The organism is Massilia arenae, assembly GCF_008014745.1.
GTDB classification, from domain to species: Bacteria; Pseudomonadota; Gammaproteobacteria; order Burkholderiales; family Burkholderiaceae_D; genus Telluria; species Telluria arenae.
This window is the reverse complement of the sequence record NZ_VPFD01000022.1, coordinates 57672-111893: the sequence shown is the minus strand read 5'-3', so window position 1 is coordinate 111893 and position 54222 is coordinate 57672. Positions and strand designations below refer to the sequence as shown.

The window sequence follows — 54222 nt, the reverse complement described above, 5'->3', positions numbered from 1 at the left end:
CGACTGACGTGACCGGTTCGATCGAACTGCCAGCAGACAAAGAAATGGTCATGCCAGGCGATAACGTCTCGATCACCGTCAAGCTGATCGCTCCGATCGCGATGGAAGAAGGTCTGCGCTTCGCAATCCGCGAAGGTGGCCGTACCGTCGGCGCCGGCGTGGTTGCCAAGATCCTGGCCTAATCAGCCAAGGTAGAGGGAGGCGGGCAGGGTTGCAAAACCGGCCTGTTTCCCTCGAACAGCATTGCCAGTGAGCGCGCGCTTGCTGTATAATGCTGGATTCAGCAGTAAAGTCTTCGTAGGGGTGTAGCTCAATTGGCAGAGCGTCGGTCTCCAAAACCGAAGGTCGCGGGTTCGATTCCCTCCGCCCCTGCCACCGAATTCTGGTGCGCAGCACCGAAAGTAAAGAAGAATGTCTAATCAATCCGTGCAAACTGTCAGCACCTCGAATGACAAGTTCAAGGTCGCGCTGGCGGTGGTTGCAGCGATTGCAGGCGTCGTCGGGTTCTTTTACCTGACTGGCCAGAACAAACCAGCCTTGGTCGCCGCAGGCGCCCTCGTGGCTGGTTTAGTTTTTGCTGTCCTGCTTTTGTGGACTTCCACCACTGGCCGCGATTTCCTGAGCTTTGCCAAGGAGTCGGTGCGCGAGACCAAGAAGGTTGTCTGGCCTACCCGCCGCGAAGCCATGCAGATCACCGGCATCGTGTTCGCCTTCGTGGTCGTGATGGCGATTTTCCTGTGGGGCACGGATAAGCTTCTCGAGCTCCTGTTGTACGACTTTGTCCTGGGTTGGAAATAACATGAGCGATAACGTGCAAGAAAATGCACCAGTGCCGGGCGATGTCCCGGCCTCTGACGCTGGTGAACAGCCGGCTGCCGCTCCAGTGAGCGTCCCGGTCAGCAACAAGCGCTGGTACGTCGTCCATGTCTATTCGGGCATGGAAAAGAGCGTGATGCGCGCATTGACCGAGCGTGTCGAACGCGCGGGCATGCAAGAACAGTTCGGCCAGATCCTGGTGCCGACCGAGGAAGTCGTCGAGATGCGCAACGGCACCAAAGCCGTTTCCGAGCGCCGCTTCTTCCCGGGTTACGTGCTGGTTGAGATGGAAATGACCGACGAAACCTGGCACCTGGTGAAGAACACCAGCAAGGTCACCGGTTTCATCGGCGGCAAATCGAACAAGCCGACCCCGATCCCAGCACGCGAGATCGACAAGATCATGCAGCAAGTGCAAGAGGGCGTCGAAAAACCTCGTCCGAAAGTGCTGTACGAAGTGGGCGAGCAGGTCCGGATCAAAGAGGGCCCGTTCACCGACTTCAACGGCAACGTCGAGGAAGTGAACTACGAAAAATCGAAGGTGCGTGTCTCAGTCACCATCTTCGGCCGCGCAACTCCGGTGGAACTGGAGTTCGGGCAGGTAGAGAAAGTATGACCTTTGTGGGAAAGAGTTTAGCGAAGCCGCGCATCGCGCGGCGCAGCGATACTCTGTCCCCAACACTTCAAAGGCAAACGCCGTAATCGGAGCGTCGCAGCAGCTAGGCGGAATCCGGTAAGAGGAGCCCCGCCGAGACGAGTAGTCGCGGTGGGGCGCTACTACTCAAGTCAAAGATAGGAGCCTTTCATGGCAAAGAAAATCATTGGCTTTATCAAGCTGCAAGTTCCAGCTGGTAAAGCAAACCCATCCCCACCGATCGGTCCAGCACTGGGTCAGCGCGGTCTGAACATCATGGAATTCTGCAAGGCGTTCAACGCCCAGACCCAGGGTGTCGAGCCAGGTATGCCAATCCCGGTCGTGATCACCGCGTTCGCCGACAAGTCCTTCACCTTCGTGATGAAGACCCCACCGGCAACCTACCTGATCAAGAAAGCCGCTGGCATCACCAAGGGTTCGCCAAAGCCGCACACCGACAAGGTTGCGTCGCTGACCCGCGCCCAGGCTGAAGAAATCGCAAAAACCAAGCAGCCGGACCTGACCGCCGCCGACATGGACGCAGCAGTGCGTATCATCGCTGGCTCGGCACGTTCGATGGGCATCACGGTGGAGGGTCTGTAATGGCTAAGCTGTCCAAGCGCATTAAAGCAATCAAAGCAAAAGTTGACCGTAACAAGGTCTACGAGTTCGACAACGCTGTGTCGATCGTCAAGGAATTCGCCACTGCCAAGTTCAACGAGTCGATCGACGTCGCCGTTCAACTGGGCGTGGACCCGAAGAAGTCGGACCAAGTGGTTCGCGGTTCGGTCGTGCTGCCAGCTGGCACCGGCAAGACCGTGCGCGTCGCTGTGTTCGCTTCGGGCGACAAGGCTGAAGCTGCTAAAGCAGCCGGCGCCGATGTGGTCGGTATGGAAGACCTGGCAGAGCGCGTGAAGGCCGGCGACATGCCGTTCGACATCGTCATCGCTTCGCCAGACACCATGCGTATCGTCGGTACCCTGGGCCAGATCCTGGGCCCACGTGGCCTGATGCCTAACCCGAAAGTCGGCACCGTGACCCCAGACGTCGCTACCGCCGTCAAGAACGCCAAAGCCGGTCAGGTCCAGTACCGTACCGACAAGTCGGGCATCATCCACGCGACCATCGGCCGCAAGTCGTTCAGCGACGCAGATCTGAAGAGCAACCTGGTTGCCCTGATCGACGCCCTGAACAAGGCCAAGCCAGCGACCTCGAAAGGCGTGTACCTGCGCAAGGTCGCCCTGTCGTCGACGATGGGTGCCGGCGTTCGCGTCGACCACGCTTCGATCTCGGCTGCTGCCTAAGCGATAACGGCGCTTGCGCCGTTGTCGTCCCCGCGAAGGCGGGGATCCAAGTTTAAGTCGTCACAATTGTGACGCGCATCTTTGGGCTGTCGGAGCTGAACACCGCTCCGGCAGGCAATCAAAGACCGTTGGGCCGAAAGCAGAGGTTGAGCTGACGGTTAATAGACCACCCAACGCAGATGGTGTACCCGAACAAGTTTTGTAGTCCAGCTGTGTGAGTTTATCCGCCCAGTTTTAAGACTTCTTAACTTCGGACGCCGTGTGTTCGAACCGATAAGGACATCTCGTCCCTATCATTTAAGGAGATTGACCGTGGGTCTTAATCTGAATGACAAAAAGGTCGTCGTCGAAGAAGTTTCCGCAAAAGTAGCAACTGCGCAAACCATCGTCGTGGCTGAGTACCGTGGCATCCAGGTTAGTCACTTGACCAAGCTCCGTGCAACCGCACGTGCCCAGGGCGTGTACCTGCGTGTTCTGAAGAACACGCTGGCTCGCCGCTCTGTCGAAGGCACGCAGTTTGCCCCGCTGGCTGATGCCATGACCGGTCCGCTGATCTACTCGATCTCGGACGACGCCGTTGCTGCCGCTAAAGTCCTCGCCGACTTCGCGAAAACCAACGACAAGCTGGTCCTGAAAGCCGGTAACTACGCAGGTAAGCAGCTCGACGTAGCTGGTGTTACCGCGTTGGCAAGCATCCCATCCCGTGAAGTCCTCATCTCGCAGCTGTTGGGCGTCATGCTGGCTCCGGTGTCGGGCTTTGCACGTGGTCTGGCTGCACTGGCAGCGAAAAAAGGCGAAGGTTCTTCCGAGGCAGCTCCGGCAGCCGAAGAAACCGCTGCTGCTTAATTTAAGCACAGCCTTTTTTCTCAAGTACTAACTGAACTACACACAAATCAAAACTGGAGTTTCAAATGGCAATTAGCAAAGACGATATCCTGAACGCAGTGAGCGAAATGTCCGTCATGGACCTGAACGAACTGGTCAAGGCATTCGAAGAGAAGTTCGGCGTGTCGGCAGCTGCAATGGCAGCTCCTGCAGCCGGTGGCGCAGCCGCTGGTGCAGCAGTTGAAGAGCAGACCGAATTCAACGTCGTCCTGACCGAAGTCGGCGCGAACAAAGTCGGCGTCATCAAAGCCGTCCGTGAAATCACCGGTCTGGGCCTGAAAGAAGCCAAAGACGTGGTCGATGGCGCACCGAAGACCGTGAAAGAAGCCCTGCCGAAAGCTGACGCTGAAGCCGCTAAGAAGAAGCTGGAAGAAGCTGGCGCCAAGGCCGAGCTGAAGTAATACATATGCACCGGGCACTTGATACAAGTGCCCAGCGCGGGAGTCAAAGCTTGCAAAACCTTCTGGAAGGAAGGAATTGCTGCTTTGGCTCTTTTGTCGTCCCTGCGGCAAACGTCAGAATCTAGTGGCGACAGGGAACAGGCAGTACCGTTTCAGCAGCATCGTATCACAGCAGTTTGCTTGTCCTTTTCATCTGGCGCGAAAGAGTAAGAGGCTTCAGGACTTGTGTGTGGTAGTGGCGTTCGCCACTGGCAAATCCTGAATTCTTCATCCTTTCTGTCACTCACGGAGTGTCCATGCACTACTCATTTACTGAGAAGAAGCGTATTCGCAAGTCGTTCGCGAAACGCGCCAACGTTCACAACGTTCCTTACCTGCTGGCTACCCAGCTGGAATCCTACGAGAACTTCCTGCAGGCTGATGCAGCCCCGTCGGGACGCAAGGCCGAAGGCCTGCAATCGGCCTTCTCTTCGATTTTCCCTATCGTGTCGCACAATGGTTTTGCGCGCCTCGAGTTCCTGTCGTATGTGCTGGGCGACCCTGCGTTTGACGTGAAAGAGTGCCAGCAACGTGGCCTGACCTTCGCGTCGCCGCTGCGCGCCAAGGTGCGTCTGGTGATCCTGGACAAGGAATCGCCGACCAAGCCGGTCGTCAAGGAAATGAAGGAACAAGAAGTCTATATGGGCGAGCTGCCGCTGATGACCACGAACGGTTCGTTCGTGATCAACGGCACCGAGCGCGTCATCGTGTCGCAGCTGCACCGTTCGCCTGGTGTGTTCTTCGAACACGACCGCGGCAAGACCCACTCGTCGGGCAAGCTGCTGTTCTCGGCACGTATCATTCCTTACCGCGGCTCGTGGCTGGACTTCGAGTTCGACCCGAAAGACATCCTGTTCTTCCGCGTCGACCGTCGCCGCAAGATGCCGGTAACGATCCTGCTGAAGGCCATCGGCATGACGCCGGAGCAGATCCTGGCGAACTTCTTCGTCTTCGACAACTTCACCCTGCGCAACGATGGCGGCGAACTCGAGTTCGTCTCCGAACGCCTGCGCGGCGAAGTCGCGCGCTTCGACATCGTCGACAAGTCGGGCAAGACCATCGTCACCAAGGACAAGCGTATCAACGCCAAGCACGTCCGTGACATCGAAGCTGCCGGCATCAAGTCGATCTCGGTGCCAGAAGACTACCTGCTGGGCCGCGTGCTGGCCAAGAACATCGTCGACCAGGACACCGGTGAGATCATCGCCGTGGCCAACGACGAGCTGACCGAAGAACTGCTGGGCAAGCTGCGCGACGCCAGCGTGACCGACATCCAGACGCTGTACACCAACGATCTGGACCAGGGCGGCTACATCTCGCAAACCCTGCGCACCGACGACACCGCCGACCAGACCGCCGCACGCGTGGCGATCTATCGCATGATGCGTCCTGGCGAACCGCCAACCGAAGAATCGGTCGAAGCCCTGTTCAACGGCCTGTTCTACATGCCGGAACGCTACGACCTGTCGGCTGTCGGCCGCATGAAGTTCAACCGCCGCATTGGCCGCGATGAACTGACCGGCGACATGACCATGTCGAACGAAGACATCCTGGCCGTGATCAAGATCCTGGTCGAGCTGCGCAATGGCCGCGGCGAAGTCGACGATATCGATCACCTGGGTAACCGTCGCGTGCGTTGCGTCGGCGAACTGGCTGAGAACCAGTTCCGTGCCGGCCTGGTGCGCGTCGAGCGCGCCGTCAAGGAACGCCTCGGCCAGGCCGAAGCGGACAACCTGATGCCGCACGACCTGATCAACAGCAAGCCGATCTCGGCCGCGATCCGTGAATTCTTCGGTTCGTCGCAGCTGTCGCAGTTCATGGACCAGACCAATCCGCTGTCGGAAGTCACCCACAAGCGCCGCGTCTCGGCACTGGGACCTGGCGGTCTGACCCGCGAACGTGCAGGCTTCGAGGTGCGCGACGTGCACCCGACCCACTACGGCCGCGTGTGCCCGATCGAAACGCCTGAAGGCCCGAACATCGGCCTGATCAACTCGCTGGCACTGTACGCCCGCCTGAACGAATACGGCTTCCTGGAAACCCCGTACCGCAAGGTCGACGATTCCAAGGTCACCGACAAGATCGAATACCTGTCGGCGATCGAAGAAGGCCGCTACATCATCGCCCAGGCGAATGCGGCGATCAGCGACGCAGGCCAACTGGTCGACGAACTGGTCTCGGCGCGTGAAGCCGGCGAAACGATCCTGGTCTCGCCAGAGCGCATCCAGTACATGGACGTCGCCCCAGGCCAGATCGTGTCGGTCGCAGCATCGCTGATTCCATTCCTGGAACACGATGACGCGAACCGTGCACTGATGGGCGCCAACATGCAGCGTCAGGCCGTGCCTTGCCTGCGTCCTGAAAAGGCCGTGGTCGGCACCGGTATCGAGCGCACCGTTGCGGTCGACTCGGGCACCACCGTGCAGGCACTGCGTGGCGGTGTGGTCGACTACATCGATGCAGGTCGTGTCGTGATTCGCGTCAACGATGAAGAAGCGACGGCTGGTGAAGTCGGCGTCGACATCTACAACCTGATCAAGTACACCCGTTCGAACCAGAACACCAACATCAACCAGCGTCCGATCGTGCAGGTTGGCGACCGTGTTGCCCGTGGCGACGTGATTGCCGACGGTGCATCGACCGACCTGGGCGAGCTGGCACTGGGCCAGAACATGCTGGTGGCGTTCATGCCGTGGAACGGCCTGAACTTCGAGGATTCGATCCTGATCTCGGAAAACGTCGTCAAGGACGACCGTTACACCTCGATCCACATCGAAGAGCTGTCGGTTGTCGCTCGCGACACCAAGCTGGGCGCGGAAGAAATCACCCGCGACATCTCGAACCTGGCAGAAAACCAGCTGGCGCGCCTGGATGAATCGGGCATCGTCTACATCGGCGCCGAAGTGCAAGCCGGCGACGTGCTGGTCGGTAAAGTCACGCCAAAAGGCGAGACCCAGCTGACTCCAGAAGAGAAGCTGCTGCGCGCGATCTTCGGCGAAAAAGCGTCGGACGTGAAAGATACCTCGCTGCGCGTGCCTTCGGGCATGGTCGGCACCGTGATCGACGTCCAGGTGTTCACCCGCGAAGGCATCCAGCGCGACAAGCGCGCCCAGCAGATCATCGACGATGAACTCAAGCGCTATCGCCTGGACCTGAACGACCAGATGCGTATTGTCGAGGGCGATGCCTTCGAGCGTCTGGAGCGTATGCTGATCGGCAAGATCGTCAACGGCGGTCCGAAGAAGCTGGCCAAGGGCGCGGCGATCACTGCGGACTACTTGGCAGACCTGGACAAGTTCCACTGGTTCGACATCCGTCCGGCCGAAGACGACACCGCGAACGCCCTCGAAGCGATCAAGGAATCGATCAACGAGAAGCGTCACCAGTTCGACCTGGCCTTCGAAGAGAAGCGCAAGAAGCTGACGCAAGGCGACGAGCTGCAGCCTGGCGTGCAAAAGATGGTCAAGGTCTACCTGGCCGTCAAGCGCCGCCTGCAGTCGGGCGACAAGATGGCGGGCCGCCACGGTAACAAGGGTGTGGTCTCGCGTATCGTGCCAGTGGAAGACATGCCGTTCATGGCGGACGGTCGTCCAGCCGACGTCGTGCTGAACCCGCTGGGCGTTCCGTCGCGTATGAACGTCGGTCAGATCCTGGAAACCCACCTCGGTTGGGCAGCCAAGGGTCTGGGCTGGCGCATCGGCGAAATGCTGCAGGCGCAAGCGAAGGCGGCAGATCTGCGTCCGTTCCTGGCCAAGATCTACAACGAAACCGGCCGCAAGGAAGACCTGGACAGCTTCAGCGATGAAGAAATCCTGACCCTGTCGGCGAACCTCAAGAACGGCGTGCCGTTCGCGACCCCGGTGTTCGACGGCGCCCACGAGGAAGACATCCGCCGCATGCTGGACCTGGCCTTCCCTGACGACATCGCTGCCCACCTGGGCATGACGCCGTCGAAGAACCAGGTCACCATGTTCGACGGCCGCACCGGCGAAGCGTTCGAGCGCAAGGTCACCGTCGGCTTCATGCACATGCTGAAGCTGCATCACCTGGTCGACGACAAGATGCACGCGCGTTCGACCGGTCCGTACTCGCTGGTGACGCAGCAGCCGCTGGGCGGTAAAGCCCAGTTCGGTGGCCAGCGCTTCGGTGAGATGGAGGTGTGGGCACTGGAAGCATACGGCGCATCGTACGTGCTGCAGGAAATGCTGACTGTGAAGTCGGATGACGTGAACGGCCGTACCAAGGTGTACGAGAACCTGGTCAAGGGCGACCACGTGATCGACGCCGGCATGCCGGAATCGTTCAACGTGCTGGTCAAGGAAATCCGTTCGCTGGGTATCGACATCGATCTCGAGCGCAACTAAGCAGGGCCAGCATGGCCGCCAGCCTTCGGGCCCGGCCTGCTGCCCTTGAATTGTCGTTCCCGCGCAGGCGGGAACCTAAGCCCGGTGGTTTGCCGGCAAACTTGGATTCCCGCCTGCGCGGGAATGACCGTTTTAAGGGTTAGCGGACCGCGCAAGCACCGGCGAAAATCGGTGAGAAGCGGCGGCAGTAGTACTTAGTACAGAATCAATCACCTTTGGAGTGATACATGAAAGCACTGCTCGATCTATTCAAGCAAGTTCAGCAAAACGAAAGTTTCGACGCCATCAAGATTGGCCTGGCGTCGCCTGAAAAAATCCGTTCGTGGTCGTTCGGCGAAGTCAAGAAGCCGGAAACCATCAACTATCGTACGTTCAAGCCTGAGCGTGACGGCCTGTTCTGCGCCAAGATCTTTGGCCCGATCAAGGACTACGAATGCCTGTGCGGCAAGTACAAGCGCCTGAAGCACCGCGGTGTGATCTGCGAGAAGTGCGGCGTCGAAGTCACCCTGGCCAAGGTGCGCCGCGAGCGCATGGGCCACATCGAACTGGCTTCGCCAGTTGCGCACATCTGGTTCCTGAAATCGCTGCCGTCGCGTCTGGGCATGGTCCTGGACATGACCCTGCGGGACATCGAACGCGTGCTGTACTTCGAAGCATACGTCGTCACCGATCCTGGCATGACCCCGCTCAAGAAGAGCCAGATCATGTCGGAAGACGACTACGCCGCCAAGTACGAAGAGTACGGCGACGACTTCACCGCCTTCATGGGCGCCGAAGGTATCCGTGAACTGCTGCGCTCGATCGACATCCACCGCGATGCCGAAGCCCTGCGCGTGGAGCTCAAGGAATCGAAATCCGAAGCCAAGATCAAGAAATACGCCAAGCGCCTGAAAGTGCTCGAGGCATTCCAGCGTTCGGGCATCAAGCCTGAGTGGATGATCATGGAAGTTCTGCCGGTCCTGCCGCCAGAGCTGCGTCCGCTCGTCCCTCTGGACGGTGGCCGTTTCGCGACCTCCGACCTGAACGACCTGTATCGCCGCGTCATCAACCGTAATAACCGCCTGAAGCGCCTGATGGAACTGCGCGCACCAGAGATCATTACGCGTAACGAAAAGCGCATGCTGCAAGAAGCGGTCGATTCGCTGCTGGACAACGGCCGTCGCGGTAAAGCGATGACCGGCGCCAACAAGCGTCCGCTGAAGTCGCTGGCCGAAATGATCAAGGGTAAAGGCGGTCGTTTCCGTCAGAACTTGCTGGGTAAGCGCGTCGACTACTCGGGCCGTTCGGTCATCGTGGTGGGTCCACAGCTGAAACTGCACCAGTGCGGTCTGCCGAAGCTGATGGCCCTGGAACTGTTCAAGCCGTTCATCTTCAACAAGCTGGAACTGATGGGTCTCGCGACCACCATCAAGGCTGCGAAGAAGCTGGTCGAAGTGCAAGAGCCAGTGGTCTGGGACATCCTGGAAGAAGTCATCAAAGAACACCCGATCATGCTGAACCGTGCGCCTACGCTGCACCGTCTCGGTATCCAGGCGTTCGAGCCAGTCCTGATCGAAGGTAAAGCCATCCAGCTGCACCCACTCGTTTGCGCGGCGTTCAACGCCGACTTCGACGGTGACCAGATGGCAGTCCACGTCCCGCTGTCGATCGAAGCGCAGATGGAAGCGCGTACGCTGATGCTGGCGTCGAACAACATCCTGTTCCCATCGAACGGCGAACCGTCGATCGTGCCGTCCCAGGATATCGTGCTGGGTCTGTACTACGCGTCGCGCGAGGCGATCAACGCCAAGGGCGAAGGCATGATGTTCCCGGACGTGTCGGAAGTCATCCGCGCGTACGACAACAAGGAAGTCGAACTGGCGACCCGCATCACCGTGCGTATCGTGGAATTCCCACGCAACGCCGAAGGCGGCTTCGACCAGACCCTGACCCGCTACGAGACCACGGTCGGCCGTGCGATCCTGTCCGAGATCCTGCCGAAAGGCCTGCCATTCTCGGTGCTGAATCGTTCGCTGAAGAAGAAGGAAATCTCGAAGCTGATCAACACGTCGTTCCGCAAGTGCGGCCTGCGTGCGACCGTCGTCTTCGCCGACAAGCTGATGCAGTCGGGCTTCCGCCTGGCAACGCGCGCCGGTATTTCGATCGCTGTCGACGACATGCTGATCCCGGACGTCAAGAAGGGCATGATCGCGACCGCCGAAGCCGAAGTGAAACAGATCGAGCAGCAGTACAGCTCGGGTCTGGTCACCGCCGGCGAGCGTTACAACAAGGTCGTCGACATCTGGGGCAAGACCTCGGATGAAGTCGGCAAGGCGATGATGGACCAGCTGAAAATCGAGCCGGTCATCAAGCGCGACGGCACCGAAGGCACCCAGGAATCGTTCAACGCGATTTACATGATGGCCGACTCGGGCGCCCGTGGTTCGGCAGCCCAGATTCGCCAGCTGGCGGGTATGCGTGGTCTGATGGCGAAACCGGACGGTTCCATTATCGAAACGCCGATTACCGCGAACTTCCGCGAAGGCCTGAACGTTCTGCAGTACTTCATCTCGACCCACGGCGCTCGTAAAGGTCTGGCGGATACGGCACTGAAGACCGCGAACTCGGGTTACCTGACCCGTCGTCTGGTGGACGTGACGCAAGATCTGGTGGTGATCGAAGACGATTGCGGCACCAACAACGGCACGCACATGAAGGCGCTGGTCGAAGGTGGTGAAGTCATCGAAGCCCTGCGCGACCGTATCCTCGGCCGTGTGACCGGCACCGATGTCGTCAATCCTGAAACCCAGGAAACCCTGTACGAAGCCGGCACGCTGCTGGACGAAGACATGGTCGAAGAGATCGAACGCGTCGGCATCGACGAAGTCAAGGTCCGCACCCCGCTGAACTGCGACACGCGCTTCGGCCTGTGCGCCAAGTGCTACGGTCGCGACCTGGGCCGCGGTAGCCTGGTCAACAGCGGCGAAGCAGTCGGTGTGGTCGCTGCACAGTCGATCGGTGAGCCGGGTACCCAGCTGACCATGCGTACCTTCCACATCGGTGGTGCGGCATCGCGTGCAGCAGTGGCATCGTCGGTCGAAGCCAAGTCGAACGGTACGGTCCGCTTCACCGCGACCATGCGTTACGTCACCAACGGTAAAGGCGCGCAAATCGTCATTACCCGTTCGGGCGAAGTGCTGATCACCGACGACCACGGCCGTGAGCGCGAGCGTCACAAGGTGCCGTACGGCGCGACCCTGCTGGTCAAGGACGGCCAGACCGTTAAGGCTGGTATCGCCCTGGCAACCTGGGATCCGCTGACCCGTCCGATCATCACCGAGTACGCTGGTACCATCCGCTTCGAGAACGTCGAAGAAGGTGTCACCGTTGCTCGCCAGGTCGATGAAGTGACCGGTCTGTCGACCCTGGTCGCGATCGATCCGAAGCGTCGTGGTTCGGCCAGCAAAGTTGTGCGTCCGCAGGTCAAGCTGCTGAACGAAGAAGGCCAGGAAGTGAAGATCGCCGGCACCGAACACGCCGTGACGATCGGTTTCCAGGTCGGCGCGCTGATCATGGTCAAGGACGGTCAGCAAGCAACCGTTGGTGAAGTGCTGGCACGTATCCCGACCGAATCGCAGAAGACTCGCGACATTACCGGTGGTCTGCCGCGCGTTGCCGAACTGTTCGAAGCACGTTCGCCGAAAGACGCGGGCATGCTGGCTGAAGTGACCGGTACCGTGGCGTTCGGTAAAGAGACCAAGGGCAAGCAACGCCTTGAGATCACCGACATGGACGGCAACAAGCACGAGTTCCTGATCACCAAGGACAAGCAAGTGCTGGTCCACGACGGTCAAGTCGTGAACAAGGGCGAGATGATCGTGGACGGCCCGGCCGATCCGCAAGACATCCTGCGCCTGCTGGGTATCGAAGCGCTGGCCCGTTACATCGTGGACGAAGTGCAGGACGTGTACCGTCTGCAAGGCGTGAAGATCAACGACAAGCACATCGAGGTGATCGTTCGCCAGATGCTGCGTCGTGTTCAGATCACCGAAGCAGGCGACACCGACTACATCGTCGGCGAGCAGGTGGAACGTTCGGAACTGCTGGACGCGAACGACCGCGTGAACGCAGTCGGCAAGCTGCCGGCACAGTACGAAAACGTGCTGCTGGGTATTACCAAGGCATCGCTGTCGACCGATTCGTTCATCTCGGCCGCATCGTTCCAGGAAACCACCCGCGTGCTGACCGAAGCGGCGATCATGGGCAAGCGCGACGGTCTGCGCGGCCTGAAAGAGAACGTCATCGTCGGCCGCCTGATCCCTGGCGGTACCGGTCTGGCATTCCACCGCGCCCGCAAAGAGAAGGAAGTGTGGGAAGCGGAAGAGCGTCAGGCACTGCTGCAGCAAGAGAAGGCCAATATGGCTGCCGAGCTGCAAGCGATGGAAGACCAGCAGACTGCACAGGCTTCGGCTGAGCAGCATAACGACGGCGAGTGATCGCGTAAGTTGTTAGTGAAGACGGCACCCTGAGGGGTGCCGTTTTTTTTGTCTGTATCAATAACTTCAGGACGCAATAAGCATCACGGTATGCCCGACTTCCAGTCCTGGGCTCATCTTCAGCGCGGCTCGCCTGAGATATTCACGCAGCGCCGGGATCCGAACGATTCGGCCCAGTAGCCGGTAATGTGTGCTGTTGTCGATCAGACGGGGACGGTAGACGCCGAACCGTGCCAGTGCGTGATAGGCCAGCGTCGTCGCATGCCATTCCTTGTGGAAGTCGGCAACGGGTTCGTGCCAGATGTCGGCTTTGCGCAAGCCTTCGCTATGAGCCAGATTAGTCAGGGCGCGATCGGTCCAGCGCGTGACGTGATGCGGCGGCATATTGAGCGGCGAATTCGGCGCGATGGCCAGGAAGCTGTCCTGGGCCGGGACGACCATCATCAAGGTGCCGCCCGGTTTGAGCGCCTCAACGCAGGCGTGGAAGAACTGTTTGGGATGCTCGACGTGTTCAAGCACCTGGAACGAACACACCACATCGTAGCGCCGGTCTTCAGCGACATGGTCCTCAACCGGCTGCTTGCTGACGTCCAGCCCGGCTGCGCGTGCCTTCTGCACTGCTTCATCATTGAACTCGAGACCGGTGTACCTGACCGACTCCGGCAGCCAGGCCCGGAATGCTCCCTTTCCGCAGCCGACTTCCAGCAGCGAGCAGTCTTCGCGCACCAGTTTGGCCGCATGGGCATATTCCGGTTTGTCGTCCTGGTAGTACCATTCCTGTGTTTGCAATTGCTCGTAGAACGGGCCGTCACCTGCGCAGACCGGGGCGAAGAAGCCGAGTTCGCAATGTTTGCAGCGGCATAGGGTGAGGCTGCTGTTGGGGAGATAGGTGCTGACGTCGATGCCTTTCTGACGATAGCTGCGGATCAGGTCGGCTCGATCTACTGACTCGACCGCTTCGGTATCATCCGCTTGGCATGCTGGGCAAGTGCGCTCAGGCATAGCGTCCTTTCAGGGCAGCAGGGCGTGGCGATGCGTCAGCGTAGCAAGTGGTGAGTGTTCAAATTTGCCGATCCTCAAACGTGCGATCTTCAGACGCAGGATCCTGCGCAGTCGGTAGAATCTGACGCTTCGTTCGCCGCTCGTCCCCTTCATCACTTACTGGAAACAGAACATGCTTCTCGAACGATTCAATCTAGAAGGCTTCGCCCGTATTCCAGGTATTCTTGCTGCGGACGACTGCGGCGCGATCGCAGAAAAGATAGCGTTGCTCGACCCCGAATCTGCGGGCACCCGATGCCTGCTGGCAGACGAGTGGTGCCGTGACCTTGCACGCCGTCTGCATGGGCATCCCGCCATTGCCGAAGTCGTTCCAACAAACTTCGCCGCGGTCCAATGCACCTATTTCGAAAAATCGGTCGACAGAAACTGGCTGGTTCCGTTTCACCAGGATCTCAGCATTCCCGTTGCTACCCGCATCGAGCACAGCGAATTGCGCGGCTGGTCGGAGAAGGAAGGCGAGCTGTTCGTGCAGCCGCCGGCCGGGCTTCTGGCGCAACTGGTGGCAATCCGCATTCATTTGGACCCATGCAGGGAAACTGATGGCCCTTTGCAATGCATTCCGGGAACACATCTTTATGGAAGGATGAGCACCGATGAGATCGCTCACTATCGTGAGAACGGGTCGCCAGTCAGCTGTGCAATGGCGCGTGGCGACGTGCTTCTCATGAGGCCGCTTGTCTTGCATTCGTCGTCGAAGGCGGATGGTCACAGTCGCCGAAGAGTCTTGCACTTCGTATTCGGCCCAAGTGAACTACCGTGTGGCCTGTCATGGCCAAGCCGCAATCTCTCTGGCAAAGGATGCAAGTCAGCAGGACGCCCGTACGCATGAGAATGATCTACACTAGGTTGGCTTTTTACTATCCCTGTAGATTTCTCGAAGGAGTAAACAATGAAAATGCGATGGATGAGCGCCGTCCTGCTGAGCGCCGTATGCGCTACCGCCAGTGCCGCCGACAATACCGTGACCCTCAAACTGGCCACCGACAAAGGCGATGGCGCCAGCGTGGGCACCGTGACGCTCAGCGAAACCAAGTTCGGCGTCGTGCTCACGCCCGACCTCAAGGACCTGCCTCCGGGCCTGCACGGCTTCCACATCCACGCCAACGGCAGCTGCGCGCCGAACCAGGCTGACGGCAAGACCGTCCCGGCCGGCGCGGCGGGCGGCCACCTCGACCCGGCCAAGACGGGCAAGCACGGCACCCCATGGGGCGATGGTCACCTGGGCGACCTGCCGGCGCTGACCGTCGACGCCAAGGGCGTCGCCACCAACCCGGTCCTGGCCCCGCGCCTGAAGATGTCGGACATCAAGGGCAAGGCCCTGATGGTCCACGTCGGCGGCGACAATCACTCCGATCACCCGGCGCCGCTGGGTGGCGGAGGCGGCCGCATGGCCTGCGGCGTGATCCAGTAAGCTTCGACTCGCACTGAAAGCGGATGGCAGCGCATGGCGCGCCGTCCGCGATCAATCCACGCGCAACTGCCCGCGCAACCACACCAGGCTCGACGCGGCATAGTTCATCACCGAGATATGTCCATCGTCCGGCCGCTGCCACAGCTCGGCCCAACGGCAGTGACGCGCCAGCCATTCGCTGTGCGACGCCGGCACCACGCGATCCTGCATCCCATGCACGAACAGCGCCGGACAGGCGATGCGCGTGCAATCGAATCCCCACGGCGTCATATAGGCGATATCGTCGTCGATCGAGCCGTCAGGCCCCTTGGCCACCGCCGGTCCCACCACGCTGTCGAACCATGACCACGGCCCCGCCAGCGCGTCCCAGTCTTCAAGCGTAAACATCTCCCGGTCGAATACGAGCCCGAGCGCCTCATGATATGCCTTGGCCGCGCGCCCCTGCGCCGCCGCACGCAGCGCCGCTGCCCCGTATGCGCCCATGCCTTTGAACCAGTCGAGTCCCTGGGCGTCGGGCGGCGCCAGGCCGGCGATGCTGACCGCGCCCACCACCCGTTCGGGCAGCAGGGCGGCGCAAGCCAGCGCGTGCGGCCCGCCACCTGAATGCCCCATCACCGCGAAGCGCCGGATGCCCAGCCGATCGGCGATGCGCTCGACGTCGAAGGCCGCCGAGGCAACGTCCCGCCCGCTGCGTTCCGATGAGCCGCCATAGGCTGGGCGGTTGTAGCCGATCCAGCGGATGCCCAGCTCCGCGGCGAGGGCGAACAGCGGCTCGGGCGGGCGGCCGATGTTCGGCGTGCCGTGGTGCCAAAACACGGCCAGCTCCTGTTCGCCGGGTGGCGCCAGGTCGTAGAAGTGCAGCGTGCGCCCGTCGCCGAGCACCAGGTCTTCTTCGCGCATCGTTCGCCTCTCTCGTCAGTGGATCGGAAAATCGTTGGCCCAAACGCGTCGTTCCCGCGGAGGCGGGAACCTAAGTGTGCCAGCGTTATCGTAACGCGAACAACTTGGGTTCCCGCCTGCGCGGGAACGACGTGCTGGTGCTAACTAACTTGAAGCTTGGCGGGTGCGATTACTTCGCCGCGCGCGCCTTGCCGAACGGATCACCTTCCTTCCACGCCGGCATCTTCGGCGCGTCGGCCACTGCGCGGCCCAGGTTCAGCGTGTACTGCGCCTGCTGCACCATGCCCGACAGATCCCAGCTCGGATCGTATTCGTCCGACGCCTGATGGTACTTGTCGCGGTAGGTCGCGGCCTTAGCGTTGTTGGCTTCGACGTCCTTCACCCAGCTGCGGCCCGCGCCCACCGAGAAGGCCGGCACGCCGGCCTTGGCGAAGCTGAAGTGGTCGCTGCGGAAGTAGCCGCCGGCCAGGTCAGGCTTGGCTGGAGCGACGGTCAAACCCATCGCCTGGGCGGTGGTGGCGGCCATTGCACCGAGTTCGGTGCGCTCGCTGCCCGGCACGCTGACGTCCTTCACCAGGCCCACCCAGTTCAGGCTGTCCAGGTTCAGGTTGGCGGCGGTCTTCGCGATTGGCCACAGCGGCTTGGCGACGTAGGCGGCGCTGCCCAGCAGGCCTTGTTCTTCGGCGGCCACCCACAGGAACATCTGGCTGCGCTTGGCCGGGTTCTTGACGGCTTGCTCGGCCATTGCCAGCAGCGCGCCGGTGCCCGAGGCGTTGTCGACCGCGCCGTTGAAGATGGTGTCGCCCTCGGTGCCTTGCTTGCCCATGTGGTCCCAGTGGGCGCTGTAGATCACCACTTCGTCCTTGAGTTTCGGATCGGTGCCCGGCACCACGCCGGCCACGTTGAACTCTTCCAGCTTGCGTACTTCCGCGCGCGCCGTGCCCTTCAGGCGGGCCTTCAGGGTCACCGGCTTGAAGTTCTTGTCTTCGGCGGCGGCGCGCAGTTTATCGAGGTCCTGGCCGGCGGCGGCGAACACCTTGCGTGCGGTGGCGTCGGTCATCCAGCCCTGCAGGCCGGTGCCCACTTTGCCTTCGGTGAGCTGGAAGCGCTCGGCGTTGGCCCAGCTGTTCTGCACCACGCTCCAGCCGTACGAGGCCGATTTGTCGGTGTGGATCAGGATGGCGCCGGCCGCGCCCTGGCGCGCCGCTTCCTCAAACTTGTAGGTCCAGCGGCCGTAGTAGGTGAGGCCTTCGCCGTTGAAGCGGTTCGGTTCCGCTGCGGTCGGCAGTGGGTCATTCACCATCATCACCAGCACCTTGCCCTTCAGGTTCATGCCCTTGAAGTCGTTCCAGCCGCCTTCTTCCGGCGCTACGGTGCCGTAGCCGACGAAGACCAGGTCGGCGTCCAGCTTGTGGTCGGCCTTGCCGTCGCCCGGGCCCCAGACCCAGTCAGCGCCGAACTGCAGCGGCAGCGCCTTGCCGCCGGCGGTGATCGCGATGTCGCTCTTGGCCGGCAGCGAACGCACGCCGGCGATCTTGACCGCCTGGCGGAAGCTGTCGCCGTTGGCTGGCTTGAGGCCGGCGGCCTTCGCCTGCGCCTCGAGGTAGGCGACGGTCAGTTCGCCGCCGCGCTGGCCGGTGCCGCGGCCTTCCATGGCGTCTGCGGACAGGTGGGCCAGGTGCGCGCGCAGCGGCGCTTCCTGGACGGTTTGCGCGTTCTGGGCATGGGCCGGGTAGGCCAGTGCCAGGCTGCCGGCGATGGCGGTAAAGACGAGGGAAGAGACGATCTTGTACATAAAATCCTGCGACTTGAGTTGATCGGGAAGGGCACGTTCGTGGCGTGCGCGGAACATTCTATGACAAGTCCTCAATAAAATCGCAGGATATCGGTCGACATCGTCATTCCCGATTGCTCCCGTAAATACGGTGCGCCTTCGTCGCGCGAGGGTAGAAGATGCTGCGGTACGCCGGGCATGCGCTCCTGCACGGTGATCGCGAAAATCTCGTCGGGCGCGGTCTCGATCTCGAAGCGCAGCACCCGGTCTTCCATCCCGTACAGCGACAGCAACCACGGGGCCTCCTTCGACGTGAGCGGCATGCCGTCGAGCCGCGAGCGCAGCGCCTTGGCGCCCGACATGCGCAGCTCGATGTGCGGCGCGCGGTTTTTTGAACGCACAGTGAACGTGGCGCTCCGCACCTTGCCGACGGTGTTGAGCAGGGCGAAGCATTCGGGGAAGGCGACCGCATCGTCGCGGGGCGCCTCGGCATACCACTGGCGCGGGCTGTTCCAGCCGAAGACTTCGACGAAGATGGTCGGCTGCCGGCCGGGGAACAGCTCGCGGCGCCAGTCGTCGAGAGGCTGCTCCGGCAGCAGCCAGTACGCACGCCAGGTGTTCGCGTCCTTGTAATAGACCAGGCGTTCGAGGCCATCGGATGCGGACAGCGGCGCGGCGCGTGGCGCCGCCTGTCCCGGCAGGGCGAAGCAGCTAGCGGCCAGCAGCGCGAGCACGGCGGCGACGGCCGGCGCGAGGGACAGCACCAGCAACAGGCTGGCGAAGCACAGCATCGGCAACGCCATCAGCATCGGCGGCAGGTACATGTGGTGCGGCGCGAGCAGCAGCCAGGTATCGCGCAGCGCCGGCGGAAACAGCGCGACGGCCGGCGCCAGCCCGGCCACCAGCATCAGCAGTCGCAAAGCGAAAGCCTGGCGCTTGCCCCAGCGCGACTGCAGGGCGAGGAAGGCGGCCAGCGCCGCTGCTAGCGGCCAGGCCAGCACATAGGCGGCGCCGGGCAAAAAGAAGACGACCAGCAGCAGCGTCAGCGCAGGCCAGGCCAGCGCGCCGAGCACCATCGCGGCGGCGCCGACGCTGCGACGGAACAGATACAGCCCGGCGACGAAGACGCAGGCTGCGACGATCACCACCACCAGCGGCAAGCGGTGCTCGCCCGCGAGGCCGGCGGCGGCAATCTCTTCGCGCCAGGTCCAGCTGCCGACGCGCACCACGAGCAGCAGGAAGCAGACGCCGAACACGCCTTGCGCCGCCTCGGTCGCGCCATCCGCACCGAACAGGCGGCGCCAGGCGAAGCCCAGCATCAGGCAGGACAGGATCGTGGGTACCCAGGTGAGCCAGGCCGGGTGCTGCACCAGGCCCACGATGGGCAGCGAAAAATAGGCGGTGGCCGTCTGCGCTCCGCGCTTGAGCGGCGTGTCGCCGTAGGCCTGCGCCAGGCGCAGCATCGCGTCGCCCAGCTGCCGCGGATCGTTCTCGCCGCCGGCGAACAGCAGCACCGGCGTATCGAGCGCCGCCAGCGGACCGACGTGCGGCGCGTCGTTGAGCATGCGCGCCAGGGTCGTCTCGAGCGAGGAGCCGCGCAGCTCCGGCGCGGCGCGCATCCAGCCGGCCAGTGCGGCGCCGCCCGCGCCGCTGGTTTCAAGCATGCGCAGGCCTGCATCGCCGGCAGGATCGAACTTGAGCGCCAGGCCGACGTTGGCGGCCAGCGGATGCTGTTCGACGAAGCCCTTGGCGCCGAGCGCGCCGACGTGGTGGCCGTCGGCGAACAGCAGCACGACGTCGTTGGCGGGCGGCGCGGCGCGCAGCGAGCGCGCCGTTTCGAGCAGGGCTGCCATGGTGGCGGCGCCACGCGCAGTATCGCGCACAGCGTTGCCGCTGTCGTAATGCGCCGTGAGCAGCAGCGCCGGGCGGCGGCCCGCATCTGGCGCGCTGCCGGGAATCCTGGCGACGACGTTATGGACGACGCCGACCGTGTTGTGGATGGCGCCAAAATAGTAGACGACCGACTTGCGCACCGTGGCGCGCTGCACCGCCGGCGCCAGGCCCATCGCCCGCAGTTCCGACATCAGGTAGGCGCGCGCCTGGGCATTGCCTTCGGTCGCAATCGAACGGGGGCTGGCCGCCAGCACCCGTATGTGCTCCTGGACGCGGGCGTTCCAGCTCCCGGCCGCGATTTCTGCCTTCGGCTCGGGCGGCGCCGGTCGCGTCAACGCCATCCAGCCCAGGATGACCAGGACTGCCAGTCCCAGGCCACCGGCAAGGGCCTGCATGAACCCGGTGACACGTATCGCCGGTATCGGTGCGCTTGCTGCATCCATGTGTTCTCTCTCCATTGTTGTTGTGATCGGATGTCGCCCGTGCTGGCGTCTATGCACCAGTCATAGGGTCGAAAAAAAGCCCGCCGGATGAAGATTGGCGGGCTCAAGAGGGGAAGACGGTCTTACTCGAGTGTCCAGACATAGGCGAGCTGTGCCCACCCGGATTCGGCTGTGCCGCCGTTCATCGCCGGCTGGAATTTGCACATGCTCAGGGCATGCACGGCGGCGCGATCGAGCTCACGCGAGCCGCTGGAAGACTGGATGCGGGAGTCCTGCACCCGGCCATCGGTGCCGACCAGCAGCGCCAGGGTCACGGTCCCGGTCTCGCCATTGCGCGCAGCGCGCACCGGATAATCGGGTTTGGCGCAGCCGTTGGCGTCGGCCAGCACGGCGCTACGCATCTCGCCGCTGTTCGACGACGGCGGGGCGGCCGGCTGCGGCGGGGCTTCGGACTGGGTTTGCTGGGCCGGTTCAGGCGATGGCTCCGTGCTTGCCTCTATCGCCTGCTCGATCGGCGGCGCGGGCACCTCGACTTCCACATCCGGCACCACGATATCGGGCGGTGCGGCCTTGGCGACGGGTTTCGGCGGTTCGGGTGGCGGGGCCGGCGGCGGCGCCTCCGGCTGGATCCACACCAGCTTATCCTCAAGCATGGCGGGCAGCGAGAGCGACTTGGCGTTCATGGTGCTGATGACGCCCATCGCCACCAGTACGTGCAGGCCGGCCACCAGGGCGAACTTGCCGGCCTTGCCGCCGGCGCCTTGATTGATGTCAGAAAAATGCATGGCAACCTCCTTTATTCGTTCCGGCATCCCTCGGGATGGCCAGGTTTACTACCTTGGAAGAATGCATATCTACAGCTCGTTAGAATCAATATATGCTATGCCCTAGCAGAATGCAAATCCATAATCTAGTAAATTTGTTTCTAGTTGTGTGTGCGCCAACGTACCAAGCAGTGCCAGCCGTAGGGTGGACGGCTCCGCCGTCCACGCGTCCAGCAAAAGGAAGCGCCTCAAAAACGCCTGCCGGAGAGCACAAAAGTTCTCCGCCTTTCCATTCGCTTCCCCGCCCGTTGTATGAAATAATTCCCAACTGTGCCGGGGCTTTTCGTCCCGACCTACGCAAAGCCAGACACTGGCGAAGCACACCGGCCACGCGCCAGGAGAATCAAATTGGCAGAACAGAACAAACCCATCCGCGTCATGCTCGCGGATGATCACCCGATCGTCATGACCGGTTTCGCCATGTCGCTGGAAGCGGCCGGCATGCAGGTGGTGGGGCAGGCCAAGACCCCGAGCGAGGCGACCGCGCTGTACGCCGCCGAGCACCCCGACGTCGCCGTGCTCGACATGCGCTTCGGCACCGAGCTGACCGGCATGGACGCGGCCCAGGCCATCCTCAAGTCCGACCCGTCGGCCAAGATCGTCTTCCTGAGCCAGTTTGACCAGGACAGCCTGATCAAGGAAACCTACCGCCTCGGCGCCCACGCCTTCGTCACCAAGGATTGCGACCCGGCCGACCTGGCCACGGCCGTGCGCCACGCCCACGAGGGCAAGCTGTACTTCCTGCCGCACATCGCGTCGCGCCTGGCCAGCATGGCGGTGCGCGGCGAAGTCACGCCGCAGTCGCAGCTCGACGAGCGCGGACTGGAAATCTTCAAGCTGATGGCCGAGGGCATGACCAATGCCGAGATCGCGGAGCGCCTCGACCTGTCGACCAAGACCATCAGCAATATCAGCCAGTCGATCAAGGAAAAGCTGGGCGTGCACCGCCAGGCCAGCATCACGCTGCTGGCGGTCAAGCACGGCCTGATCGAGCCCTGACGCGATGGCCATCCTCCCGCGCCGCATGCCCCACCAGCGCAGGCGCGCGCCCGCGCTGGCGCCCCTGCTGGTCCTTGCCTTCATGCTGGCGCTGTCGGCCGGCAGCGTCCACGCCGCCCAGCAGGCGGAACGCGAACGCGAAGAAACGCAGGGCTACCGCTTCCAGATCCTGACCGGCGACGATAGCGCCGTCACCCATCGCATCGCCGACGACCTGTACAAGCGCCTGGTGCCCACCTTCGCGGCCTTTCGCACCGAGCTGGCGCAGAAGCGCCGCATGCTGTACGTGGCGATCGGCCCGACCGCGCTGCGCGATGCGCTGTCGCGCCGCTGCGATTGCGTGGTGATCTCGGCGTACACCTCGAGCCAGGTATGGCGCACGCTCACCGCGCGTCTGCCCAAGCCGCGCCGCATGGCGATGACCGCGATCTATGCCGAGCCGGCGCCGAACGACCAGATGCGCCTGGCCGAACTGCTGTACGGCCGCCCGGTGCGGGTCGGCGTGCTGCTCGGCCCCGACACCGCCTTCCTGAAGCCGGCGCTGACCGATGCCACCGAGATCCAGATGTATGCGCCGGGCGACGACCTGAATCACACGCTCAACAGCATGACGCGCGCCGAGACCCTGCTGGCGCTGCCCGACAGCGACATCTACAACGCCGAGAACGTGCGCAACATCCTGCTCTCGACCTACCGCCGCAAGCAGGGCGTGATCGGCTTCTCGGCCGACATGGTCAAGGTGGGCGCACTGGCCACCACATACTCCGAGATCGAGGAGATCAACGCCCAGGTGGCCGAGCTGGCCGCCGACTTCGTGCGCACCGGCGAGCTCGATCCGCCGCAGTTCCCGCGCTACTTCCGCACCATCATCAACGAAGGGGTGGCCAGTTCGCTCGACCTGCGCGTGACCGACAGCGCCCGCAACTTCGCACGGCGCGCGCCGGCCCCGCAATGAACCTGCGTTTCTGGCGCGGCTGGGGTGTCGGACGGCGCATGGCCGTCATCACCATGCTGCCCGTGATCCTGCTGTTCACCTCCTTCGTCTGGTATTCCTGGTATGCGCACCGGGCCCAGGTAGCCGAGGAGCTGGCCGAGCGCGGACGCATCCTGGCGCGCGCGCTGGCCGAGACGTCCGAGTACAACGTCATCTCGGGCAACCTGTCCGACCTGCGCCTGACCATCAACGGCCTGGTGCAGTCGGACCGCAGCATCTATAAAGTCGACGTGATCGACGGCAGCGGACGCGCCGCGGTGCGCGTGGTGTCCGACTCGGCCAGCGACGCCCAGGCCCATTACTACGAGGCGCCGATCCGCAAGCAGGTGGTGTGGATCAACCTGTTCTCGGACAACGGCACGCCGCACGTGTCGGCATCGAGCGATTCGCGCCCGCCCACGCTCACCACCGAAGTCGTCGGCTGGGTGCGGGTGACGATGTCGCCGGCGAACATGATGGCCAAGCAGACCGACCGCTTCCAGATCGAGCTGTCGATGGCGGCGCTGGCGCTGGCCGCGAGCGGCATCCTGGCCTGGGTACTGGCGCGCTCGCTGATCGTGCCGTTGCGCGAGGCGATCGGCACCCTGCGCCAGATCCGGGGCGGCAACTACCGCGTGCATCCACCGGTCACCACCGGCGGCGAGATCGGCGAGCTGCAGGCCTCGATCGGTGAGATGTCGCTGGCGCTGGACGAGTCCAAGCGCGACCTCGAGAACAAGGTGGCCGAGCGCACGCGCGACCTGCTGGCCTCGCGCAACGAGGCGCTGCGCGCCGACGCCGACAAGCGCAAGCTGATCCAGAAGGTCAACGAGATCATCGAGGACGAGCGCAAGAGCATCGCGGTCGAGATCCACGACGAACTGAATGCCTCGCTGATCGCGGCGCGCCTCGAGGCGCAGTCGATCGGCCTGCTGGCGGCCAAGGCGCCGCCCGGGCCCGAAGTCGACGAGATCCGCCGCAAATCCGAGGCCATCACCAAGCTGGCGCTCGACCTGTACGCCAACGGCCGGCGCCTGGTGCGCCGCCTGCGTCCCGAAGTGCTCGACATGCTGGGCCTGCACGGCGCGGTGGAAGAGATGGTGCGCCACTACGACACCACGTCGGGCTGCCGCTTCGACCTGCACAGCGAGGGCGATTTCGCGCGCCTGTCGAACGAGCTGGCGATCTCCGCCTACCGCATCGTGCAGGAAACCCTGTCCAACGTCATGAAGCACGCTGCCGCGCGTTCGGCCCACGTCAGCCTGCTGCTCGACGAAGGCAAGGGCCTGCTGCGCATCCGCGTGGTCGACGACGGCGCCGGCTTCGACACCGCCAGCGCCTCGGAAGGCATTGGCCTGATCGGCATGCGCGAGCGCGCCTATGCGCTGCACGGCACGATCGAGGTGCGCTCCAGCCCAGGCGAGGGCACCGACGTCGCGATCGCGCTGCCGCTCAACCTGCCGGTCCAGACCCCGGCCGTGCCGACGACGATTTCTGAAGCTTCAACCTCACAACGATAAGATTTATGTCCATTGAACTGCTGACGCCCTACGAAAAGGGTAACCTGAACCAGACCACCACCTGGGCCGAGTGCATCGCCTGGTACGAAGACCTCGCGCGCCGTTTCCCTTCCGTGCTGCGCTTCGAGAAAGTGGGCGTGTCGGATGCGGGCGTGCCGATCCACGCGGGCGTGGTCAGCAGCGACGGCGTGTTCGAACGCGAGGCGATCAAGCGCGCCGGCCGTCCGGTCTTCTTCAACAATAACGGCATCCACCCGGGCGAGCCGGAAGGCGTCGACGGCTGCATGGCGATCGTGCGCGACTTCTGCCTGCAGCCGGAGAAACTGGCGGCGCTGGGCCAGACCGTGTTCCTGTTCGTCCCGCTCTATAACGTGGACGGCAGCTTCAACCGCGCCGACACTTCGCGCGTAAACCAGGACGGGCCGGAGCAGTTCGGCTTCCGTGGCAACAGCCGCCACCTCGACCTGAACCGCGACTTCGTCAAGTGCGACACCCTGACCGCGCGCACGTTCAATCAGCTGTTCACGAGCTGGGATCCGGACGTGATGGTCGACACCCACACCTCCAACGGCGCGGACTACAGCTACACGATGACCCTGATCCACACCCAGGCCGACAAGCTGGGCGGCGGCCTGGGCGATTTTCTACGCGCCGAGATGCTGCCGGCCATGTACGCCGGCATGGATGCGCGCGGCTGGCCGACCTGTCCCTATGTGAACCCGGTCAAGGACAGCCCGGACCACGGCATCGCCGAATTCCTCGAGACGGCGCGCTTCTCGACCGGTTACGCGGCGCTGCACCACACGATCGGCTTCATGCCCGAGACGCACATGCTCAAGCCGTTCAAGGACCGCTACGAGTCGATGGTGGCGCTGGTCGAAGTGGCGCTCGAGTTCACTGTCAAGAACGCCGACCGCATCCAGGCGCTGCGCCGCGCGGCGCGCGAGGAAGGCCGCAAGCAAAGTGAATGGCCGGTGCGCTGGAAGATGGACGAAGCCAATCCGGCGAGCTTCCGCTTCAAGGGCTACGAGGCCAAGTACAGGAAGAGCGCCATCGGCGACTACAGCCGCCTGTACTACGACCGCAGCAGCCCGTGGGAGCGCGACATCGCCTACTACAACAGCTTCCCGGTCGACGTCGCGGTGCCGGCGCCGCAAGCCTATGTGGTGCCGCAGCAGTGGCGTGAAGCGATCGAGCGCCTGGAGTGGAATGGGGTGCGCATGGAGCGGGTCGAGGCGGATCGCGTGCAGGAAGTGACGTATTACCAGATCGCGTCGGTGACCTCGCGCCCGTCGACCTACGAAGGCCATATGTTCCATGATGACGTCGTGCTGGAGCGCCGCATCGGGCAGGTCCTGCTGCGCGCCGGCGACTACATCGTGCCGCTGGACCAGGACCAGGCGCGCTATGCGGTCGAGACGCTCGAACCGCTGGCGCACGACAGCTTCTTCCGCTGGGGCTTCTTCAACAGCGTGCTGGAGAAGAAAGAGCATTACTCGGATTATGTGTTCGAGGACGAGGCCGAGAAATTGCTGGCGGATGAACCAGAACTGGCAGCGAAGTTCGCCGAGTGGAAGGCTGCCAATCCCGGGCTGCTGGGCAGCCAGGAAGCGGTGCTGGACTTCATCTATGCGAACTGCGCGCGTTACCGCGAGCCGGAGTGGAACCGGTATCCGGTGCTCATGATCGCGCGCTGACGCGCCGCGGCGGGCTTACAGGTTCCTTCCGAAGAACTCCACCAGTTCGCCGCCGATCCTGCGCTGGATGGCGGCGCGGTCCACGCCGGGCGCATCGATGCACAGCTGGGGCGCCGCGGCGCGCAGCGTGGCGCTGCACGGTTCCAGGAACACGAAGTGCCCACCAGGGACCATGTGCACCTGCGCCGGCGCCGGCAGCGCCGCCGCCACGCGGCTGACGTGCCAGTCGTTGGGCGTAATGGCATCGTCCTGCGCGCCGTACAGCCGCAGCGGAATCTTCACACTCTCCAGGCCTTCGCGGTCGAACAGGATGCTCGCCGGCGCCATCACTGCCGCCGCGCGGATGCGCGTTTCCCGCGGCAGTTGCCAGTCGCTGCGCGTGATGCGCGGCAGGAAGCGCCACACCAGCGTCGGGCAGAACTCGTCGTCCTCGCTCGCGTGCTGCTGGCAGTGCTGCTGCCAGCGCTTGAAGTCGGGCCGTGCTCCCGCCATCACCAGCGTGGTGTAGCCGCCGGCCGAAAATCCGATCATGCCGATGCGCTGCGGATCGACCAGCTGTTTCAACTGTGGGTGGGCCAGCACCGAATCGAGGGCCGCGCTGGCCTGTAATGGCCGTCCGACCAGTTGCACGTCCGAGCCGCGCCCGTCCGGCTTGTCGTGGCTGTCGCCCCAGTGGCGCGGGGCCGCGACCACATAGCCGTTGCGGGCCAGGTGTTCGGCCCAGCCGCGGTGGCCGTATTCGGAACTGCCGCTGCCGTGCGAGATCAGGATGAGGGGATAGCGGCCCGGCGTCGCCGGCTGCCACAGCGCGATCGGGATCGGCTCGCCGACGCTGGCGGCGATGGTGCTGGTGGTGACCGGATAAGGCGCCGCGGCCAGCGCCGGGGCGGAGGAGAGTGCGGACAGGACGAGCAGGTATCGACGCATATGTATCTCCTGGGGCGGAATCGGGAAACGCGAACCGGTATGGCAAAACCAGTCGAGGATCCCACCACGAGGGCGCGGCGTCAAGCTACCGGGCGCGCCGTACGCACCATCTCATGATCGTGCGCTGATCTCCGCCTGCTGCGCGTAGTGCTCGGCCGCCATGGTGACGAAGCGCTGCACCTTGTGGCGCAGCGCGGGCGGCTCCAGCACTTCCAGCAGGTGCGCCTGGCCCTGCAGCATCCACAAGAGCTCGCGCGTGTCGCGCACCTGCGCCTCGAGCAGGAAGCCGCCTTCGGCCAGTTTCGTGATGCGCTGGCCGCGGCTCAACGGCGTATCGCGGTAGTTGTTGATGAGTTCATCGCCCGCATTTCCCGGACGGGAGCGTAGCGACAGGCTGACGACGTCCTTGGGAAAGTAAGCGAGTACACCGCTGTCCAGCACCGTCTCCAAGTCCGGCAGCTTGCGCGCGACCGGCTAGTTTTCGCGGCGCCGGACCGAGATCACCCGGTCCATGCGGAAGGTGCGTGCGCCTTCGGCCAGCCGGTTGTCCTCTTCCTTGAAGGCGATCAGCCAGATGAACAATCCCTTCTTGACCATGCCGACCGGATGCAGGCGGTAATCGTGCTCGGCATCGCGGCTGGCGGGCCGGTAGCGCAGCGCGATCTGCTCGTCGCGCAACAGCGCCTCGTTGATCTCGCGGACATGGTTGTCGTCGATCGCCGGAGGATGCATGAGCGGACCGTCGGCCAGGCTACGCACCTTGGCGTGGTAGCGGCCGTGATCGGTATGGCCCGGCAAGCTCAGTATATTGTCGGACCTGGGCTGATACGCCGTCAGCACGCTGGAGACGGACTTGGGCAGGAAGTGCTGCAATTCTTGCGCCATCAGGGCGATCAGGAGGGCGTCCTCGCCTGACAATTGACGCAGGTAGAGCGGCTTGCCCGGCCCCATGTGAGCCCACAAATAGGTTTTGGAATCGGAAGGATCGATCTTCCACTGGATATCGATGCCAACCTCACGCCACACCCTGTTGCCCGACATTTCCTCCAGGTCGCGTTCCACCGTACGCTTGGTACAGGCATAGCGGTCCCGATTCAGCTTCTCGGTCAGCACTCGGGCACAGACGCCGGCCTGGTTCCCGTAAGGGAGCAACGTCAGCAGGGCGAGCCGGCGCCGCAGCGTGTGCTCCGCACCATTTTTTCCAGCCTTTTTGGGTTTGGCCGCGACTTCGCCCGCCACCGTACCATCGTCGTTCCTGCGCATGCTCGTCCTCCTCTTGCGTCACATATTGTCGGAGTCATCATGCATCATAGATTGCGCATTGGCAATGTTTTGGCGATTATGTTGAGCTTGCCGATGCATCCTGCAACCCGCGCACTTTTGATAGGAATCTACTCATGCCGCATATTCAGTTTGTACACCAAGGCCGCCGACAGGCCGATCTGCTTCTGGTCATCGCCCTGTGGCATGAATTGATGAGCGAATGGCATCCGGAACACGCGGATCCACTGAAAGCCACCACGGTATGCGGCAATACGATCGATTCGATGCCGGTCTACCTGGCGCGCAATCCGCGCAAGGCTTGCAGCTTCGAGACCATGCTCCGCCTGGCCTCCGGCGTCCTGGGCGGCATGCATGCCACCAAGCCTTTCTTCGCCGATGGGGACAATGCAAAGTGGTTCGAACCGCTGGAGACAAGCCCCAGGACAGTCCAGCTGACCCCGGCGGCAATCGAAGCGTGGAATGCTTCCGCCACCGCACGCGAGGCGGCGCTGGTCGCGGCCCGGGCGAGGATCGAATCCGATCTGGAATCGAACGACGCCGCGCTCGCGCTGTTGCCCGAGCCGCGCATGCAGGAACCGACCGCCGGGGCGAGGCCCGCGCCGGCCGCATCGCGGGTGGATGGACGAGCCGGCCATCTCGCGGAGCTGGTACGCCAGATCCATGCAGAGCCGTTCCAGCCGGCCTACCGCAAGAAGACCTTCGGCGCACCGGTAACGGGGTGGGATGCGCGCCTGAAGGCCTACTTCTGGCCGCTGCCGGCACAGGATTACGTCCGCACTTCCACGGCTGTGCAGCAATTGGCCGGGCGGGCGCGCGCACTGGCCGAGATTCTGGACAGCGACCGTGCCTGGGGCGATGAGGAGGGGAGCATGGCGGTCGCGCTCGCGCACGACATCTTCGCCTGGGGCGGTGTGCCGCAGAATCCCGAGACCGTCACGCCGGCGACGGTGCGGGAAGTATTCCTGGCGGCCCTGAACAACCATGGTGCCTCGAAAGCGCACATGAACAGCGGCTGGACCAAGGTGGCGGCGTTCGCCACGGCGCACCTCGAAGACCACGGCCAGCGACATCCGCAGGTGATCTGGGACAGCCGCGTGGCCACCGCCATCATCGGTCGTCTGGACCGGATTGCCGTTCCGGCCTCCCTGTTCCCTGGTATCGGCACCGTGCCAGGCCAGGGCGGCACCCGTCCCCGTCCGCTCACCAGCGCCTGGCCGCAGGGCTACCGCAGCTGGGCGAGCCAGGTCGCCGGCAGCGCCCTGGTGCGAGAGATCCGCGACATTCTCAATCGCGGCGATTATCCGAAGATGCCGCTGCCAGACGGCGGCGAAGGTCCATGGACCACGCGCGGCGTCGAGATGGTGCTGTTCATGGACGGCTACTGACATGGCCCACATCGTCCTGCTGGGAGACTCGATCTTCGACAACGCGCCGTACGTCCCGGCCGGAATGGCGGTTGCCGATCACCTGCGCGCCTGCCTGGCGCCGCATGATCGCGTGACCTTGCTGGCCCGCGACGGCAGCGAACTCGATGACGTGGCGGCCCAGTTGCCCGGCCTGGCGGCGCTGTACGAGCCGCCGACCCACCTCGTACTGAGCTGCGGCGGCAACGACGTGCTGGGATTGCTGGGCGCGATGCACGGCCCGGTGGCGTCGGTGCTGGAAGCGGTGGAGTTGCTGGCGGCGTGGCAGCGCGATTTTCGCGCCGCCTACTGCCGCATGCTGGATGCCGTGCTGGCGACCCGCTTGCCGCTGACCGTATGCACGATCTATGACGCGGTGCCGGGCTTGTCGCCGGGACTGCGCACCGCGCTGGCGGTGTTCAACGATGTGATCATTCGCGAGGCCGCATCGCGCGGCCTCGCGCTGCTCGACCTGCGGCTGGTGTGCACCGAACCGCAGGACTATGCCGCCTGTTCGCCGATCGAACCGTCCGCCCAGGGAGGGCGGAAGATCGCGCAGGCGCTGGCGGCGCTGACGACGAAGTGATTATTTCGAGGCGGCGATCCAGCGGTCGACCTTCGCCTCCAGCACCGCCAGCGGCAAGGTGCCTTCGTCCAGCACGACCTCGTGGAACTTCGGCAGGCTGAACTTATCGCCCAGCGCCGCCTGCGCACGCTGGCGCAGTTCCATGATCTTCAGCGAACCGATCTTGTACGCCAGCGCCTGGCCCGGCATCACCATATAGCGCTCGATCTGCGCGCGCGCTTCCAGTTCGGAGTAGCCCAGCGTATCGCGGAAGTACTTGATGCCCTGGTCGCGGCTCCAGCCCTTGGTGTGCATGCCGGTGTCCACCACCAGGCGCGCGGCGCGCAGCATCTCGTCGTTCAGGTGACCGAAATAATCTTCCGGCTGCTCGAACAGGCCCATCTCCTTGCCCAGGGTCTCGGCATACAGCGCCCAGCCTTCGGTGAAGGCGGTGTTGCCGCCGAACTTGCGGAAGTTGGGCAGGCCAAGCTCTTGCAGCAGCGCGATGTGGAAGTGGTGGCCCGGCTGGCCTTCATGCAGGTACAGGGTCACCATGCCGGTGCGGCCGTACTTGGTCGGGTCGTTCACGACCGACCAGAACACGCCCGGACGCGAGCCGTCGGCCGCCGGCGCCGAGTAATGGTCCGATGCGGTTTCGCGCGTCAGTTCCGGCTCCAGCCGTACTTCCAGCGGCGCCTTCGGCATCAGGGTAAACAGGGCCGGCAGCTTGGCGCGCACTTGCGTGTCCAGCTTCTGGAACACCTCGATCACCTGCTGGTCGGTGGTGAACGGCTTGTACTTCGGCTGCTCCGAGACCCACTTCGGCAGGCCGGCGGCAGGGCCGGTATAACCCATCTTCGGGCCGATCTTGCCATACTCGCCCTGGATGCGCGCCACTTCCTTCAGGCCGATCGCGTGGATCTGCTCGGGCGTCATATCGGTGGTGGTCATCGCCGCCACGCGCGCCTTGTACCATTCGGCGCCGTTCGGCAGCGCGTTCCAGCCGGCGCTGGTGCGGGTCTTCGGCAGGTAGTCCTTCTCGACGTAGCTGGCCAGGCGGTCCAGGGCCGGATTGAGCTTGTCGACCGCCTTGCGATAGGCATCCGTCAGGCTGCGCTTGTCGGCGGCCGAGAAGCCTTGCGGCAGCTTCTTGATAGGGGTGTAGAAGATGCTGGCTTCCGCACTCTTGGCCTGCAGCTGCTTGAGCTGCGGCAGCAGCGACTCGATCGGCTGGCGCGGATGCACGATGCCGCGCTTGACGCCTTCGCGCATGTTCGCGATCGACTGGTCGATGTAGGCCACCATCTGGTCCAGGCGGTTCAGGTAGTTGCGATAGTCCTTCGGCGTGGCGAACGGCTGGGCGCCTTCGCCGCCGGCGTAGTTCGCGATGAAAGCCGGCATATTGAACATCTGGTCCATCGGCAGCAGGTGCTCGGGGAAGGCGCCCAGGCGGAGCGCGGTCTCGAGCTCGAACTTGACGATGTCGTAGCTGGCCTGCTCGTGCGCATTCAGGCGCTCGCGCGGGATCGTGGCCAGGCGCTTCAGGTAGCCGCGGTACAACGCGAATTGCGCTTCGCGGTTCTTCGGCGCGATCGACAGGCCGAGCTGGTCGAAGAAGCGGCCGTCGCCGCTCTCGGTCGCCCACACCGGCTCGAAGCGGGCATAGGCCTCGTAGTACTCGTCGACCAGCTTGTTGATCGCCTTGCCGGCTTCGGTCGTGGCGACCTTTTGTTTGGCTGGCGCAGCATCGGCGGCAGCCGCAGGCGCGGCCTGGACGGATGCGCATGCGAGCAGGGCGCCAAGCGCCAGCGCGCCGAGCTTGAAGTTCTCTCTCATCTTGTTTTCCTTGTAGTGGTCAGTAGCTGGCCAGCGGCGTCAACGCGCCGTTCTTGAAGGTGTACACCGTCACCGCCGTTTTCTTGAGGTTGCCCTTGGCGTCGTAGCCGTAGGCGCCGACCACGCCCTGGTAGCTGATCGCGTGCATCGCCGCGCCGACCTGCTTGGCGTCGACCGACTTCGCCTGCTGGATCGCCTGGGCGATGAACTTGGTCTGGTCATAGAACGATGGCGCGTAGACGTCAGGATCGCGGCCGAAGCGCTTCTTGTAGCTGGCCAGGAAGGCCGGGCCACCCGGCTGCTTGGCGACGATGGCGCCGGCCTGCGCGCAGCGCACGTTCTCGCCGACCGCGGCGCCACCCAGCCTGGCCATCTCGGGGCTGCACAGGGTGTCGCCGCCCAGCAGCGGCACGTTCAGGCCCAGCTGCTTCATCTGGCGCACCATCGGCGCGCCTTGCGGAGCGTAGCCGCCGAAGAAGATGGCGTCCACCTTCTTGGCGCGCAGCGAGGTCAGGATGGCGGCGAAGTCGCTGGCCTTGTCGTTGGTGAATTCGTGGCCCGCGACCTTGATGCCGGCTTGCTGCGCCTGGCGCTTGAATTCCATCGCGATGCCCTGGCCGAAGGCGGTGCGATCGTCGATCACGCCGACGTTCCTGACCTTGAGCTCTTTGGCGGCATAGCCGGCGACCGACGCGCCTACCTGCGTGTCGCTGGCCACGATGCGAAACACCGTCGGGTAGCCGGCGGCCGTGATCTTGGGATTGGTGCCGACGGTCGACATCAGGATGCCGTTGTCGTTGTAGACGCGCGAGGCCGGAATCGCCACGCCCGAGTTGTACGGGCCGAGCACGTACTTGACGCCGGCGTCGGCGAATTTCTGGGCCACGGTCACGCCCTGTTTCGGGTCGCCCGCATCGTCTTCGGACTGCAGCACGAAGCGCAGCACGTTACCGCCCACCTGGATCTTCTGCGCGTTGAGTTCCTCGATGGCGAGGCGCACGCCGTTCTCATTGTCCTTGCCGGCGAAGGCGTTGGAACCCGACAGCGGGCCGCTCACGCCGATCTTCACGATTTGTTCCGCGGCGGTTGCCTGAACGGCGAACAACGCCGCCAGCGCCAGCGGCGCCATCTTTATTTTCGATCGCATTCCCTTGGTCTCCGTTGATGTCAACGGGCGCCATCATCGCACGATCGCACGCCGCGCGAAAGCACGGCGCTCCGTGTAAACACTCAGGCAGGCACGCCGTGCGAGATCAATTCGAGCGGCAGGGCGGTGGTCGACTTGATCTGTTCCATCGAGAAGGCGGACGACACACCGGTCAGGCGCGCGGTCTTGATCAGCTTTTTGTAGAAGCGGTCGTAGCCGGCGATGTCGGTGGTGACGACCTTGAGCAGGTAGTCGACGTCGCCGCTCATGCGGTGGAACTCCAGCACTTCGGGCAGGGCGATCACGGCGGCGGCGAAGCGCGCCAGCCATTTTTCGTCATGTTCGGTGGTCTTGATGCTGACGAACACGGTGACCGGCAAGCCGACCTTCTGGCGGTTGACGATGCTGACGCGGCTTTCGATATAGCCGTCTTCCTCGAGGCGCTTGACGCGCTTCCAGCACGGCGTGCTGGAAAGTCCGACTTTTTCGCTCAGGCCCGAGATGGAGAGGGTTGCATCCGCCTGCAAGGCGGCGAGAATCGCACAATCAAACTTGTCGAGTGAGTTCATATTCCGTAAAGCTTGTTTATAAGAATAATTATTCTATTAACAGCCCGCAAATCGAGAAATTTGGGACGTTTTGATCGGCGTAACTCCGTACCATATTACTGGACAATAACGTGTTGTGCGACACCTTTTTTTATGTCTTTGGCAGCTAATCCATGATCACCGAAATCTATCTCGACGCCAATGCGACTTCGCCGGTGCTGCCTGCCGCCGCCGCTGCCGCCATGGCCGCACTGCAGGAGTGCTTCGGTAATCCGAGCAGCAGCCATGCGAGCGGCCTGCGCGCACGCGCGCTGCGCGAGGGCGCGCGCGCCTGCGCACGGCGGGTGCTGGGCGCCCCGAGCGGACGGCTGATGTTCAACAGCGGCGCCACCGAGGGCATCCAGACCTCGGTGCTGTCGGCGCTGTGCGCGGTGCGCGAACGGCGGGCGCGTGGTGAGGCCTGCGGAGACGTCGTGCTGATTGGCGCCACCGAGCACAAGGCGGTATCCGAAAGCCTGGCGCACTGGAACCGGCTGCTGGGAACCGGCCTCGAACTGCGCGTGCTGCCGGTCGACGGCGACGGCCGCCACCGCCTGGACGTGCTGCGCGCGCTGGCGCCGCGCCTCGCCTTTGTCTGCACCATGGCCGCCAATAACGAGACCGGCGTCGTGTCCGACCTGGACGGCATCGCGGCGGTGTTGAACGAGACGGCCAGCCCGGCGCTGTGGATGGTCGACTGCGTGCAGGCGCTCGGCAAGCTGCCCTTGCAGCTGGGCGCGAGCCGCATCGACTACGCACCGTTCTCGGGCCACAAGCTGCATGCGCCGAAGGGCATCGGCATGCTGTACGTGCGCGAAGGCGCGCCGTTCACGCCGCTGATCTGCGGCGGCGGCCAGGAAGACAATCAACGCTCGGGCACCGAGAACATGGCCGGCATCGCGGCGCTGGGCGCGGTGCTCGAAGCACTGGAGCGCGGCGACACCTTTCTAGGCCATGGCGCGCTGCAGGCCTGGCGCGCGCGCCTGGCGGACGCCCTGACCCTTGCCCTCCCCGGCATCGTGTTCAACGCGCCGCCGGCATACGCGCTGCCGACCACGCTCAACTTCTCGGTCCCCGGCGTCGCCAGCGCCGAGCTGCTCGACCTGTTCGATGCCGCCGGCATGCGCGTCAGCGCCGGCTCGGCCTGCGCCGCATCGAAGGCCGCGCCGAGCTATGTGCTCGATGCGATGGGCTTGCCGGCCTGGCGCAGCGCGTCGGCGGTGCGCCTGTCGATCGGACCGCTGCTGGACGAAGCCGCGCTGGAACAGGCGTGCGAGCGCATTGCGCGCTGCGGGGCGGCGCTGGCAATGCCGGCGCCTGCACCGGCTGCGGCGCCAGCGGCAGCGCAGCCGGATGCCGCGCTGGAGGCTGGCATGGAGCTCGACGCCATCGCGGCGCGCGGCTGGCTCGCTGCCCATCCCGACGCCATCGTGGTCGACGTGCGCGATGCGCGCGAGCACAGCGTCGCCGGCCAGGTTGAGCTGCACGGCCGCATGGCGCTCAACGTGCCGTTGGCGAGCGTGGCCGAACACGCCGCCGCCTGGCTGGGCGTCGATGCCCGCCCCTTGCTGTTCGTGTGCCGCAGCGGCGCACGTAGCGCCCGCGCCGCGCGCACCCTGCGCGCCCTGGGTCATCCGCGCGCCTGCTCGCTGGCCGGCGGCTTCGCGCTTGCCTGAGTAAGAGCTTATCCCGGCCGCCTGCCAGCCCGGCAGGCGGTGTGTGTACGCCAGCGCACGGTAACTTTCCGGTCCTTTCCCTAGCATGGAGTCAGCCGTGCGCGCCCAGCATTGTTTGTCTGGTCTCTTGCCCTGACTACCCCAGGGTGTCCCACCGCGCACGCCTCCACCCCGAGGTCCCCGTTGAAAGTTGAGAACGACAAGATGCCCTCCGGGCAGCATGCGCCACATGGCGCCGGCGCCACCGCCCCCGTGGCGCTGCTGGCCGCGAATGCGGAGGCCATCGTTCGTTCCTGCGATACGCTCGACCGCGCCATGCGCGCCGGGATCGAACTGCCGCCCGCCGGCGCACGCCTGCTCGATGGCTACCACCTGCTCGACACCCAGCTGCGGCTGGCGCGCGCACAAGCGCGGCAAGTCGCCGCCCACGGTGGCGCCGCGCGTGTCTGGGATCTGGCGGTCGACGCGGTGGCGCGCGCCGACGGCGTCGTCGATACCGAAGAACTGGCAAGCATTCTCGCCGCCAGCCAGCAGGACGCGCCGCTGCGTGTCGCCGAACTCGATGCGCTGCCCGCGCTGTTGCGTCTCTCGCTGATCGACCGGCTGGCCGCCCTGGCGGCGCGCGCCGCGCATGCCTGCGCCGGCCGCGAACGCGCCGCCGCCTGGGCCGCGCGCTTTCTCGACACCGCCGAGGCCCGCCCGGGCGACCTGGTACTGCTGTTCGCCGACATGGCGCGCAGCGAAGATGCGGACAACGGCGCTTTCATCGCCGAACTGGCGCGCCGCCTGCAGGGCCGCGGCGCGGCGCTGGCACGGGTAGCGGACTGGCTCGACGCGCGCCTGGCGGATGGGCAGGGCAGCATCGCCGCGTTGACGCAGGACGAGAGGAGCAGCCAGGCGCAGGATGCCGTCGTCGCCGGCAACGCCCTGGCCAGCCTGCGCGCGCTCGGCGGCGTCGACTGGCGTGCATTCACCGAGCGCCTGGGCGTGGTCGATGCGCTGCTGCGCGACGATCCGGATGGCAGTTATGCGCGCATGGACGGCGCCACGCGCGACCGCTATCGCCACACGATCGCGCGCCTGGCGGCCTCGCTTGGCGTGAGCGAGGCCGCGGTGGCGCAAGAGGCGATTGCGCTGGCCGGCGTGCATCGCGCGCCGGGCGAGGGCGGGCTCGATACGCGCATCCGCCACGTGGGCCATTACCTGGCCGGCCCTGGCCTGGCGACGCTCGAGGCCAGGTTGCGCGGACGGCGTGGATGGGCACCGCGCGTTCGCGCTGCATTACAGGGTGCTTCCCCCGGCATGCATACCGGCGCCACGGCTGCGCTGGCCCTGCTGTTTACGGGAGCGGGCCTGGTTCACGCCTGGCAGGGCGGGGCCGGGCCGCTGCTGCTGGTCCTGATGGGCATCCTGGCGCTGCCGGTCGCCGGCGCCCTGGCGCGCGCCCTGATGGACATGGCGGGGCGCTGGCTTGGCCGGCCCGAGGCCATGCCGCGCATCGACGTGGCGGCCGGCATTCCTGACGATGCGCGCACGCTGGTGGCCGTGTCGGCGCAGCCGGCCGATGCCGCGCAGCTCACGGCGCTGTGCGAAGATCTCGAGGTGCGCTACCTCGGCAACCGCGATCCGCGCCTGCGTTTCTGCCTGTTGCTCGACCTGCCCGACGCACCGGATGCAACGCTGCCTCTCGACGCCGACCTGCTGGCCCAGGCGGGCGGCGCGATCGAGGCGCTCAACCGCAAGCACGGTATTGAACAGGACCGCCCCTTCATGCTGCTGGCGCGTGCGCGCACCTGGAGCGACGACCAGCAAGCCTGGATCGGCCGCGAACGGCGGCGCGGCCAGCTGGCCGACCTGGATGCCTGGCTGTGCGGTGCGCGCGAACGCTTCGCGCTCGCGGTCGGGAACCTCGGCGGCGCGGCCGAGATGCGCTACGTGATCGCGCTCGATGCCGATACCGGCCTGCCGCGCGACGCCGCGCGCAGCCTGGTGGCGGCGATGGCGCATCCGCTGCACCGGCCGTTGCAGGATGAAGCAGGCCGGGTACTGGAAGGCCATGCCATGCTGCTGCCACGGCTCGGGACCGCCTTGCCGCAGCCGGGCGCGATGCGCTACCAGCGCCTGTGGCCTGACGGTGGCCATGGCTGGGCCGCGATCTACGACGTCGATGCCTGGCGCCGCGCGATGGGTCTCGAGCTGCGCGACGAGGGCCGGGCGCAACCCGGCGCGGTCGAGGAAGACCGCCTGCGCGCCGCGCGCGTGGACGACCTGCGGCTCGATGCCGCGCATCCGGGCAGCTATGGCGAACACGTGCTGCGTCGCCATCGCGCCTTGCGCGCCGCCTGGCAGGAAGCGCGCCGCCTCGGGCGGGGCGCCGATAGCCTGCGCGCCGCGCGGGTGCGCCGGCGCCTGTTCGACACGCTGGCCGGGAGCCTGGCCGCGCCGGCGTCGATCGCGCTGCTCGTGTTGTGCTGGAGCCTGCTGGCCGCGCCCGTGTTCTGGGCCGTGGCCATCCTGGCGCCGCTCTGGCTGCCGGCGCTGCTCGACCTGCTTGCCACGCTGGCCGGCCGCGCGCCGGATGCGCCGCTGCGCCAGCACCTGGACGCCTGGGTGCGCGGCGCGCGCACGACCCTGGTGCGCGCCGCGCTGGCGCTGGCCTTCCTGCCGCACCGGGCCTGGCTCGATGCCGACGCGGTCGTGCGCGGCCTGTGGCGGCGCGACGTGAGCCGCCGCAAGCTGCTCGAACTACGTCTGCCGGCACTGGCGCGCGCCAGCACCGCGATGGAGAACACCTGGCGCACGATGTGGTTCGCGCCGCTGCTGGCGGTCGGCGTCGCGGTGCTGCTGACCTTCGCCAACCCCTACGCCCTGTTCGCGACCGCGCCGCTGCTGCTGGTGTGGTTCCTGTCGCCGGTGCTGGCCTGGTGGGTCAGCCAGCCGTCGCGGCGCGGCATGCGCCTGGCGAAGGGGCAGACCCTGTTCCTGCGCACGCTGGCGCGCCGCAGCTGGGCCTTCTTCGAGCAGCACGGCGCGGGCCGGCACGGCCTGGCGCCGGAAGCCGTGTTCGACCATTCCGAACCCACCGTCGACGAGCGGGTGTCGCCCGCCAGCATGGGCTTGACCCTGCTGGCGACCCTGAGCGCGCGCGACTTCGGTTATCTGCCGCTGGGCGGCCTGCTCGCGCGCAGCGAGCAGGCGCTGGCATCCGTGGCCGTGCTGGAACGCTGGCATGGCCATCCCTTCGAATGGTATGACGGCGTCACGCTCGCTCCCCTCGAACCGGCCCGTGTCGATACCGCGGCCAGCGGCGGCCTGGCGCTGGCGCTGCGCACCTTCGCCGCCGGCCTCGACGAATTGCCGGACCGGCCGATCTTCGACGCGGCCGCGCTGGACGGCATCCGCACCACGCTGTGCGTGACGCGCGAGCATGCGCCGCCGGACCTGCTGCCGGCGCTGGACGCGATGGACGAGTCCCTGGCGCCGGGCCGTCGCCGCGCCACCGATACCTTGCCGGGCCTGGCCGACTGCCTGCGCGGGGTCGCGGCCAAGGCGGCCGAGCTGGATGCCGGCTTGCCAGGCGACGCCGCCCCCGCATTGCGCGCCTGGACGGCACGTTTGGCGCGGCAGTGCGCGGCGCAGCTGGACGACCTGCATGCGCTCACGCCCTGGACCCGCGCGGTGCAGGAGTACGTGCTCGATGCCGGCCTGACCCGGATCCCGACCTTGCGCGAGCTGGCCGCGGTCGAACCGCCAGGCGACAACGCGGGCCTGGCCCAGCTGGTCGCACAGGGGCGCGACTGCGCGCGCGAACGCATGGACTGCATCGCGCGCCTGGCCGCGCAGGCGCGGCAAGCGGCGCGCATGGATTTCGGCGCGCTGGTCGACCCGTCCACGGGCCTCTTGGCCACCGGCTGTCACGTACGCGAGGGGCGCGATGGGCGCCTGGACGGCGACAGCTGCGACCTGCTGGCGTCCGCGGCGCGCATGGCCAGCTTCGCCGCCGTCGCCCAGGACCAGCTGCCGCAGCGGCACTGGTGGGCGCTCGGCCGTCCCTTGCGCATGACGGGGAGCGGCGCGCTGCTGCTGTCGCGTACGGGCGCGCTGGCCGACTATCTGGCGCCGCAGCTCGTGATGCCATCGTTCCGCGACACCCTGCTGGACGACGCCGGCCGCGCGGTGGCGCGCCTGCAGGCGGCCCATGCCAGGGGCCGGGGTCTGCTGTGGGGCTATACCGAATCGGGCTGCAACGCGGTCGATGCGGCGGCGCGCTACCGCGTCGGGTATTTCGGCCTGGACGCCGCGGCGCTGCAGCGGCGCGCGGCCGACGACCTGGTCGCCGCGCCCCATGGCGCCGCGCTGGCACTCAGCGTGGCGCCGGCGCTGGCGGCGGCCAATCTGCGCCGCATGGCCGAGCAAGGGCTGCTGGGCGAAAGCGGCTTTCATGAGGCGCTCGACTATGCCCCGGCGCGCCTGCCGCAGGGTGAACGCCAGGCGGTAGTGCGGGCCCAGCTCGCGCGCCACCAGGCCACGACCCTGCTGGCGCTGGCGCGCCACCTGCAGGGCGAACCGATGCAGCGCCGCTTCATGCGCGATCCCGAACTGCGCGCCGCGCTCGGCCTGCTGCAAGAGGCGGCGCCGGCCGCCGGCGCCGAGCCGCCCCTGCGTTACGAGGCCGGCCTGGCGCTTGAAGGCGTCGCGGCGACCCGCCCCTACGCGCGCGTGCTCGCGCCGGACGCTTCGCCGCTGCCCGAAATCCAGCTGCTGTCGAATGGCCGCTACCACCTGGTCGTCGACAGCGCTGGCGCCGGCGCCAGCCGTTGGGACGGAGCCATGTTGACGCGCGCCGGAAACGGCGAGACCGGCCTGGCCCTTCACGTGCGCGATACGGCCTCCGGCGCCACCTGGGCCAACGTCCTGCTGCCCGGCGCGCCGGCGCCGGACGAGGTCGAGGCGGTGCTGGCCGAAGGGCGGGCCAGCCTGCGCCGCGTGGACCACGGCATCGAGATGCGCACCGATGCGGTGGTGGCCCCTGGCGACGACGTCGAGCTGCGCCGCATCCGTATCGTCAATCGCGCGACAGAAGCGCGCACCCTGGAGTTGACGGGCTGCGTGGCGCTGGCCGGGCCGCCGCTGGAAGAGGGCGGCAGGAGCGGCATCCGGATCGAATTCGACGGCGCCGCCGACAGCCTGCTGTGCGTGACCGAGGCCAGCGCACCCGTCCTGGTGCACCGCATGACGGTGCGCGCGATGGCGCGGCAGCCGAGCGTGGAAACGAATCGCGCGCGCTTCATCGGGCGCGGCCATGACTTGTGCCGGCCGCAGGCGGTGAGCAACGGCGGCGCGCTGCCGGGCCTGGACCCGGAGCCCGACGAAGCGCTGCTGGCGCTACGGCGCGGCGTGACCCTGGCGCCGGGGCAGGAGATCACGGTCGACCTGGTGCTGGGCGCCGCCGCCAGCCGCGCGCTGGCGCGCGAGCTGGCGGCGCGCTATGGCGTCGCTCACGAAGTCGACCACGCGATTGAGGCCGCCTGGACCCTGGCCCAGGCCGAGCTGCGCCGCGCCGAGATCGGCGAAGCCGACGCCCAACTGATCAACCGCCTGGCCGGATGCCTGCTGCAGCCCACGCTGGCGCTGCGCGCCGATCCCGCCGTCATTGCGCGCAACCTGCGCGGGCGGGCTGACTTGCCGGCGTATGGCGTCGCGGACGACTTGCCACTGCTGTTGCTGCAACTGGGCGAGGGACCGGACACCGGCCTCGCGCGCCAGCTGTTGCAAGCCCACGGCTATTGGCGCGGCCACGGCCTGGCGGTCGACCTGCTGGTCCTGTGCGACAGCCGCGCGGCGCGCGAAGCCCTGATGCACCTGGCGGTGCCGCTGGTCGATCCGTCCAGCTTCGACCAGCCCGGCGGACTGCACCTGCACCTGAAGGAAGACGTGCCGCACGAAGACCGCATCCTGCTGCGCGCCGCCGCCAGCGTGCTGCTCACGGGCGAGCGCGGCGACCTGGCCGACCAGCTGCGCCGCGCCGGGCGCGCGGGCAGCGCCGTGGCGGCGCCATTCGTCGCCACCACGCCGGCACAGGCATGGACCGCGGAATCATCGGCCCAGGCCGCGCCGGAACTGATGTTCGACAACGGCACCGGCGGCTTCACGCCGGATGGCCGCGAATACGTGGTGCGCAGCGGTCCTGGCATCGCCGCGCCTGCCGCGCCGTGGATCAACCTGCTGGCCAACGATGCCTTCGGCAGCATCGTCTCGGAGCGCGGCCATGCCGTCAGCTGGAGCGGCGAGCGCGCCACGCGCCTGACGGCGGGGGACATTGATGCGGTCGCGCCCCAGGGTGGTGAAGCCTTCTACCTGCGCGACGAGGACAGCGGCGCCGTCTGGTCGCCTACGCCGTGGCCGGCGCCGTCGCCAGAGGCGTACACGACGCGCCACGGCATCGGCTACAGCGTGTTCGAACACCGCGCCCACGGCATCGATTCCGCGCTGCGCTGCTTCGTTGCCCAGGACGCGCCGCTCAAGTACAGCGTGCTGCGCCTGCGTAACGACAGCGATGCGCCGCGCCGCCTGAGCGTTACCGGTTATGTGGAGTGGTTGCTGGACGATTGCCACGCAGCGCCAGGCCTCCAGGTGGTGACCGGACGCGATCTGGCCAGCGGCGCGCTATTGGCGCGCAATGCCTTCGGCGCGGGCTTCCATGACAAGGTCGCGTTCTTCCACGTCGACGCCGAGCAGGTCGCCGTGACCTGCGACCGCCAGGAGTTCATCGGCAGCCTGGGCTCCATCGCGCGGCCGGCGGCGCTGGAGCGTGCCGGGCTGTCGGACGCCGCCGGCGCGGGCTTCGACCCGTGCGCGGCGCTGCAGGTCGGCGTCACCCTGGAGCCGGGCGCCGAGTGCGAACTGGTGTTCGTGCTGGGCGTGGCCGGCCCGGGCAGCCTGGACGCCAGCGCGGTCGTGCAGCGCCATGGCACGGCGCAAGCCGCCGCCGCCGCATGGCAGCGCCTGCGCGACTGGTGGGAGCACACGCTCGGCGCACTCACCGTGCACACGCCCGACCCCGGGTTCGACCTGCGCGTCAACCGCTGGCTGCCTTACCAGGCGCTCGGCGCCATGATGGGCGAGCGCGATCCGGCGCTGCGCCTGCAGTCGGCCCTGGCCTGCGTCCACGCCCGCCCCGAACTGCTGCGCGAAGCCTTGCTGGGCGCCGCGCCCGCATTCACGACGGGGGCCGATGTCGAGGACTTCCTGTGGCTGCCCTACGCGTTGACGCACTATCTGTCGGTAACGGAAGACCATGCGCTGCTGGCGGTGCCCGTGTCGGACCGTGACGATCTGTACCAGCACTGCGTGCACGGCCTGCGCGGCTGCCTGCGCTTCGGGCCGCGCGGCCTGCCGCCGGCGGCGGGGCGCCTGCATGAGGAAGGCGTCGCCGGCCGCGTCGAAAGCGTACGCCTGGGCTTCTTCATGGCGGCCGTGTTGCAGCGCTTCGCCGAGGTGGCCGACCGGCGCGGCGACTTCGGTTTCGCCACCACCTGCCGCGGCGCGGCGCTGGCGCTGCGCGCCCAATGCGAGGAACACGGCTGGGATGGCGACTGGTACCGCTGGACCTGGCTGGACAGCAGCACGGCGCTCGGCTCGATCGCCAATGCCGCCTGCCGCGTCGAGCTGTCGACCCAGTGCTGGGCGCTGGAGGCCGGCGCGGCGCAGGGACCGCAGGCGCTGCGCGCGGCGGTGCGGCGCCTGCGCATCGACGGCGCCGTGCCGCGCTGCGATCCGCCGGTGGATGGCGACTGGAGCGAGCGAGTGAGCTCGAGCCCTGGCCAGGACCACCGCGCCACCGCCTGGGCCGCGGCCGGCTTCGCACGGCTGGGCGACGCCGGCAGCGCATGGCAGCTGGCGCGCATGCTCGACCCGATGGCGCAGGGCGACGGGCCGCCCTACCTGATGAGCGGTGGCCTGCGCACGATCGCACCGCATGCCGGCCGCGCCACCGGCGGCTTCGCTACCTCTTCGGCGGCGTGGACTTGCGTGCTGTTCGTCGAAGCGCTGCTGGGCCTGGAACGCCGTGGCGACGCGCTGCGTTTGAGGCCGCGCCTGGCGCCGGGTTGGGATGGTTTCAGCCTGCGCTACCGGCATCGCGGCGCGTTCTACGAGATCACGGTGCGCGCCACGGAGGGTACTGAAGAGATGCTGCTGGACGGCCAACCCTGCCCCGATTGGACGGTCGTGCTGCGCGACGACCGCCGTGACCACAAGGTAGAATTGCGGGTTACGCGCACGCCGACAGCGCCGGAAGCATAGGAACAAGATCATGAACATCGTCACCCGCGCCCTCGGCTGCGGCGCCTGCCTGCTGGCCGCGGGATTCGCGGCCGGTCCCGCGCAGGCGCTCGACTGGAGCGATACCGCCGTCAGCTGGCGCTACGGCAGCCGCTTCGCCGAGCCCTTCAATCCGGACCACATCGACAAGCACGTCCTCGCGCTGACCCACGCCAGCGGCTACAAGTACGGCAGCAACTACTTCAACCTCGACTGGCTCAAGTCGGACCGCAACGATCCGCGCTCGCTCGGCGGCAGTGCCGGCGCCGAGGAAGCCTATCTGCTGTACCGCCACACGCTCGACATCGGCGCGCTGAGCGGACGCGAGCTGCGCTTCGGGAAGGTGAAGGGTGTCGGGCTCACCGCCGGCTTCGACGTCAACACCAAGCGCGACGTCGGCTACAACTCGCGCAAGCGCATGCTGGTGCTCGGACCGACCCTGATGTGGGACGTGCCGGGCTTCCTCAGCACCAGCATCCTCCTGATCCGCGAAAGCAATGCGCCGAGCGGCGCCTTCGCCCCGATCTCCGACGTGCGCGGGCGCTACAAATACGAGAACCACCCGATGCTCAACGTCAGCTGGGGCATCCCCCTGAACGAACGCTGGGCCTTCGAGGGATATGCCAACTTCATCGCCGAGAAGGGGCTGGACGAAACCGGCAACCCGACCGGCGCCGAGACCAATATCGACATGCAGCTGATGTACGACGCCGGCGCGCACTTCGGCCAGAAGAAGAACCGCTTCCGTGTCGGCGTCGAGTACCAGTTCTGGAACAACAAGTTCGGCAATACCCGCGCGACCACCGGCGGGCTTGGACAGCGCGCCAGCACGCCGATGATCCGCGCCGAGTATCACTTCTGAGCTATGTTCCGCTGAAGTAGCGCCACAGCCGCACCATGGCCAGCGTATCGAGCCGGCAGTAGTCCAGCAACTGCGTCTCGATCGCGCGCTTGCGCGCCGGCGCCGTGCCGGCCGCGATCGCTTCCAGGTAGGCCTGCATCGCGGCGCCGCCATCCTGCACGCCGTCCAGGTCGTCGTAGCGCAGGTCGGGCGCGACCGCCGGCAGCACTTTCTTGATGCTCCAGCTGCCCTCTTGCGATGGGTGGTAGTAGCGCTCGCGCGCCACCGGCAGCAGGTCGACCACGCGTGTATTGATCGCCAGCAGCGCATCGTGGAGAAGCGGGAAGCGCTCGGCCAGTTCCTTGATGCGCGACTTCTCGAAGCCGACGTTGTACACGAACACGGGGCCGTGCTCGCCGCAGGCCTCGATCAGCGCGACAGCGAAAGCGTGCGACGGATCGTCGCCCGAGATGTCGAGAAAGGCGGCGTGTTCGATCTCGCCTTCGCGATCCATCCGGTGCACGCTGAACTGGAACGGGATCATCTGGAACGGCCGCGTGCCTGGCCAGACCGGCACCGCGAAGGCGATGGTCTCGAAGTCGAGGAAATACCCCGGCAGCGGATGCGGCGCCAGGTCGGCGGCGGCGCCGGCGGCATCGAAATAGGCCTGTCCCGACATGGTGTGCTGCTTCACGCGCAGCTGCTTGTCGCTCAGCAGCGCATCCGGGATGTCGCGCATATCGAGCGCGCCATCGTCCACGCACTGCCTGGCCGCCTTGCTGCGCAGCTGCGGCAGCCAGGCGACCGGAAATTCTGCTTGCGGCTCGCCGCCGGCGCAATGGGCGGTAAAGCCGCAGTCGTAGGGACTGGCGCAATGCTTGCCGGGCTTGATGTCGGGTTCGTCGATCGAGGCCGCCACGGCGCGCGCGCCGGCCACCCAGGCTGCGACTTCGTGCCCGCGGCCGAAGGCTTCCTGGGTCAGGTCTTCCTCGACCAGCAGGCCGCGATAGTCGCCGCCTCCCGGATAGACCCAACTGCTGTCGATATGGGCCAGCGCAATGCCTTCCAGGGCCACCCCGGCGTCCAGCGCCACCCGCGCCTGGATCGCGGCATCGTCGCGGTGGTAGTCCTTGACCGAGGTCGAGGACTTGACCTCGACCATGCGCCAGCGGCGCGGCCCCTGGCCCGATACGGGAAGCAGGACGTCCACGAAGGCCATGGCGCCGCCGGCGGCGAAGCCGGCCTCGAAGATCGGCCGGCCGGCATCGAGCAGCGCCAGGCTGCGCGCCAGCGCCGCATCGAAGCCTTCGGTGTGCGGATCGAGCAGGGCGCCCGTGCCGTGCGGGTCGTACAGGCTGCGCGCCAGGTCGCCGACCTGGTGGCCGGCGGCGAAGGCCGCCATGCTCGTCGCATTGTCCGCGCGCAGCGCAGGGCGGTGCAGCTCGAGCCACAGGCGGCGCTCGCACTGGCGATAGGCCATCAGCCTGGATTTCGAAAGACGTCGCATCGTTTCTCCTTCTGAACGGTGATTATGGCATTGCGGGTTCAGGCGAGGAAGCCGATCGATGCCTGGCGGCCGCGCTTGAGTGCGCACTCCTGCTCGAGCGCCTCCACCAGTTGCGCGCAACCGGCAAAGGGGGCGAAGCGGTGGCGCCGCGCCAGGGCGGCGAAGTCGCCCGGGGTCAGCTGCGCCATGCCTTTCACGCGCTCCGCCTCGGATGGGCAGGGCGGCGCCAGGCCGAGGGCGGCGCACTGGCGCTCCAGCATCAGCAGCGCCTGTTCCGGGCGCAGGTAGCCGAAGCGCAGCTTGAGGTCGAAGCGGCGCAGCGCGGCCGGGTCGATGTCGTCCATCAGATTGGTCGAGGCGATGAACACGCCGCCGAAGGCTTCCATCCGGGTCAGCATCTCGTTCACGCGCGTGACTTCCCACGAGGCGCGCGCGCCTTCGCGGTTGCGCAGGAAGCTGTCGACTTCGTCGATCATCAGGAGCGCGCCTTCGCGCTCGGCCTGGCGGAAGGCCTGGGCGACCGCCTTTTCGCTCTCGCCGACATATTTCGACATCAGTTCCGAGGCGCTGCGCAGCATCAGCGGCATCTCGAGCTGTTCGGACAGCCAGCGTCCGAAAGCGCTCTTGCCGGTGCCGGGCGGGCCGTACAGGCAGATGCGGCCCGAGCGCGCATGCTGCAGGCCGGGCAGCAGCGCCGCCAGTTCGGTGTCGGCGTTCAGGATGGCCGGGTCGTAATCGGACGGCAGCCGGCTGGCGGCGCCGGCATCCAGGCCCGCATGGCCTTGCGCCTCGAGCGAGCGGTTGGCGAGCCAGGCGACGGCGCGCGCGGCGCCGCGCGCGTCGAACTGGTCGCGGATCGTGCGCACCACCGAGGCCACGCGGTCGACCACGGCCGGGGCCAGCGTCTCGACCTGCGCCATGCGCGCCAGGGTCGGGGGATCGACCAGGTCGCCGCAGGCGGCCTGCAGGATGCGTTCGCGCTGGGCGCGCGGCGGCACCTGCACTTCGACCAGCACGTCGAAGCGGCGCAGGAAGGCCGGGTCGATGCCGTCGATCGAGTTCGACAGCCACAGGGTCGGCACCTGGTTCTGTTCCAGCGTGCGGTTGATCCATGCCTTGCGCCGCTGGGCGGTGCTGCGCTGCCCGAACATGCCGTCGTCGGCAAACACGTCCTCGACCTCATCGAACAGCAGCAGCGCGCGGCGGCGGTCGAAGAAGCTCTGGGCGGCGCGGTAGGCGCGCAGCCGGCGTTCGCCGCCGACCGGGTCGCCGTCTTCGTCTTCGCTGGCCACTTCGAACAGCTCGCAGCCCAGCTCCGCCGCCAGGGCGCGCGCCAGCTCGCTTTTGCCGGTGCCGGGCGCGCCATAGACGAACACGTTCACGCCCTGGTGGACGCCGTCCCTGGCCACGGTGCGCGCCAGGTAGGGGCGCAGGATGGCCAGTTCCTGTTCCAGGTGGGGAAAGTCGTCCAGCGTCAGGCGCGCCGGGGCGCTCGGCGCCACCGTGTCGCGCAGCAGCGAGATCGGATCGGCGTCGAGGCCGACGACCGAGTCGGCGAAGCGGTTCGACAGCAGATCGAGCTTGCTGCGCAGCGAGCCGTTGATGGCGCGGTCGACGGTGAGCAGGCCCGAGCGCGCCAGCACGCCGCCGGCGCCCAGCGCGGCGCGCACCGCGTCCGGCTGCAGCTCGAGCAGCGTGGACAACACGTCGACGATCTTCGCGGCCGACAGGTTGCCCAGCATCTCGGCGGCGTCGTCGAGGATGCGCTCGTGGTGCAGCATGGTGGCGAATTCGAGGATGCGGCATTCGGTGGAGGACATCCCGACCAGGGCCGCCAGGCGCGCCACGTTGGCGTGCAGGATCGCGGGCACCTTGCGCTCGGCGTCACGCCCGGCCTCGCGCTCGGCCTCGCGGTGCAGTTCGCGCAGGCGCGCGCGCACCAGCGCCGCATCGAAGCCGCGTTCGTCGTCGTCGATCCAGTCTCCCAGTCCCAGCGCGCGCGCCAGGTGGTCATTGGAAAAGCACATCGACCCGACCAGGTCGCGGTGGCCGCCGAGCGGCATCATGATGCGCAGGACCCACAGGCTGACGGCCGGGGCGAGGTCTTGGGGGACGGGACGGGAACGGCGGCGGCGTACGGTCAAATTGGCTCTCCTGGTGATGGGGTGACGTCATTGTGCGGCACGGGTGCGACGGTTTGTGTCGCGGACTACTTGACGCGGGTGAGCCGCGGCGCGGCGCCCAGGGGCGGTGCCGGCAGGCCGCGACGTTGCGCCATCTCGGCGTAGCGCTTGCGGAAGGCGTCCTTCCACGGCGCGACCCCGGCCCCGTCCTGGGCCATGGCGTCGCGCAGGCCGGCCAGGCGGCCGACCACGAAGGCGCCGAGCCAGTCGCGGCGGCTGGCCACCTGCATCGCCGGCCCGTTGCCGGCCACCGCGTCCTGCACCGAACCGGGCCACGGCGCGCGGCTGGCGCTCACCTGGTCGTCGAGCGCGCCGAGGGCCAGGCGCAGATCGAAGTCGCGGCTGTCGACGCAGGCCAGCAGCGCCGCCAGCTTCAGGTGCGGGGACAGCGCCGACATGCCGATGAAGGCCAGCAGCGCATCGTGGTGGCGCACCGGGTCCTGGCCAGGCAGGCTGGCGGCCCGCTCGAGAAGGGGCTGCCACTGGCGGCGGATGGCGTCGAGGCTGCGGCACTGTTCGAGCGGGAGATACCAGCGCAGGTCGGTCATTGATTCCTTGTCGGCTGTGAAAGACGGAACACAGCATAGGAGGCCCCGGCGACAGGATGTGTCGCAGCCGGCCGACGACATGGCGCGACGCATGTTGTCGCATGCGCATGCCAATCTGCGTCTGCCCGGCCGGTCCTCAATTTCCCAAGGGTAATTTGTTTGCTAATATCACATCTTGAACGCGCCATGTCGGCGCGGCGAAAGCCACCATGCCTGCACTGATCGAACACATCGACGCCATCGCGCGCCAGAAGGGGCGCGCCGCGCTCTACCTCGAATTCCATCCGCAGGACGCCGCCGAACGGCGCGCCTACCACCACGAACAAGACCCGATGCGCGCCCAGGTGCTGGCCTGGCTGGACGCCAACGGCGTGCCGTGGCGGCCCTGCGGCCCGCTGGCCAATCCGTCGGTGATGGCGTCCTGGCGCGGCCAGGTCTACCTCGACCTGCCGTGGGACGAGACGCTGCCGGCCTACCAGGTGCTGCGCGACTACCTCGAACTGCCCGACGGCAGCATGCGCCATGCCGGCGTGCGCTTCTACGCCATGCCGCTCGAACTGGCGATGGAAAACGCGGAACACGACGAGCCTGGATACTGGCAGCGCCAGGCGGAGGAGTTCTGATGGCGAGCAACCAGCAAGCCCTCCTGCGCCAATGGCATATGCTGCAGCTGGTGCCGCGCGCGCCGCTGTCGATCGAGGCCGGCGAATTGTGCAAGCGCCTGGATGCGCTCGAATTCCCGGTCACCAAGCGCACCGTCGAGCGCGACCTGAATGCCTTGTCCGAAGTGTTCCCGCTGGTGTGCGACGACGCCGAGAAGCCCTACAGGTGGAGCTGGCTGCGCGGCGCCCAGCGCTTCGACCTGCCCGGCCTGACCGTGCCCGAGGCGCTGACCATGACCCTTGTCGAGCAGCACTTGCGCCACCATCTGCCGCCCAGCACCGCCGAAGCGCTGCAGCCGTATTTCGCATCGGCCGCGCGCACCCTGTCGACCAACGACGATCCGGCGCCGTCCAAGGCCTGGCTGCGCAAGGTGCGCAGCGTGCCGCCGCAGCAACCGCTGATCGCGCCGCGCCTGGACCACGACTGCCAGCGCACCGTGTACCTGGCCCTGATGGAAGACCGCCAGCTCACGCTGCACTACCGCAAGCGCGACGCCGTCGAGCCCACCGTCTACGAGGCGGTGCACCCGCTGGCGATCGTCCAGCGCGGCGGCATCGTCTACCTGGCCTGCATGTTCGGCGACTACGAGGACGTGCGCACCATCGCGCTGCACCGCGTCGTGGCGGCCGAGGCGCGCTATGAGGATGCGCGCAAGAAGGAAGGCTTCGACCTCGACGCCTACATCGCCTCGGGCCAGTTCGGCGTGATCGCCGGCGAACCGCTGCGCCTGCGCGCCGTGTTTACGCGCGCGGCTGGCGAGCACCTGTACGAAACGCCGCTCAGCACCGGGCAGGAACTCACCGCGCATGGCGACGGTCACCTGCTGCTCACGGCCACCGTGCCGCATACACGCTCGCTGGTGTGGTGGCTGCTGGGCTTCGGCGACGGTGTAGTGGTCGAGGAACCGGCCGGCCTGCGCCAGGAGATGGCGCAGACCGCGGCAAAGATGGCGCAGGCTTATGCTTGAGCCGGTCAAGGCCGTGGTCGCCGTCGTCGGCACACCCGGCGCGGCGCTGGCCGCCGCGCTGGAGCGGTTCCGGGCGCGCGGCGCGCATGTGACGGGCGACCTGGCGGCCGCCTTGCCCGGCCGCTTCAGGCTGGCCTGGATCTTCGCCGATGCCGCCGATGCCGGCGCGCCGGAGGTGGCGGCCTGGCACGCGCGGCTGGCCGCGGTCGCGCCGGTGCAGCTGGCGCTGCATGCCGACATTGGCGCCGGCGGCGAGGAAGCGCTGGCGCGCGCCGGCGCGAACTTCGTGGGCGGCGTGATCGTGCAGCCCTATGACAACGCCGGGCTGGCCCAGGTGGCGGCCCTGATCGACGACTTCCTGGCGCGTGGCTGAAAGCTAGCCTTCAGCCGCTTCCTGCAGCGCCGCATACAGGCAGCGCTCGGCCTCGGGCGACAGCACCAGCTCGACCGCCATCTGGGCCCGGGTGAGGGCGACGAACAGCATGCGCCGCGCCTTGTCGTCGAGGACCTCGACGTCGAATTCGGTCACCACCACCGCGGGCGCGCTCTGGCCCTTGTAGCGGTACACCGATTCCACCAGCAGCTCGCCCTCGCTCCAGCGCTGCACGCCCTCGCGGTCGTATTCGCCGGTGAAGCGGCGCGTCAGCCAGGGGCCGATGGTGGCGCGGTTCAGGAGCTGCGAGCTGCCCCGCCCGCGGCCGCACACCACCGCGATGTCGTCCAGCGCAAAGCCGCGCGCCAGCAGCGCCGCCACCGCCGCCCCGGTCTGCGCCAGCAGTTCTTCGCCGGACGCATAGCTGCGGATGCCCGGCACCTCGCCGGCGTAGGGATTCATGCTACGCACCGGCGGGCGCACCAGGTCCAGCGCATTGATCATGTCGCACAGGATGCGTGGGCTGCGGAAGTTGTCGTTGCAGCGGATCATGACCGCCTGGTCCAGCTCGAAGCCCTCCTTGCCGTAAATGCGCTGGGCCTCGTCTTCCAGCACGTAGAGGCGTCCACCTTCGCGCAGCTGGCCGCACAGGCTGGCCACCCACTCGGCGCTGAAATCCTGGGCTTCGTCGATCACCAGCAGGTCGAAGCGCGCCTTGAAGCCGGCGCTGTCGTCCAGGTAGGCTTGGGCCATGCGCTCGAAGCCTTCCGGCGAGAATGCGGGTTCGCCGTGGCGGTCGCGGTAATGCTCGACGCACAGCTCGTGGTAGTTGACGATCTCGCACGACGGCGGCGCCAGGCGCCGCACATGGTCGGCCAGGCTGCGGTTGTAGCAGACGTAGAGCGCGTCCTGGCGCGCGGCGCGCGCATCTTCCAGCAGCTGCAGCGCCAGCTGGGTCTTGCCCGAGCCGGCCGTGGCCTGCACCCGCACGATGCCGGACGCCGCCTCGACCCGCGGCACCCAGGTCGCCAGCCCGTCCGCCAGCCGGCGCACCGTGCCTTGCAACTGGTCGCGCAGCACGTCCAGCGCCGGCATCACTTGGAACTGGTTGAGCAGCAGGCGCCGCAGCGCCTCGCGGTCGACTTCGCGCGGGGTGGGCGCCAGCCAGTCGCGCACCGCGCTGATCATGCGGTCGTAGCCATGGGCGTCGATAATGCGCTCGCGCGGGATCGCCGAGACCTGGCCGTCGCCCAGCGCATAGTCGGGCAGGACCAGGCAGCTGATGAGTTCCGGATGGATGCCGGCCTGCTGCAGGCGGTTCTGCATGGCGCCGCGCTGCACCGTGGTCTGGCGCGCCACGTCGCATTCACGCTTGCCGTACAGCTTGTAGATGCCGCCTTCGCGCAGCACGACGTCGCCGGCCTTCACTTCCATCAGCAGCAGGTTGCCGTTCGGCGCCAGCACCACGATGTCGATCTCGCCATAGCGGTCGCGCCCATGATGGAGGGTGTGCAGCGCCACGCTGTGGAACACTTCGAAGCCGTCGGGCAGGTGGTCGCGCAGGCGCTCGAGAACCTCGAGTTCGCGGTAGCGTCCGGCGTCGGTGCGCAGTGGCGGGAGCAGGTGGGGAGACAGGGTGGCCATGGCGGGAGCAATCTTCAGGAGTTGCCCATTATCAAGCAAGCAGCCGGATGACACCATGGCCTGTCGCTTTTTTGCCGCGGCCGGACCGGAAAATCAGTCGTCGTTGCTGCTCTCGCGCACCACCAGCTGGACCGCGAGCGTCTGTTCCAGGCTGGCGCTGTCCGCTTTTTCCAGCAGCGATTCGACGCCCATCCGTCCCAGCAAGTCCTTGTCGATCTGGACGCTGGACAGCGGCGGGATCGCGCTGGAGGCGGCGCTGATGTCGTCGAAGCCGATGATCGCGATGTCGTGCGGGATCTTCAGGCCGCGTTCCAGGCAGTGGCGCATGGCGGCGAGGGCCGTGCTGTCGTTGTAGCAGAACAGCGCATCCGGCCGCGGTTGGCGCGCCAGCAGGGCGTCGACTGCCTGGCGCACATTATCGAGGCTGTTGCCGATGCTGGGCAGCTGGACTTCGAGGTCGGGATCGGCCAGCATGCGCGCCTCGAACAGCGCCTTGCGAAAGCCGCGGTAGCGCTCCAGGATGCTGTGGTGGGCCAGCGGGCCGGTGAGCATGGCGATACGGCGCCGGCCTTGCCGGATCAGGTGGCGCGTGGCCAGGTAGCCGCCTAGGGCATGGTCGGGATTGACCGAGCGGTAGCCGGGCAGGCGCATGTCGAGCAGCACCATTGGTTTGCCGGTGTCGCGCAGCGCCGCCACGAGTTCCGGCTCGAAGAAGCCGGCGCACAGCAGGGCGTCGGGCTGGTGCAGGCGCACCAGGTCGAGCACCGGCTCGGCCGGGCCCACCACCACGAACGAGAGCGCGATGCCGCGCTTGCGGCAGGCATCCTCGGCGCCGTGCAGCACCGGCAGGTAGAACGGGCTGGCCGACTGCGTGTTGTGCTGGCGGTGCAGCAAGAAGGCGATGCGGCGCACGTCGCCTTCGCGCAGCTTGGCGAAGTCGTAGCCCATCTCGCGCGCCACGGCGCAGATGCGTTCGCGCGTCCTGTCGGCCAGGCCGTCCTGGTTCTTCAGCGCGCGCGAGACCGTGCCGATCGAGTAGCCCGTGGCACGGGCGATGTCGCGGATCGTGACGGCCATGGCGCGCTTTCCTTCGTCAGTACTTGGTCTGCGTGTAAGGACGGGCGCTCTGTTCCTTGCCCCAGTCCTTGTTCGGCGTGGCCTGCATGGTGAACACCAGTTCGCCGCCGGCCATGATGTCCTCGTGGCGGATGAAGGTGCGGTTGAGGGGCTTGCCATTCAGGGTCACGCGGCCGACATAGCCGTTGCCGCTCGAGAGATTGTCAGCGCGCACCGTGAAGCGCTTCCCGTTCGGCAGGTTCAGGGTCGCCTTGTCCA

Annotated in this window: 40 protein-coding genes and 1 tRNA gene (1 of these 41 cut by a window edge); 24 read left to right on the top strand and 17 right to left on the bottom strand. The window is 66.3% G+C overall.

Annotated elements, in window-relative coordinates:
- The 10 genes from FVD38_RS19060 to rpoC all read left to right on the top strand — a co-directional run.
- A partial coding sequence (locus tag FVD38_RS19060) for an EF-Tu C-terminal domain-related protein (RefSeq protein WP_502572595.1) occupies window positions 1-182 on the top strand: 182 nt, incomplete at its 5' end.
- Window positions 183-299: 117 nt separating this feature from the next.
- Window positions 300-375 (top strand) — tRNA-Trp (locus tag FVD38_RS19055).
- A 36-nt stretch (window positions 376-411) separates the two neighbouring features.
- Window positions 412-798 (top strand): preprotein translocase subunit SecE, encoded by a 387-nt coding sequence (gene secE / locus FVD38_RS19050; protein ID WP_005663637.1) that lies wholly within the window; start codon window positions 412-414, stop codon window positions 796-798.
- Window position 799: 1 nt separating this feature from the next.
- Complete coding sequence (gene nusG / locus FVD38_RS19045; RefSeq protein WP_147936280.1) at window positions 800-1432, top strand: transcription termination/antitermination protein NusG; 633 nt, start codon at window positions 800-802, stop codon at window positions 1430-1432.
- Window positions 1433-1621: 189 nt separating this feature from the next.
- Window positions 1622-2053: a 50S ribosomal protein L11 gene (gene rplK / locus FVD38_RS19040; protein WP_123070147.1), complete on the top strand. Its 432-nt coding sequence runs from the start codon at window positions 1622-1624 to the stop codon at window positions 2051-2053.
- Entirely contained in the window at window positions 2053-2754 is a 702-nt protein-coding gene (gene rplA, locus FVD38_RS19035; protein WP_123070148.1) for a 50S ribosomal protein L1, read from the top strand. Before rplK ends, rplA begins: the two co-directional genes overlap by 1 nt.
- 312 nt (window positions 2755-3066) lie before the next feature.
- Window positions 3067-3600 carry a 50S ribosomal protein L10 gene (gene rplJ / locus FVD38_RS19030; RefSeq protein ID WP_147936279.1) on the top strand — a complete coding sequence of 178 codons (534 nt, stop codon included), beginning with the start codon at window positions 3067-3069 and terminating at the stop codon, window positions 3598-3600.
- 65 nt (window positions 3601-3665) lie between these two features.
- Window positions 3666-4040, top strand: a complete 375-nt coding sequence (gene rplL, locus FVD38_RS19025; protein ID WP_123070150.1) for a 50S ribosomal protein L7/L12 — start codon at window positions 3666-3668, stop codon at window positions 4038-4040.
- 296 nt (window positions 4041-4336) lie between these two features.
- Window positions 4337-8443 (top strand): DNA-directed RNA polymerase subunit beta, encoded by a 4107-nt coding sequence (rpoB, locus tag FVD38_RS19020; RefSeq protein ID WP_147936278.1) that lies wholly within the window; start codon window positions 4337-4339, stop codon window positions 8441-8443.
- Between the two features lie 227 nt (window positions 8444-8670).
- Window positions 8671-12918: a DNA-directed RNA polymerase subunit beta' gene (gene rpoC / locus FVD38_RS19015; protein WP_147936277.1), complete on the top strand. Its 4248-nt coding sequence runs from the start codon at window positions 8671-8673 to the stop codon at window positions 12916-12918.
- A 66-nt stretch (window positions 12919-12984) separates the two neighbouring features.
- On the opposite strand, the gene FVD38_RS19010 is transcribed toward rpoC, so the two are convergent.
- Window positions 12985-13920 (bottom strand): class I SAM-dependent methyltransferase, encoded by a 936-nt coding sequence (locus FVD38_RS19010; RefSeq protein WP_147936276.1) that lies wholly within the window; start codon window positions 13918-13920, stop codon window positions 12985-12987.
- A 172-nt stretch (window positions 13921-14092) separates the two neighbouring features.
- Between FVD38_RS19010 and FVD38_RS19005 the strand changes: the two genes are divergently transcribed.
- Together FVD38_RS19005 and sodC are read left to right on the top strand one after the other, a co-directional pair.
- Window positions 14093-14809, top strand: coding sequence for a phytanoyl-CoA dioxygenase family protein (locus FVD38_RS19005; RefSeq protein WP_147936275.1), 717 nt, complete (start codon window positions 14093-14095; stop codon window positions 14807-14809).
- 60 nt (window positions 14810-14869) lie between these two features.
- A complete protein-coding gene (gene sodC / locus FVD38_RS19000) occupies window positions 14870-15391 on the top strand; it encodes a superoxide dismutase family protein (protein WP_222706950.1) in 522 nt (173 codons plus the stop codon).
- A gap of 51 nt (window positions 15392-15442) precedes the next feature.
- Here the strand turns inward: sodC and FVD38_RS18995 are convergent, their stop codons facing one another.
- The 4 genes from FVD38_RS18995 to FVD38_RS18980 all read right to left on the bottom strand — a co-directional run bounded on the left by FVD38_RS18995 (window position 15443) and on the right by FVD38_RS18980 (window position 21186).
- Window positions 15443-16207: an alpha/beta fold hydrolase gene (locus FVD38_RS18995; RefSeq protein ID WP_229493830.1), complete on the bottom strand. Its 765-nt coding sequence runs from the start codon at window positions 16205-16207 to the stop codon at window positions 15443-15445.
- 253 nt (window positions 16208-16460) lie between these two features.
- Window positions 16461-18086 carry a M28 family peptidase gene (locus FVD38_RS18990; RefSeq protein WP_147936273.1) on the bottom strand — a complete coding sequence of 542 codons (1626 nt, stop codon included), beginning with the start codon at window positions 18084-18086 and terminating at the stop codon, window positions 16461-16463.
- A 71-nt stretch (window positions 18087-18157) separates the two neighbouring features.
- Entirely contained in the window at window positions 18158-20401 is a 2244-nt protein-coding gene (locus tag FVD38_RS18985) for a M28 family peptidase (RefSeq protein WP_147936272.1), read from the bottom strand.
- A gap of 122 nt (window positions 20402-20523) precedes the next feature.
- Entirely contained in the window at window positions 20524-21186 is a 663-nt protein-coding gene (locus FVD38_RS18980) for an energy transducer TonB (RefSeq protein WP_187271647.1), read from the bottom strand.
- Window positions 21187-21573: 387 nt separating this feature from the next.
- Between FVD38_RS18980 and FVD38_RS18975 the strand changes: the two genes are divergently transcribed.
- The 4 genes from FVD38_RS18975 to FVD38_RS18960 are packed head-to-tail and all read left to right on the top strand — an operon-like array spanning window position 21574 to window position 26414.
- Window positions 21574-22224: a response regulator gene (locus FVD38_RS18975; RefSeq protein ID WP_123071681.1), complete on the top strand. Its 651-nt coding sequence runs from the start codon at window positions 21574-21576 to the stop codon at window positions 22222-22224.
- A 4-nt stretch (window positions 22225-22228) separates the two neighbouring features.
- Complete coding sequence (locus FVD38_RS18970; RefSeq protein ID WP_147936270.1) at window positions 22229-23179, top strand: hypothetical protein; 951 nt, start codon at window positions 22229-22231, stop codon at window positions 23177-23179.
- On the top strand, window positions 23176-24717 hold the full coding sequence (locus tag FVD38_RS18965) for a sensor histidine kinase (RefSeq protein ID WP_147936269.1): 1542 nt from the start codon (window positions 23176-23178) through the stop codon (window positions 24715-24717). The genes FVD38_RS18970 and FVD38_RS18965 overlap by 4 nt, the downstream gene beginning before the upstream one ends.
- Before the next feature lie 5 nt (window positions 24718-24722).
- Window positions 24723-26414 (top strand): M14 family zinc carboxypeptidase, encoded by a 1692-nt coding sequence (locus FVD38_RS18960; protein WP_147936268.1) that lies wholly within the window; start codon window positions 24723-24725, stop codon window positions 26412-26414.
- Window positions 26415-26429: 15 nt separating this feature from the next.
- On the opposite strand, the gene FVD38_RS18955 is transcribed toward FVD38_RS18960, so the two are convergent.
- From FVD38_RS18955 to FVD38_RS27320, 3 genes are all read right to left on the bottom strand, one after another.
- Entirely contained in the window at window positions 26430-27341 is a 912-nt protein-coding gene (locus tag FVD38_RS18955) for an alpha/beta hydrolase family protein (RefSeq protein ID WP_147936267.1), read from the bottom strand.
- 111 nt (window positions 27342-27452) lie between these two features.
- Window positions 27453-27782: a WCX domain-containing protein gene (locus tag FVD38_RS27325; protein ID WP_187271646.1), complete on the bottom strand. Its 330-nt coding sequence runs from the start codon at window positions 27780-27782 to the stop codon at window positions 27453-27455.
- 33 nt (window positions 27783-27815) lie between these two features.
- Entirely contained in the window at window positions 27816-28604 is a 789-nt protein-coding gene (locus tag FVD38_RS27320) for a helix-turn-helix transcriptional regulator (RefSeq protein ID WP_147936265.1), read from the bottom strand.
- Between the two features lie 134 nt (window positions 28605-28738).
- On the opposite strand from FVD38_RS27320, the gene FVD38_RS18940 reads away from it, so the two are divergent.
- Both FVD38_RS18940 and FVD38_RS18935 read left to right on the top strand, forming a co-directional pair.
- Entirely contained in the window at window positions 28739-30010 is a 1272-nt protein-coding gene (locus FVD38_RS18940; RefSeq protein ID WP_147936264.1) for a hypothetical protein, read from the top strand.
- A gap of 1 nt (window position 30011) precedes the next feature.
- Complete coding sequence (locus FVD38_RS18935; protein ID WP_147936263.1) at window positions 30012-30614, top strand: SGNH/GDSL hydrolase family protein; 603 nt, start codon at window positions 30012-30014, stop codon at window positions 30612-30614.
- Here the strand turns inward: FVD38_RS18935 and FVD38_RS18930 are convergent, their stop codons facing one another.
- From FVD38_RS18930 to FVD38_RS18920, 3 genes are all read right to left on the bottom strand, one after another.
- On the bottom strand, window positions 30615-32429 hold the full coding sequence (locus tag FVD38_RS18930) for a DUF885 domain-containing protein (protein WP_147936262.1): 1815 nt from the start codon (window positions 32427-32429) through the stop codon (window positions 30615-30617).
- Between the two features lie 19 nt (window positions 32430-32448).
- On the bottom strand, window positions 32449-33576 hold the full coding sequence (locus tag FVD38_RS18925; protein ID WP_147936261.1) for a branched-chain amino acid ABC transporter substrate-binding protein: 1128 nt from the start codon (window positions 33574-33576) through the stop codon (window positions 32449-32451).
- An 83-nt stretch (window positions 33577-33659) separates the two neighbouring features.
- Window positions 33660-34145, bottom strand: a complete 486-nt coding sequence (locus FVD38_RS18920; RefSeq protein WP_123071687.1) for an Lrp/AsnC family transcriptional regulator — start codon at window positions 34143-34145, stop codon at window positions 33660-33662.
- A gap of 152 nt (window positions 34146-34297) precedes the next feature.
- Between FVD38_RS18920 and FVD38_RS18915 the strand changes: the two genes are divergently transcribed.
- The 3 genes from FVD38_RS18915 (at window position 34298) to FVD38_RS18905 (ending at window position 45023) form a co-directional block, all read left to right on the top strand.
- Entirely contained in the window at window positions 34298-35839 is a 1542-nt protein-coding gene (locus FVD38_RS18915; RefSeq protein ID WP_147936260.1) for an aminotransferase class V-fold PLP-dependent enzyme, read from the top strand.
- Window positions 35840-36022: 183 nt separating this feature from the next.
- Window positions 36023-44143 (top strand): GH36-type glycosyl hydrolase domain-containing protein, encoded by an 8121-nt coding sequence (locus FVD38_RS18910; protein WP_147936259.1) that lies wholly within the window; start codon window positions 36023-36025, stop codon window positions 44141-44143.
- Between the two features lie 10 nt (window positions 44144-44153).
- Window positions 44154-45023, top strand: coding sequence for an outer envelope protein (locus FVD38_RS18905; protein WP_147936258.1), 870 nt, complete (start codon window positions 44154-44156; stop codon window positions 45021-45023).
- A 1-nt stretch (window position 45024) separates the two neighbouring features.
- Here the strand turns inward: FVD38_RS18905 and FVD38_RS18900 are convergent, their stop codons facing one another.
- The 3 genes from FVD38_RS18900 to FVD38_RS18890 form a co-directional block, all read right to left on the bottom strand.
- Complete coding sequence (locus tag FVD38_RS18900; protein ID WP_147936257.1) at window positions 45025-46509, bottom strand: DUF2779 domain-containing protein; 1485 nt, start codon at window positions 46507-46509, stop codon at window positions 45025-45027.
- 38 nt (window positions 46510-46547) lie between these two features.
- The gene (locus tag FVD38_RS18895; protein ID WP_147936256.1) at window positions 46548-48653 is read right to left on the bottom strand and encodes an AAA family ATPase; all 2106 of its coding nucleotides are present in this window, start codon (window positions 48651-48653) and stop codon (window positions 46548-46550) included.
- A gap of 65 nt (window positions 48654-48718) precedes the next feature.
- Window positions 48719-49240, bottom strand: coding sequence for a hypothetical protein (locus tag FVD38_RS18890; protein ID WP_147936255.1), 522 nt, complete (start codon window positions 49238-49240; stop codon window positions 48719-48721).
- A gap of 209 nt (window positions 49241-49449) precedes the next feature.
- On the opposite strand from FVD38_RS18890, the gene FVD38_RS18885 reads away from it, so the two are divergent.
- The 3 genes from FVD38_RS18885 to FVD38_RS18875 are packed head-to-tail and all read left to right on the top strand — an operon-like array spanning window position 49450 to window position 51243.
- Entirely contained in the window at window positions 49450-49863 is a 414-nt protein-coding gene (locus FVD38_RS18885; protein ID WP_147936254.1) for a hypothetical protein, read from the top strand.
- Window positions 49863-50870 (top strand): helix-turn-helix transcriptional regulator, encoded by a 1008-nt coding sequence (locus tag FVD38_RS18880; protein ID WP_147936253.1) that lies wholly within the window; start codon window positions 49863-49865, stop codon window positions 50868-50870. The genes FVD38_RS18885 and FVD38_RS18880 overlap by 1 nt, the downstream gene beginning before the upstream one ends.
- Entirely contained in the window at window positions 50863-51243 is a 381-nt protein-coding gene (locus FVD38_RS18875; RefSeq protein ID WP_147936252.1) for a hypothetical protein, read from the top strand. The genes FVD38_RS18880 and FVD38_RS18875 overlap by 8 nt, the downstream gene beginning before the upstream one ends.
- Before the next feature lie 3 nt (window positions 51244-51246).
- On the opposite strand, the gene FVD38_RS18870 is transcribed toward FVD38_RS18875, so the two are convergent.
- The 3 genes from FVD38_RS18870 to FVD38_RS18860 all read right to left on the bottom strand — a co-directional run.
- Window positions 51247-52887 carry a nuclease-related domain-containing DEAD/DEAH box helicase gene (locus tag FVD38_RS18870; protein WP_147936251.1) on the bottom strand — a complete coding sequence of 547 codons (1641 nt, stop codon included), beginning with the start codon at window positions 52885-52887 and terminating at the stop codon, window positions 51247-51249.
- A gap of 93 nt (window positions 52888-52980) precedes the next feature.
- Window positions 52981-53964, bottom strand: a complete 984-nt coding sequence (locus tag FVD38_RS18865) for a LacI family DNA-binding transcriptional regulator (RefSeq protein WP_147936250.1) — start codon at window positions 53962-53964, stop codon at window positions 52981-52983.
- Window positions 53965-53980: 16 nt separating this feature from the next.
- A protein-coding gene (locus FVD38_RS18860; RefSeq protein ID WP_147936249.1) for a GH92 family glycosyl hydrolase crosses the window boundary here: on the bottom strand, window positions 53981-54222 show its 3' portion. The gene runs 2098 nt beyond the window's last position; only the last 242 of its 2340 coding nucleotides appear in the window; the start codon falls outside the window, past its right edge; it ends in the stop codon at window positions 53981-53983.

What these genes read in the sequence shown, in the direction of transcription:
- secE (WP_005663637.1), top strand. Translation starts at nt 412, where the DNA reads ATGTCTAATCAATCCGTGCAAACTGTCAGCACCTCGAATGACAAGTTC.
- nusG (WP_147936280.1), top strand. Translation starts at nt 800, where the DNA reads ATGAGCGATAACGTGCAAGAAAATGCACCAGTGCCGGGCGATGTCCCG.
- rplK (WP_123070147.1), top strand. Translation starts at nt 1,622, where the DNA reads ATGGCAAAGAAAATCATTGGCTTTATCAAGCTGCAAGTTCCAGCTGGT.
- rplA (WP_123070148.1), top strand. Translation starts at nt 2,053, where the DNA reads ATGGCTAAGCTGTCCAAGCGCATTAAAGCAATCAAAGCAAAAGTTGAC.
- rplL (WP_123070150.1), top strand. Translation starts at nt 3,666, where the DNA reads ATGGCAATTAGCAAAGACGATATCCTGAACGCAGTGAGCGAAATGTCC.
- rpoB (WP_147936278.1), top strand. Translation starts at nt 4,337, where the DNA reads ATGCACTACTCATTTACTGAGAAGAAGCGTATTCGCAAGTCGTTCGCG.
- rpoC (WP_147936277.1), top strand. Translation starts at nt 8,671, where the DNA reads ATGAAAGCACTGCTCGATCTATTCAAGCAAGTTCAGCAAAACGAAAGT.
- FVD38_RS19010 (WP_147936276.1), bottom strand. Translation starts at nt 13,920, where the DNA reads ATGCCTGAGCGCACTTGCCCAGCATGCCAAGCGGATGATACCGAAGCG.
- FVD38_RS19005 (WP_147936275.1), top strand. Translation starts at nt 14,093, where the DNA reads ATGCTTCTCGAACGATTCAATCTAGAAGGCTTCGCCCGTATTCCAGGT.
- sodC (WP_222706950.1), top strand. Translation starts at nt 14,870, where the DNA reads ATGAAAATGCGATGGATGAGCGCCGTCCTGCTGAGCGCCGTATGCGCT.
- FVD38_RS18990 (WP_147936273.1), bottom strand. Translation starts at nt 18,086, where the DNA reads ATGTACAAGATCGTCTCTTCCCTCGTCTTTACCGCCATCGCCGGCAGC.
- FVD38_RS18985 (WP_147936272.1), bottom strand. Translation starts at nt 20,401, where the DNA reads ATGGATGCAGCAAGCGCACCGATACCGGCGATACGTGTCACCGGGTTC.
- FVD38_RS18980 (WP_187271647.1), bottom strand. Translation starts at nt 21,186, where the DNA reads ATGCATTTTTCTGACATCAATCAAGGCGCCGGCGGCAAGGCCGGCAAG.
- FVD38_RS18970 (WP_147936270.1), top strand. Translation starts at nt 22,229, where the DNA reads ATGGCCATCCTCCCGCGCCGCATGCCCCACCAGCGCAGGCGCGCGCCC.
- FVD38_RS18965 (WP_147936269.1), top strand. Translation starts at nt 23,176, where the DNA reads ATGAACCTGCGTTTCTGGCGCGGCTGGGGTGTCGGACGGCGCATGGCC.
- FVD38_RS18960 (WP_147936268.1), top strand. Translation starts at nt 24,723, where the DNA reads ATGTCCATTGAACTGCTGACGCCCTACGAAAAGGGTAACCTGAACCAG.
- FVD38_RS18955 (WP_147936267.1), bottom strand. Translation starts at nt 27,341, where the DNA reads ATGCGTCGATACCTGCTCGTCCTGTCCGCACTCTCCTCCGCCCCGGCG.
- FVD38_RS27320 (WP_147936265.1), bottom strand. Translation starts at nt 28,604, where the DNA reads ATGCGCAGGAACGACGATGGTACGGTGGCGGGCGAAGTCGCGGCCAAA.
- FVD38_RS18940 (WP_147936264.1), top strand. Translation starts at nt 28,739, where the DNA reads ATGCCGCATATTCAGTTTGTACACCAAGGCCGCCGACAGGCCGATCTG.
- FVD38_RS18935 (WP_147936263.1), top strand. Translation starts at nt 30,012, where the DNA reads ATGGCCCACATCGTCCTGCTGGGAGACTCGATCTTCGACAACGCGCCG.
- FVD38_RS18930 (WP_147936262.1), bottom strand. Translation starts at nt 32,429, where the DNA reads ATGAGAGAGAACTTCAAGCTCGGCGCGCTGGCGCTTGGCGCCCTGCTC.
- FVD38_RS18925 (WP_147936261.1), bottom strand. Translation starts at nt 33,576, where the DNA reads ATGCGATCGAAAATAAAGATGGCGCCGCTGGCGCTGGCGGCGTTGTTC.
- FVD38_RS18920 (WP_123071687.1), bottom strand. Translation starts at nt 34,145, where the DNA reads ATGAACTCACTCGACAAGTTTGATTGTGCGATTCTCGCCGCCTTGCAG.
- FVD38_RS18915 (WP_147936260.1), top strand. Translation starts at nt 34,298, where the DNA reads ATGATCACCGAAATCTATCTCGACGCCAATGCGACTTCGCCGGTGCTG.
- FVD38_RS18905 (WP_147936258.1), top strand. Translation starts at nt 44,154, where the DNA reads ATGAACATCGTCACCCGCGCCCTCGGCTGCGGCGCCTGCCTGCTGGCC.
- FVD38_RS18900 (WP_147936257.1), bottom strand. Translation starts at nt 46,509, where the DNA reads ATGCGACGTCTTTCGAAATCCAGGCTGATGGCCTATCGCCAGTGCGAG.
- FVD38_RS18890 (WP_147936255.1), bottom strand. Translation starts at nt 49,240, where the DNA reads ATGACCGACCTGCGCTGGTATCTCCCGCTCGAACAGTGCCGCAGCCTC.
- FVD38_RS18885 (WP_147936254.1), top strand. Translation starts at nt 49,450, where the DNA reads ATGCCTGCACTGATCGAACACATCGACGCCATCGCGCGCCAGAAGGGG.
- FVD38_RS18880 (WP_147936253.1), top strand. Translation starts at nt 49,863, where the DNA reads ATGGCGAGCAACCAGCAAGCCCTCCTGCGCCAATGGCATATGCTGCAG.
- FVD38_RS18875 (WP_147936252.1), top strand. Translation starts at nt 50,863, where the DNA reads ATGCTTGAGCCGGTCAAGGCCGTGGTCGCCGTCGTCGGCACACCCGGC.
- FVD38_RS18870 (WP_147936251.1), bottom strand. Translation starts at nt 52,887, where the DNA reads ATGGCCACCCTGTCTCCCCACCTGCTCCCGCCACTGCGCACCGACGCC.
- FVD38_RS18865 (WP_147936250.1), bottom strand. Translation starts at nt 53,964, where the DNA reads ATGGCCGTCACGATCCGCGACATCGCCCGTGCCACGGGCTACTCGATC.